Here is a 57,671-nt window from a genome sequence, read left to right as displayed (position 1 = left end):
CTTATGGGCTTAGTTAATCGATTCCCGTAGTTTAGAGCTGGAAAGAAACGAAAAAAGGCCATGTCATTTGACTGACATGGCCTTTTTGCTTTTATAAAAATCCGGCGATACCTACTTTCACGCTGGTATGCACTATCATCGGCTTGGAAAGCTTGACTTCTGTGTTCGGGATGGGAACAGGTATGACCTTTCCAATATGGTCACCGGAAAAAGACGTTACGAGATATTTCGCCCGTAACGGCTTAAAATGTTGATTGGTAGCAGGTTTGATCTTTATGCGTGACACTCATCTGCTGGCCGCAGAAGCGGCGCTAGAGAGAGTGCGAAATATCGGTGGTCAAGCTTTCGTCCGTTAGTACTGGTAAGCTGAACACCTTACGGTGCTTACACGTCCAGCCTATTAACCTGATCGTCTATCAGGGGACTCTCGAGCAAATGCTCTACGAAACCTAATCTTGGAGAGGGCTTCACGCTTAGATGCTTTCAGCGTTTATCCTTTCCGTAGTTAGCTATCCAGCCGTGCCACTAGCGTGACAACTGGTACACCAGAGCTACGTCCTTCAAAATCCTCTCGTACTAATGAAGAACCTCCTCAAGTTTCGAACGCCCACGGCAGATAGGGACCGACCTGTCTCACGACGGTCTGAACCCAGCTCACGTACCACTTTCATTGGCGAACAGCCAAACCCTTGGGAGCTTCTACACCCCCAGGATGTGATGAGCCGACATCGAGGTGCCAAACCGCATCGCCGCTGTGGACGCTCGGATGCGATAAGCCTGTTATCCCCAGAGTACCTTTTATCTGATGAGCGATGACCCTTCCATTCGGAATCACCGGATCACTAAGACCTACTTTCGTATCTGCTCGAGTTATGACTCTCGCAGTTAAGCACCCTTATACCTTTACGCTCTTCGCCTGATTGCCGACCAGGCTGAGGGTACCTTTGCACTCCTCCGTTACTCTTTAGGAGGAGACCGCCCCAGTCAAACTGCCCAACTGACACTGTTCCCTGCCCGGTTTCACGGGACAAGGTTAGAACTAAAGCATATTCAGGCTGGTATTTCAACGTTGACTCCAAGATGGCTGGCGCCACCTTTTCACAGTCTCCCAGCTATACTACACAAAACATACCTCAGCCCAATATCAGCCTACAGTGAAGGTTCATGGGGTCTTTCCGTCTAACCGCGGGTACGTGGCATCTTCACCACGACTACAATTTCACCGGGTCGGTGGTTGAGACAGTGCACCAGTCGTTACGCCTTTCATGCAGGTCGGAACTTACCCGACAAGGAACTTCGCTACCTTAGGACCCTCCAGTTTTGTTATCTCTCGATCATACTTGACCGACAGCATCAGAGTCGGAGAGACTCTGATTCTGCATGTCGCCATGCAGCTCGGACTATATCATCCCGTTCATGTCGTTCGAACATGCGGGTCCGGCGTATAGTCTCTGAGGATTCAGATCAATTTCAGAGCAGCTAGAATTTCTTCTTCGCTGTACTTTCGCTTTCCACCGTCATTCATCGCTCTTCTCAAGACTAACAACTCTTTGATTCCATCAGCATGCAGATGCTTGCCTTCCAGAACCATCGCTGTCATTAGCTTGAACGTCGCAAAGTCTCGCTTCTTCTTGGCCGACAAAAAGCCGAACCTGTCGAAGAAGGGAACAACGTTATCACGAATCGCTTCGAGGTTATTCACCTCGAACATCCACACTCCACCACCTTTATCGAAGATCGTACCGCAGTTCAAGTGTCGCTTAATCAGGGCGAGGATGACCTCGTCTTTTTGGGAGACATTGAACGTCAGCGAAACCTTCCAACCAGTGAGGAAGTCGGGACGAGGGCGAAACTTCAAGATGAAGCTGCCTTCGCCATCCACGAAGCCTGCTAAATAGTAGCCGATTGCAGGATCGATTCGTTCTACAGAAAGCATCTTGACCTGTCTTTCCTGCTGATTACCTGCACCGAGCGGATTGTCACTGCCCCGGAGCTTTGATCAACACATTGTTGTCACAGTCTCAATTGGGACGAGTACCGTCGGATACACCAGGCTTTCCAGCATTTAGCCAGATTTTACAACTACGATATTATGGGTTCATAGTTAGGGCCGCCGTTTACTGGGGCTTCGGTCGCGGGCTTCGCATCCGAAGATGCTAACTCTCTTCCTTAACCTACCAGCACCGGGCAGGCGTCAGTCTCTATACATCCTCTTACGAGTTGGCAGAGACCTGTGTTTTTGATAAACAGTCGCTGGTGCCGATTTTCTGTGGCCTACTTACGTAGGCGCCCCTTATCGCGAACTTACGGAGCCATTTTGCAGAGTTCCTTAACCACCGTTCTCCCGAGCGCCTGAGACTACTCATCTCGCCTACCTGTGTCAGTTTTAGTACGGTCACGTGTGCTTCAAAGCTTAGAAGCTTTTCTTGGACATCCTTCCAACATCATCCAGATCATAAATGCTGTTAGCTCCGGTCCTTGAACCTATTGTGGCGGATTTGCCTACCACCATTCTTAGACCGGAGCAAGGGACGTTTCTACTCGTCCCCATGCTCTTCGGATGCCGTCCCTCCATCGCTCCACACACATGGCGCAGGAATATTAACCCGCTATCCATCGTCTACGCCTTTCGGCCTCGACTAAGGCACCGGCTAACCCTGGGCGGATTTACCTTCCCCAGGAAACCTTAGGCTTTCGGCGAACAGGATTCTCACCTGTTTTATCGTTACTCATTCCGGCATAATCACCTGTACAGGCCGACACCACTCGTTACCGTATGGCTTGTATCTCCTGTACAGCGCTCTCCTACCGATCCTTACGGATCCCGTAGCTTCGGTGTAATACTTACTCCCGTTCATTATCGGCGCAGAATCTCTCGACCAGTAAGCTGTTACGCACTTTTTAAATGGTGGCTGCTTCTAAGCCAACATCCTGGCTGTCACAGAGATTCAACTTCCTTAGTGACTGAGTATTACTTTGGGACCTTAGCTGACGATCTGGGTTGTTTCCCTCTCGACCACGGAGCTTATCCCCCGTAGACTAACTCCCGAGATAGTTAATACGGTATTCGGAGTTTGGTTCAGTGAGGTACCCTGGAATGGGCCCCCATCCGATTCAGTCTCTCTACCCCCGTATCATAGTTGCTCGAGGCTAACCCTAAAGTTATTTCGGAGAGAACGAGCTATCTCTGCGTTTGATTAGACTTTCACTCCTCCCCACAGGTCATCCCCTCGGTTTTCAACCCAAGTGAGTTCGGTCCTCCACGCAGTTTAACCCGCGCTTCAACCTGCCCATGGGTAGATCACGCAGTTTCGCGTCTACCGCCCGCGACAATTGTCGCCCTATTAAGACTTGGTTTCCCTATGGCTCCGACCCGTAAGGTCTTAACCGAGCCACGAACGGTAACTCGCCGGATCATTATGCAAAAGGCACGCCGTCACACTTTCCCGAAGGCATAGTGCTCCGACAGCTTGTAAGCGCATGGTTTCAGGTTCACTGTCCTCCCCTAGCCGGGGTTCTTCTCACCTTTCGATCGCTCTACTTAGTTCACTATCGGTCGTTAGAGAGTATTTAGCCTTACGGGATGGTCCCCGTAGATTCAGTCGGAGTTTCACGTGCACCGACCTACTCAGGTATCTTTCGAGAGACAATACAACTTTCGCGTACCGGACTGTCACCGTCTATGGTCAGCCTTTCCAAGCTGTTCCACTAGTTGACTGTTTGGTAACTCTCATGTGAAAGACCCTACAACCCCGTGAGGGAAAACCCTCGCGGTTTGGGCTATTCCGCTGTCGCTCGCCGCTACTGACGGAATCGATTTTTCTTTCTTTTCCACCAGGTACTTAGATGTTTCACTTCCCTGGGTTGGCTACGCATACCTATGTATTCAGTATGCGTCTGTTCGGGTATCTCGGGATCACCATTCGTTTGTCAACTCCCCCAAGCTTTTCGCAGACTTCCACGCCCTTCAAAGCCTTCTAACGCCAAGACATCCCCCATGCGCCCTTAGTAACTTGACCACCGAAATTTCGAACTCTCCCAAAACCACACCTCCTTATACTACAGACCACTAACCAAGGCTTTCGCCCCGGACTCGCAGTCATTTGCAGCAAAACAAGTGCAATTCGGAAGCATCTCGAAACATCATATGGCGTCCAGGTTTGATCGACCTGAACTTCTTTCGCAAACCCGACTCTCGTCGGTTCTGCTTTGATATTTCATTCTCAGCGCTCGCTTTCTTGCTCTGACTATCCATCGCTTCTTTCGAAGCAAATAGCGTCAGCTCAACCAGCTATCGTGTCGCACAAGCCGAACTCCTCTCGGAGCCCTAAGCTTGCACGCTTAAGATGCCTACTACCAATCAACCAAATTTCCAAAGATCAGTGTGAATTCCCTGCAAACTTTCGTTTGCGAGGAGCTCAGTAATTTACGCTTGCGGCTTCTGGTCGTCAACTGCAAATTTTGAATCGCTTGGATTCAGCTTTGCTCGTCGCAGCGACCGGAAGTGGCTTGCGAGAGAGAGGAATCATCGAGATTTTTCCCCACGCCGCAAGGCCCGTTTTGCATTTCCGCGAAAGTTTTTTGAAAGTTGCAAAAAACCCTGGAAAACACACCAAAAATGGAGGTGGACGGACTTGAACCGACGACCCTCTGCTTGCAAAGCAGATGCTCTCCCAACTGAGCTACACCCCCGAACAACTCCAATCACCGCTGCTTGGGGCGGCGGTGACCGCTGAACCCGCTGGCGGGTTCAACCCTTACTTACCACGCATTTGTTTCACAGGCTGGAAGCCTGGTCCGCATTTGCTACACAGGCTGGAAGCCTATGCCACATCCGTTTCACAGGCTGGAAACCTATGCCACATTTGCTAGTGGGCGCGCCAGAATTCGAATCTGGGACCTCGTCGTTATCAGCGACGCGCTCTAACCAACTGAGCTACGCGCCCGAACTTTTTAAGATCGGACTGACCTAGCCTTCAGCAAGTCGCTCTTGGTTTGCGCGGTGCCAATAAGCTAGACTGCAAAATCCTAGCCAAAGGTTCGGTCCTGTCAACCGGCAAAGTTTCGCCGATCGATGGATACCAATTCAGCATCGCACTAACGCTCTGCCGAATCCCCTTGCCTTGGCTCCGGAGCGATTGTTTTCGGCTCCCCGAGAGCTCAAAATTTAAGGAAATCCAGATTCACTGGTCACGTTTTACGCGCAAGGAGCTGCCGCGGATGTTTGTTTCACAGTGTTCCCAAAATGCGAGTTTTCACAACTCGACTCTTCAAAGTCGCCTGCGCTGGACGCTCGCGCTTGCCCTGGCTTGCACCAGCCTGGCCAACTTTCCCGTGCTCGCCCAGGCTCAAAATAACGAGAAACTTGCCAAAGCTCTCGCTCAAAAGCCACTCCAAGATGACGTGCCCTTCGATACCGTCGCTGCCGACAAAATCGATCAGTGCGAACTCGAAGAAACTACCCGCGACGATGGCAAAGGCTTTCTCGTCACCGGCGAAAGCGGACAAACACTCCGCTGGTTCGTCGACACTAACAACGACAACAAACTCGATCGCTGGTGCTACTTCTCCCAAGGCGTCGAAACTTATCGCGAAATCGATTCCGATTTCGATCGCGTTGCTGACCAGTTCCGTTGGCTGGGCACCGGCGGCACGCGCTGGGGCATCGATGAAAACAAAGATGGCAAGATCGATCTTTGGCAACGCATCTCGGCCGAAGAATTAACGGCCGAAATTGTCAAAGCATCCGCCGCCCGCGATGGCGACCGCTTCGCCACACTGGTCGCTACCGAAAAGGAAATCAACGATCTCAAGTTGGGGACAAATAAAACCTCGACGCTCATCCAAAAGACCAAAGATGCCAAACTGCAGTTTGAAGCTTGGGCCGCCGGCCAAAACGTTGTTTCCAAATCCAGCCGCTGGACCCACTTCGGAGCCGAAAAACCCGGCATCGTTCCAGCCGGTACCGAGGGCGCGAAAAACGATGTCACCGTCTATGAAAACGTGGTTGCCTTGCTCGAAACCAACGACAAGCCTCAGCAGTTGCTGGTCGGTACGTTGATTCAAGTCGGCGACGCTTGGCGGGCTGTCGATCTGCCCCGCGCGGTCACCGAAGGCGCCGAACTGTCCGACGCTGGCGTGTTCTTCAACGCGTCGTTCTCCAATCGTGGTCAAGCCGCCGCCGCTGCTGCCGCTGCCAACATGCCCTCTGGCATCAACAAAGCGACCGAACGCTTGCTGACCGATCTTCAAGAAGCCGACGACAAACTGCAAAGCGCACCCAGCGATCAAAAGCCCAAGTGGCACGCAATGCGCGCCGATGTGCTCGAAAAACTCATCTCAGCTAGCGACTCCGAAGAAGATCGCACCAACTGGATTCGACAATTCGCTGACATCATCACCGCCGCCACTCAGAGCGGCGAATATCCAGCTGGTGTCGAACGTCTCTCCGATATGCGAACCAAACTGGTCACCGTCACCAACAACGAAAACGATTTGGCCTACGTATCATTCCGTAGTATCACCGCCGACTACTTCCAAAAGATTCAAGCTCCCAATGTAAATTTCCCAGAAGCTCAAAAAGCCTACCACGATATGCTCGAGCAATTCGTTAAGAAATTTCCCAAGAGCGATGACTCTGTAGAAGCCATGATTGAAATTGCTAAAGGCGCTGAGCTCGTCGGGGATAGCATCGAAGCCACACGCTGGTACACCCGTGCTTCGCAAGACTTCCCCACCGTCATCTCTGGCAAAAAAGCTCTAGGGGCTCTGAACCGCCTCGATCTCAAGGGCAAAAAGTTCGGCTTGGTCGGCAAAACGATCAACGGTAAGGAATTCAGCTCGAAAGAATACACGGGCAGCCCAGTCGTCTATCACTACTGGGCCAGCTGGTGTGAACCCTGCAAACAAGAAATGCGAGCTCTTAAAGAATTACGCAGTCAATTTGCCAAAGAGAAATTGAAAATCGTGGGCATAAATGTTGATACTGACGTCAACCTGGCCAAAGAATTCCTTAAGCAAAATGATTATAGCTGGGAACACATCTATGAAGCCGGTGGCCTCGATGGCAGCCTGGCCGTCCAGCTCGGCGTCTTCAACTTGCCCGTCAATGTAGTCGTCGATAGCAAAGGCATTGTGTCCAAGAGCGGTATCCACTTTAGCGAACTGCCTGCCGCGATCGACGAGATCACCAAGAAGTAGGCCCTACATACTTCGCTCATAAAATGTAAAACGCAGAGGCGCAGAGAATCGTAGAGGTTATCCTCTAACGAACTCTGCGTCTCTGCGTTTCAATTCCTAGTCCAACCAATCCAGCGGTATACCCGAAAGACCAACTACACCATGAACCTGCATGGCGTTTTGCCGGTGTTCCAGACGCCCTATCACGATGATGAATCGATCGATTGGGAAACGCTCGAGAAAGAGATTCATTGGCTCATCCAATGCGGAGCCGATGGCGTGGTGATGGCCATGGTCTCCGAACTCTTGCGTCTAAGTCAAACCGAACGCCGCCAAATGGCCGAGCACATCGTGCAGTGGACAGGTGCATCCAAGGCGACAATCATCAGCGTCGGCGCCGAGAGTTCACGCGTGGCCCAAGAGTTTGCTGCTCATGCCGATTCCATCGGTGCCAGCGGCGTGATGGCCATTCCTCCTGTTTCCATCGCCGTCGATGAAGCAGCACTAGAAGAGTACTACACGCGCATCGTCCAAGCCTGCTCGATTCCAGTTATCGTTCAAGACGCCAGCGGCTATGTCGGCCGGCCCATGTCACTTAGTCTGCAAGCCAAATTGCTCAGTGAGTTTGGACCACAGCGCGTCCTCTTTAAACCCGAAGCAGTGCCGATCGGGCAACGCTTGAGCCAAATGCGAACTTACACCGAAGGTCGCGCTCTGGTATTCGAAGGTACCGGCGGAATCGCGCTGTTGGATAGTTTCCGACGCGGGATCGTAGGCACGATGCCGGGCGCCGATTGCATCCGGGTGATCGTGGCACTATGGCAAGCCTTGAAGGTAGGTGACGAGCGGCGCGCCTACGCGATCTCGTTGCCGCTATCGTCCTTGATCGCCATTCAAAACAGCCTTGACGCATTTCTGGCTGTCGAGAAACATCTGTTGGTGCGACAAGGAATCTTCAAGAACCAGATCATTCGCGGACCAGTCGGTTATCGACTTGATCCAGAAACTCGCGAAGAAGTCGATCGCTTGTTCGATCTCTGCCTGGAAGCGATTTGAAAATGGAACGGTGAGTTCTCAGATCTTCTTTCTGGGGTCAATCGCCAACCAGCACATGCCGCCTACCGCGTAGAGCGCCGCAAACAACAGCAGGACTAAATTCCAGTTGGATGTCCACTGAAACAACATGGCCACCAAAATCGGGCACAGAGCTGCGGCTATGTTGCCAGCCATGTTCATAACCCCAAACACTTGCGGCACATGTTTGCCTCCGACATCAATGGTGGCCGAAAACGCACAAGGTCCAGCAAATGCCGCGCATACCGAACCTGCCGCCATCAGCAAGACGCCCAGCATGACATGCTCCACAAACCAGGATGCCAAGATTAACAAGCCACAAGCCCACAGCGATGCACCACCTACTAAACTGCGACTGAGCCTTAAATTTCCACTGCGGCGGAAGATCCAATCGGTCAGCACGCCACCACACAAACTGCCTAGCAACGTGCCCATAAACACAAACGCTTGCAAGTAGCCCGACTGGTTGATCGAAACGCCACGCGTCTGCTGCATGAAGGTCGGAAACCAACTGGCAAAGAACATGTAGCCAGCGGCTCGCGCCATCTGTTGCCCGCACAAACACCACAGGGTCACACTGCTGGCCAGCGCCCACCAAGGCGTAGGCTCGATTACCAGCTTGCTGCCTTCGGCTGGCTTTACGTCGTCCGTTGGATCCGCCCCCAACGTAATGACTTGTAATTCAGCCTGGCTGACTCGCGGATCCTGCCCAGGCGTATTACGAAAACTGAGCCAGAACCACACGGCCCACAACAGTCCCGGGATGGAATACAGCAAGAACAGTCCGCGCCAACCGATAGGCCCTAGCAGCGGTCCCGTGATGTAGCTGCTGAGAATCGCACCGAGTTGCATACCCGAGGCCATTATCGCGCACGAAGTTGAGCGTCGCGCAATGGGCATCCACTTGGCTACCGAATTGCACGCAGCGGGGAACACGCCGGCCTGAGCGCTGCCCATTATCAACTGGGCCACAATTAGTAGACCTAACTCCGGGGCTGCGCCGATCAGTATCGAAGCCAACGACCAACCAATTGCAAACAGACTAAGCGTCAAACGCGTCCCGAATTGCTGCGCCAGCCAACCACTGGGCACTTGCAACAGTGCATAACTCCAATAAAACGCCGCCATGAACATGGCGGACTGCGTGAGCGTCAAGTTCAGTTCGGCGCGAATCGTGCTCTCAGCCACACTGACCGCGTTGCGCACCAAGTAGCTGAGGGCCGCAGCCAAGGTTAATAGTGTCAGCACATAGTGCCTGACATGCGACGAATCGCTGGTCGCCGTAGGCAAATCTGTCGGTGGTGAGTAGGGACTGCTAATGACTGACCTCGATAGTTTGTCCACAGTGTAGCGACTTTCGCTACAGCTTGAACGAATTTGCGTCTCGCCATCTCGTTTAACCCGTGGCCGCCAGGCTAGGTGAACCTGCTAACCAATCTCTACACAATCCATTGAAGCAGAGTCTGGTTAGAGGGTGCGCCTCGCCTTCGGCTACGGGATAAACGAATTTACAGGCTAGGTGAACCTGCTAATCCAAGCCTGCTTAATTCATTGAAGCAATGTTGGTTAGAGGGTGCGCCTCGCCTTCGGCTACGGGTTAAACGAATTTACAGGCTAGGTGAACCTGCTAATCCAAGCCTGCTTAATTCATTGAAGCAGAGTCTGGTTAGAGGGTGCGCCTCGCCTTCGGCTACGGGTTAAACGAATTTACAGGCTAGGTGAACCTGCTAATCCAAGCCTGCTTAATTCATTGAAGCAGAGTCTGGTTAGAGGGTGCGCCTCGCCTTCGGCTACGGGTTAAACGAATTTACAGGCTAGGTGAACCTGCTAACCCAAGCCTGCTTAATTCATTGAAGCAGAGTCTGGTTAGAGGGTGCGCCTCGCCTTCGGCTACGGGTTAAACGAATTTACAGGCTAGGTGAACCTGCTAACCCAAGCCTGCTTAATTCATTGAAGCAGAGTCTGGTTAGAGGGTGCGCCTCGCCTTCGGCTACGGGTTAAACGAATTTACAGGCTAGGTGAACCTGCTAACCCAAGCCTGCTTAATTCATTGAAGCAGAGTCTGGTTAGAGGGTGCGCCTCGCCTTCGGCTACGGGTTAAACGAATTTACAGGCTAGGTGAACCTGCTAACCCAAGCCTGCTTAATTCATTGAAGCAGAGTCTGGTTAGAGGGTGCGCCTCGCCTTCGGCTACGGGTTAAACGATTGCATGGCGGCTACGGGTTTGACGATTTAAACAACTTCTCTAATGCCTGGCTGCTGGCTTCCAGGTAGAGTTCGAAGGAGCCACGATCAAAAGGTGTTTGCCAGACTTGATAGATGTCTAAGTCATATAATTGGCGTGGGGGCAAGTAGCCCATCGAACCATTGATCAGGTTCAGGCACACTAACGCACGCGTCGCGAATCGACGGCGCAGCTCAGTCTGATAGATGGAGTAGGCTTCGCAGCAACTGCCGACTATGGCCGCTTCGCCCACTCGCCAGGCGACAATTGGTAATTTGTAGGAAGTGCCATCTCCCAGGGCTCGACGAATATCGCGTTTGCGGCGCAAGCGTTCCTCCAGCGCTCGATCGCTGGTGGCCGCGCGTTCCGCTTCGAGTTCGGCGGCTGTGGGCCAGTTCTTCAATGGTAGCTCGACGGTCGTCGATTCAATGCTCAACGTCTGATCGATCGACGAACGCTCAGCCTGGCTCCACACTGCCAGCGGTGCGCCTGACTCCACGGTTCGATCATACTTCAGTTGGCATCCAGGCGGTTCCATGTCTTCCAGGGTGGCTAACGCAGCGTAGGCTAGTTGCCGACCATGTCGATCGGCAACCGCGGTATCACCTGTGTATTGATGACGTGGCGCAAGTTCACCGGAAGCACCTTGCAGAAACAAAGCCGGCACGCCGGTGATGTCTTGCATTGTCTGTCGCATAGCACCCAAGAAGTCAGGAGAGATTGATTGGTTGTCCCAGGCAAGCGTCGTGGGGTGGCAAGCATAATTGACCAGCGTACCGCGCAAACGGCCTTCGAGGTCACTGACGCGTCCCACAACCAACGTGTCATCGCCAATACCCGTCGGGTTGTAACCACATAAGATGCGAGCTCGACTGGCATCCGGATCAGGAAAGTCTCGATAGGCAGCCAAATGACAACGCCCCGTGTGCCACTCGAGCAAAGACTCGGCGGCTGTGGCCAAGGCCGATTCAATGGCATAGCTGGCCCCTGAGATAATGCGGTCCATCCAGGCTGAAATGAATTCGCTGCCTGGTAAGGTTGCATCCGTTTCCATCAAAGGTGGACCAGCGTGCGTGTGCGACAGAGCGAACCCAAACTTGCTGGCATCAAGCTGGTGGCGCATGAGCAGTTCATGCTGAACTCGCTCGAAGGCTTGCGGAGTCTTCCACCAACCCAGGTCCGCATCGATTAGTACGATGGGCGCATCCAGGCTATCGATACTGGAGATCGTAAGCGCCGTTAGCGTTAACGGACGATGAATCGAACTGGCGACATCGTGCAAGGCCGCGCCCCAGTTGCGCGCATAAATTCCAATCGGTGGCGTGATGTCGACGCGTGAAATACCAATGCGTGCTCGGAGAGTTGAATGCTGAAGAGTTGGTGTGGCCATAAGTTTTCGGTGGGAGTGGGAGTGGTGGTGGGAGGACCTCGTTTAACCCGTAGCCGCCAGGCGAGGCGCACCCAGTGTACGCGGCCGGACCAGCGCACTGACCAGCGCACTGACCAGCGCACTGACCAGCGCACTGCCCCGGGCGATGAGTTAGGTGAACACGAGCAGTGATTAGAGGGTTCACCTCGCCTAGCGGCTACGGGTTAAACGATGAATCCGTGCGCTGCGGGGCGCTTACCAGTCACCTACGGCGCCGTCGGCGTAGAAGACTCGTTGGAGGACTTCTTGTTCAAACGGATGTTTCTTGACTTCAGCTTCGTTGATTTCGATGCCCAGTCCTGGTTTGGTGTTGGGTCGCACGATGCGGCCGATAGGTTCGACGGTAAATCCTTCTTGAACCACGTCGCTGCGCCACGGTACATCGGCGTGCACGGATTCGCAGATAATATAGCTGGGCTGCGAGAATCCGAACTCGAGCGAAGCGGCTGTACTGACAGGACCTTGCGGGTTATGAGGTGCAAGTGCGATGCGATGCGCCTCGGCCAGAGCAGCGATACGTCGAGCTTCTGTGAAACCGCCGCAATGTGTTAAGTCCATCTGACAAATTTCGCAGCCGCGGGCCGCGAAGAGATCGCGAAACTGTGCCAGGTGCGTCATGCGTTCGCCGGTGGCAATCGGGGTGGTAACCGCGGCGTTAATCGCAGCCAGCCCTTCAACGTTCTCAGGCCAACATGGTTCCTCGAAGAAATACAAGCCGTACGGATCCAGCGCCTTGGCAAATCGCATACCCATCGCAGGAGATGGCCGAGCGTGACAATCGACCATGATATCGATGCGGTCGCCCACAGCGTCGCGCATCGCAGCCACACAAGCTTCAGCAGCTTGAACCGGTTTCAGTCCTTCGATGGGCATCGTCGGTGGCACGGCCATCGATTTGAAGGCAGTGAAGCCATGTTCGACAGCCTGGCGAGCCAAGTCGGCAAACTGCTTGGCATTGTCCACCGGCGTTTCATAGAAGCTCTCCAGATTACCACCGCCCAGATGACAATACAGCCGAACGTAATCGCGAACCGGTCCGCCCCACAGTTTGTGACAAGGAACCCCTAAGCTTTTACCTACGATATCCCACAAAGCAATATCGATTCCTGAGATGGCCGTGGAACGCACGATGTCGCCACCATGCCAGAAGTGTTGTCGCCACATCATCTGCCACAAATGTTCAGGCCTGGTCGGATCTTCGCCCAGGATCAATTGCGAAATATCTTCGATCGCGCCCACAACGCTGCGCGTGTGCCACTCCAAAGTGGCTTCGCCCCAGCCAAACAGTCCAGGCGTGTCGGTAATAACTTTGACAAAGATCCAATTGCGCATGCGCGCATGACAAACAAACGTTTCGATTCTTTCGATGCGCATCGTAGAGCGGTTCGCTAAAGGAATTGTGTAAATCAGTGAAGCACTAATTTACACCAGTTTGAACCTTGGAGTGCTGCGGCGCAGCCGTAGCTTTGATGTCCTAACCCCACCATACCGCAGCCTGCAAACCAGGTGACTCCAGACTTTCAGAGCGTCTCAGGCTGCGGTTGGAGACTTCGCTTACATCAAAGCGGTGCCTGATGGCACCGCACTCCAAAGGCGCAGGCAGAGCCTGCGGGGCAGGGCGTTCCCAGGCAGAGCCTGGGAACGAGGGGCTACTCCGTTTTCTTATCTGCCGCTTTATTAGCGTCTTCGGTTTGCGGAGGCCGCGAGATCATGTGCGGCGGCGGGATTGGAGCAGATGAAGGCTCGTGAGTTTCGTAAGCGTCATCGTAACGCGATACGTAGCCTGGTTGCTTGGCCCGCTCTAGTTCCAATGAGTACTCTTCGACGACGCGAGTTTGAATCAAGTCGCGGCAGGCTTGATTGATGGGGTGAGCCACATCGGCGTAGAGTTTGTTGGGCATGTCGTCGTCGCGGGCTTCGCGCGACTCGCGCAGTCGTGCACCACACTGGTTGCAGTAGTTGCTGCGCAAGTGATTCTTGTTGCCACAGCGATTGCAGCGGAAGGTCAGCTTGCGACTGGGCATGGCTACGAAGGGCCCTTGGCTGCCTTCGATAATCTTCAGATCCCGCACGACAAAGCAATTGTCGAACGTGATTGAGCAGAAGGCGCGTAGTCGGTCCTCCGACTCCTCCATCAGCTTTACTCGAACCTCGGTAATCTCCACCGTCTCTGCTCCCTTATGCATTTAACGTGGATCCACTCGGCTCTGCGCGTTAGGTAACTGTCCGTCGCGAGATGAATTTGGTCATCAAGTTATGCGATCAAGTTGTTGCTCAATAGGTGCTGCATACCAGGCTGGCGCGACGTAAGCTCTGGGCAGTCCAAGTTCGATCAATTTGTTGGCGATGATGTGCCCTTGCTGCGGGCTTTCCACTATTGCAAAGCAGGCTGAGCCACTGCCAGTCATTATCGCCCGAGATTTGCCTAGACTAGCCAAAGCTTCCAACTGTCGATCAATCCACGAGGTCAATCGACTGGCGGGGGCTTGAAGTGCGTTGACAAGTTGCGTTTCAAAACAAGCCATCGCTGCTTGCATGCTGGTATGGCATCGGGCGTCTTTGCAAAGTGTGAGCATCTGATTACACGAGCGAACTGGCTGTCCAGGTTGCCACTGTTTGTAGACTTCAGCCGTTGAAGAACCTATTGGCGGATGTGAAATCACAAAACACAGTGGGGGCTGGCCCGACAAAATCTCGACAACTTCTCCTCGGCCAGTTGCTCTTGCTAATCCGATGCCGTTTTGTTGATCTCCTAAAAAAAGAGGAATGTCACTCCCTAAACGACTCGCAATCTCCACAGCTTGGCTCCGATCCCAGCGATTGGTCAGAATCAAGCCAGCCACAATTGCAGCAGCAGCGTCAGAGCTACCACCACCCATCCCTGCGGCCGAGGGAATCCGTTTCTCAACTGTAACCGACCAACCCTGATCCTGGCCGACTACGGAGTTTACACAATCTAACGCCCGGGCGATGAGATTGCTGTGATCGGCTGGTATTTGCCACGCCGGATCCTCTGGCCCGGCCGCTGGCACTCGCAACGACAATTCGATGCCCCGACGATCCGTCTTGTGGACAGTTAGCTCATCGACCAACGAAACGGGACACATGACAGTATCAATTTCATGATATCCATCCGCCCGCTTGCCGAGCACTTCCAGGAAGAGATTCACTTTTGCTGGCGTGCGTATCTTCAAGCCGCCGTCGTTCCGCTCTATTAACATATCACCAGCATTGTGGTGGTTAGGATCGCCCCCAGTCAAGAGCCAGTAAAAAGGGGTCAGGTCTCTTTTTCGCTCGCCCTCACCATCTAACCTACGCGCTCGCGCGCGGGATGCCCCACTAAAAATGGACCTGACCCCTTTATTACTTGCTCTACAACCGATTTGGCGATTCACGTACAATGTGGCTTAGGAGAGTTTGCCCAAACTACCAAAAACTACAAACAAGAGAGACGCAGTTTCACGATGTCGGAAGACAAAACCCTTACGGCGGCCGAACTGGCAAAGATCAACGGCAATTACTTGCGAGGCACCATCGCCGCCGACCTGGCATCCGATAGCGATCAGTTTGATAAAGAAAACCAACTTCTGCTGAAGTTTCACGGCACTTATCAGCAAGATGATCGCGATAGCCGCACCGACGGCAAAGTCTATTCGCTGATGACGCGTACGCGCATCCCGGGCGGCAAGCTGACGGCGGCCCAGTTGATCGAACATCTCGATATGTGCGATGAAATCGGCAATGCCACGCTCAAGTGCACCACGCGGCAAGCTCTGCAGTTGCATGTGATTCCCAAGAATCGCATCAAAGAAGTCATGCAGCGCATCGCCAAAGTCAACCTGTCGACCATCGCTGCCTGCGGTGACGTCAATCGTAACGTGATGTGCTGCCCTGCGCCTTACAAGGATGCAGTGCACACCGCCATGCAAAAACTGGCCGACGACCTGGCCGTACACTTGGAACCGAACACCAAGGCCTACTACGAAATTTGGCTGAAAGACGATTCCAACGGCGAAGAAACGCTGGCCCACTCCTCACAAGAAGAACAAGAACCAATTTACGGCAAGACTTACTTGCCGCGCAAGTTCAAAGCGGCCATTGCGCTGCCCGAAGATAATTGCGTCGATGTCTATACCAATGATCTCGGCTTCATCGCTGTAGTGCGGGATGGCCAGGTCATCGGATACAACGTCACCGTTGGCGGCGGATTAGGCATGACTCCCAGCGCCAAGAAGACTTTTCCCGCGCTGGCCAAACGACTCGGTTTCGTCCAGCCTGAACAAGCCTGTGCAGTGGCTGAAGCCATCGTCAAAGTGCAGCGCGACAACGGCAATCGCTCGGACCGCAAAGTTGCCCGCATGAAGTACCTGATTGCCGACAAGGGCATGGAGTGGTTCAAGGCGGAAGTCGAAAAGTACTTTGGCCAGCCGATTCCAGATTGTACGGACGACGACGTACATGGCGTCGATGACCACATGGGCTGGTTCGAGCAGGGCGACGGCAAGTGGTTCTACGGCTGGAACGTCGAGAACGGTCGCTTGTACGATAGCGAAGATCGCCGATGGAAGTCGGCTATCCGCGAGATCTGTGCTACGCTCAATCCAGGCATCCGACTTACCGCTCATCAGAGCATCTTGTTCACCGATATCAATGCTGAAGATCGGCAAACGTTGGAAGCGATCATCACCAAGAACAAGTTGCCACTGTCAAATGAGATCTCCGAAGTGCGCCGCTGGTCGATGGCTTGTGTGGCGCTGCCTACATGCGGCCTGGCTGTGACCGAAAGCGAACGGGTCATGCCTAGCTTGATGGACGAGATGGAAAAAGAGCTGGCGCGCTTGGGGTTGGCTAAAGAACAGTTCACCGTGCGTATGACTGGTTGTCCCAATGGCTGTGCTCGACCATACAACGCCGAGATCGGCTTGGTCGGCAAGACCAAGGGCAAGTACACCCTCTACGTCGGAGGTAAACTGCTCGGAACACGTTTGGCCTTCATTCACAAAGACCTAGTCACCTTCGAAGACATCGTACCGACATTAGTCCCACTGTTCACCGCGTTCAAATCGATGCGCAGCGGGAGCGAATCGTTCGGTGACTTCTGTGCACGCATGGGCAACGAGAAGTTGCTCGAAATCAGCGAACAGTTCAAATCGCTGTCTGCGTAGTCTGGCACGTAGCTGCGTCTCTCCGAGACGCAGATTAGCTGTCGCATGAGTCTTGCGATTTTGTAGGCATTCGAGTCTCGGAGAGACTCGGCTACGTGGTATGCGTTTAACTAGAGAACCTGCTATCATATCCCACGCATATTCCTGTTCGCTTTGGCTTTCATTCACTCACGATTCCAACCCTACGATTCAACTCCATGCAACTAGCAAAATTGATTGGTGCCAATGGCCAGCCGGCTGTGGCTCGCGTTGACGGCGATACTTTGATCGTTCTCGATTTGGCAAGTGCGGGCTTGTCCCAGCTGGCAGATATTCTCGCCGCCGAAGCTCCTGCGAGTGTCGTAGGCAGCTTGAAACCGACCGGTGAAAAAGTTGCCGTCGCAAGTGCCAAGCTATTAGCCCCGATCGACAATCAAGAAGTTTGGGCAGCTGGTGTAACGTACAAACGCAGCCAGACGGCCCGCATGGAAGAATCGGAAACCGCCGCCTCGTGTTACGACCGAGTCTATGTGTCGCCCCGGCCTGAACTATTTTTCAAAGCCACCCCCAACCGCTGCTCGGGTTCCGGCCAACCGGTGCGCATTCGCGTGGATGCCAAGTGGAATGTGCCCGAACCAGAGGTGACCTTGGTGTTATCACCGAAGATGAAGCTGGTGGGCTTTACCGTCGGAAACGACATGAGCAGCCGCGACATCGAAGGCGATAATCCACTCTATTTGCCTCAAGCCAAAGTCTACAACCAGTGCTGTGGCCTCGGCCCTTGGATCACTTTGGCAGAAGACATGCCCGCCAAGCCCGATATGACGATCTCGTTGAAGATCCAGCGCGACGGACAGTGCGTTTTCGAACAGTCGACGACCGCCGATCAGATGGCTCGCGAGTTCGAGAGCCTGATCGAGTGGCTCGCACGCGATAATGATTTTCCTAACGGCGCCTTCTTATTAACAGGCACTGGCATTGTGCCGGACAGTCCGTTCACTTTGGCACCCAAGGATCGTGTATCGATCACCATCGCTGGGATTGGCACGCTGGTCAATGACGTGGTGCAAGGTTAAGCACCCAAGGCCCACTCGGCTTTCTGAGCCGATGGCGTTAGCCCGCGACACACAGGCTGGAAGCCTATGCCACATGGACTACAGGCTGGAAGCCTATGCCACACTACTTTCAACCATAAATTGAGCTTCAATATGACTTTAGTACCTGTACTGATCGATGGACGTTGGCAAGCGTCAGCTGGAACGGAATCGTTTCAGTCGAATAACCCCGCCACTGGGCAACCGTTGCCTGACAAGTTTCCAGTGAGCCCTTGGGCCGACTGTGATAAAGCTTTGACCGCTGCACAGCAAGCAGCCGAGAAACTGCGAGCTCTGGGCCCAGAACCGATTGCCAAGTTCTTGGAAGAGTATGCCAACCGCATCGATGCCGCGGTCGATGAATTGACAGCGATCGCCCATGCGGAAACCGCTCTGCCACTGGACCCACGACTGGCGAAAGTGGAATTGCCGCGTACGTCGGGACAACTACGTCAAGCGGCTGCCGCTGCGCGCGCCGGTTCCTGGGCGCTGCCGACGATCGATACCAAGCTGAACATTCGCTCGTGTTATGAACCGCTAGGTCCAATCTGCGTGTTCGGTCCCAACAACTTTCCGTTTGCTTTTAACAGCGTATCGGGCGGCGATTTCGCGGCGGCCATCGCAGCGGGCAATCCCGTGATTGGCAAAGCCAACACGTCGCATCCAGCGACCACACGTAAACTGGCTGAACTGGCGCTGGCAGCAGTGGAAGCCGCTGGTTTGCCACCAGCCACAGTGCAACTGATTTATCGAACGAGCCATGAAGATGGTGCCAAGTTGGTTAGTGATTCGCGCGTAGGAGCCACTGGCTATACGGGCTCACGCCACGCAGGCTTGACACTGAAAGCGGCTGCCGACAAAGCCGGCAAGCCAATCTACCTGGAACTATCCAGCGTCAATCCAGTTGTCGTATTACCTGGAGCGCTGCAAGAACGCGGTGCGGAACTGGTCGATGAATTCGTCGGCAGCGCACTGATGGGCGCGGGCCAATTCTGCACCAACCCCGGGCTGGTGCTGTTGGTCGCCTCGGCTGAGACTACTGCTTTTGTTGCGGGTGTCGCGGAGAAATACAATGCAGCCGCAGCTGGTACGTTGCTATCGAGCGGTGTGCGCACGGCACTGACCAAGGCCATCGATGTGCTGACCAAAGCCGGGGCCAAGTTGGATGCTGGCGGAACACCCATCGAAGGTCGTTGTAGTGTCAGCAACACGCTACTAACGGTCTCAGCGAAAAAGTTCTTAAACGACCCGCACGTGTTTCAAACCGAAGCTTTTGGCAATGCCACGTTGATGGTGATGGCTGATTCGCTGGATGAAGTCGTCGCCGCGCTGCGATCGCTGGAGGGAAATCTAACAGGCTGCGTTTATTCCGCTAAGAATGGCGCAGATGATGCAGCTTATGAGACCGTGGCACCGGAACTGGCTGCTCGCGTGGGTCGCTTGCTCAACGACAAGATGCCTACAGGTGTCGCGGTCAGTTCGGCCATGAATCACGGCGGCCCTTATCCAGCCACCGGTCATCCAGGCTTCACGGCCGTTGGCATCCCCGCCAGCTTGATACGTTTTGGTAAGTTGACCTGCTACGACAACGTTCGCGAGCATCGCTTGCCAAAATTGTTGCGAGATGCCGGACCAACCGCAGAAACTTGGCGCATGATCGACTGCCAATGGAAAAAAGGTACGTAGCGGAATGCGTCAAGCATTTCGATCCTTGGTAGCGGAATGCGTCAAGCGTTTCGTCGTTCGTTGAGCAATGATCAAAGACGAAAGCCTTGACGGCTTCCGCTACCAATACAAAAAACATTGGAGCCAACCCATGAGTAGCGGCCTCTTCATTGCGGGCAAGTGGCAGCCGGGTGTAGGGCAAACGGAAGTCAGGAACAAATATTCCGGAGAGGTCATCGGCCAAGTTGCCACGCCGGGCGATGAAAATATCGAGCGGGCGCTCAGCAGTGCCGTGCGCGGAGCGCGTGAGATGGCTGCACTGCCGGCTCATCGACGCTACGACATCCTCAGTCGCACTTCTCAGCTCATAGCCGCAAGGAAAGAGGCGATCGCAGTCACGCTGGCGGCCGAAGCTGGCAAGCCGCTCAAGTTTGCGCGGGTCGAAGTCGATCGAGCTGCCAATACTTTTCAACTAGCTGCCGAAGAAGCGCGACGTTTGCATGGCGAGACGCTAGCCTTGGATGCAGTGCCTGCAGGTGAAAACTTCTTTGGTTTCTGGTGGCGCAAACCGGTGGGCGTGGTGGCCGCGATCACACCGTTCAATTTCCCACTAAACCTGGTCGCGCATAAACTGGCTCCGGCGATTGCGGCCGGCAACGCCTATCTGCACAAGCCCGCTGAATACACGCCGCTGACAGCCGTAGCCCTGATGGAGATCCTGCTCGAAGCCGGCCTGCCGCCAGAAGCTGCTCAATTATTACCCGGCAGCGGAAAGACCATTGGCAGCGCCATCGTTCAAGATCCGCGCGTCGCCAAAGTAACCTTCACCGGCAGTGCCGAAGTGGGCAAACAAATCCTGGCAACCGCGGGTATCAAGAAAGTCACACTCGAACTCGGCAACAGTTCACCGGTAATCATAGCAGCGGACGCCAACCTGGCGTTTGCGGCGCAGCGGTGTGCCATAGGCGCGTTCGCGCATTCAGGACAAGTGTGTATCAGCGTCCAGCGCATCTATGTCGAGTCCACGATTGCTGACGAGTTTCGTGAACTGCTGATAAAAGCCACGCAAGCCATCAAAGTCGGTGATCCATTGGACGAGAACATCGATGTAGGTCCCATGATCGCAGAGAAGGAAGCCGAACGCATCGAACAGTGGGTGAACGAAGCTGAGCAGGGCGGGGCGAAACTATTGACCGGTGGACAGCGCGAGCGAGCCGTTTATTATCCTACGTTGCTCGACGCCACGACCCCCGAGATGAAAGTCAACGCACAGGAAGTCTTTGCACCGGTGGCCACGTTGAATGTCGTGCCTGATTTCAGTGCTGCATTAAGCGCCGCCAATGCGACCAGCTATGGACTGCAAGCTTCGGTATTCACCAACAACATTAATCGCGTGCTCACGGCGATCAAGCAGCTGGATTTTGGGGGAGTCATCATCAACGATATGCCGGGCTTCCGCGTCGATCACATGCCTTACGGTGGCAATAAACAAAGTGGCCTGGGCCGCGAAGGTGTACGCTTTGCCATCGAAGAGATGGCCAATATACAAACGGTGGCCATTAGGACTGAGTAATCGTGATGGTTGCTCTGGTTAGCAGGGCCGATTTTAAAACGCAGAGAGGCGCGGAGGTTCGCAGAGAGGACTTTAGATTGTCTGACTGCGAACGCTAGCCAATAACGTGCGATAGCGGCCCAGCAGTTTGCGGATGAGCATCCCGAGGTAGAAGTTGACGACCAGTGAGAGCACGAACATCACCGGCACGATGTTCTCCATACCGGTGCGTTGATAATCGTTCATGTTGGGCTGAGTGGAGTTACCGCCTGTGCCCGCTCCACGTCCGCCGGTGCCCGCAGGAAAGTTGCGCTGGTCGACGGAATGCATATCCGAGGCGCTGCCAGATAGTGTGCCCGGTCCAAAGCTGCTGGTGGCCATATTGCCATTGAGGCCACCAGAGGAGGTTGTCGGCAGTCCGCGATTGTCAGCGATACGTGTCGATGGCAAATAGCTGGGAGGATCGTTCGGTTGAACATACGGCGAGCCGGTTTGGCCTTGGCCAAAGCTGGGCGGTTGCATGGCTGTACTGCGTGGGGGCGCACCAAAGTTTCCCGTAGTGTTGGCAGGTCCTGTCGCATAGCCCGGGGCGTTGTAGGCCGGTGTGGTGGCGTAATTCGGAGTGCTGGCAGAGGCGGGCGCACCCAAAGGCGTGGTGGATTGACCGAAGCCAGGTGTGCCACCCAGGGGTTGCTGGCCGGCACCGGTACCACCAAAGTTTCCCACGGGCGGCGTGCCTGGCAAATTGCTCGGTGGGGGAGTGGGGAAATTACTATTTGCACCCGGCAGTGGATTGGCTGCACTATTACCGCCAAAGTTACCGGTCGCGGCAGGCGCTGTACCGGTATTGGAGAACTTGCTACCAGCGCTTGAATTGGGTACTCCGCCGCGAGTCTTATCCAGAAAACTATCGATGGTATTTTGGGCGATCAGGTTGTCCGGCCCCTTAAAACCATCGGACAGATTGTCTGGTGGTGCCAGAGTATCATTCAAGTTCGACGCGACGCCACCGGCAGGCAGCGAAAGTGGCGGAGGGCCACCGGCCACGTTTTTTAACTCCGCTGGGATACCCGACTCCAGCTGTGCAAATCGCCCCTTACCAACTTCGGATTGAACATTGGTTTCGATCGGCGCGGCCACCGGGGGCAAGCGTCGCACGGCGCTCAGCGGTAACGATTCAATCGTATCCGAACCGATGCGCACCACGATCTTACGAATGCGCACCGCTACCTCAGGATGCATTTCGCTGGCGAATTCTTTATCCTGCTCCACCATGAAATTCGCCTTCTCAGGCGAAATCTGCACGATGTATTCCAGTTCGTTGCTTTCCGGATTGATCTTCCAACCGTACTCGGTGGAACGAAACGAGACATTATCCTCCATAGGGAGTTGTCCCGTCGGCAATCCTTGCCCTACTTGGCCCGCCAAAACAAGCAGCGCCAATAGCATGCATCCATTCATAGTTCAGCCTCTGGTGAGAAACGTTCCTATTAGATTACAGCATTTGGCTTTTGCTCGTAAAGACTGTTCGCCACAACCTGAGGGGTCCGAGGAGAAAAAGTTCGATGCTAGCATTGCGACGTAGAGCAGCTGTCCCCAGCTGCTCAGCACCCTCTAACCAATTTCTCGACCGACCGAGCGCCTGGAAGCTGGTTGAGCTTCTTGAAGAACGGATATAGGTCCGGGGGAGGGCGAAGGCTCCTGCTGAGCCAAACACCTTTACGAAGCACGGACATAGAATCGGGGGAAAGTGGTGCTGGAAGGATTAGCGTTGGTCTTGTGACGCCAGCAGTTTTGTCCCCCGGGACTATGTCCGTTGTTCTGAGCGGTGTTTGGCTCAGGAGGACCTTCGCCCTCCCGGGGCGAACTACTTCAAGTTACGGATGAACCTTAAAAACTCCAGGTCGAGTTTCTTGAGGTCCTGGCCGAAGTGGGTTTTAAAGGTCTCGAGGCGGCGACGCGCGTCGGGTTGGCCCAGAGGTTCCAAGGTGGCCAGATCTTTCAAATAAGCTGCGTAATCTTTTTTATGTTTCTTGATCAGAAAGTAAGTCAGTGCCCAGCTCTCGGCATAAGCGGCCGTGTACCGGTCTTTGTCGCCAGCAAAGCGTTCATCATCGGAAACGAGCGTGGTTAGCGAATCGGCCGGCCGCGTTCGCAGGTACTGACCGAACTGGACCAGTTGATAGGGATTGACGCGGCCGATCGAACCCCACAGACGCGTGTTGCGCCCGTCGGGCACTTCAAAGAACATGGCCATGCCTTCACTGACCCACTTGGGGTTGTCTGCCAGGCGAACTTGCAGGCCACAGTTGTACGAAATTTGATGCACCGCTTCGTGAACGACCGTGGCCACGGTGCGTTCCGCTTGTGGCTGCGTGAACAGCGCGGCGAGCATTTCGCGCGAGGAAACTCGCTGGCCGGGCTGGATCATGCCTTGGATGCCGGTGATGTCGAAGGAGACGATGCGATTGGTCTGCATGTTGTAATAACCAATCATGGCGGCCGCCATTTCGCCAACTTCGGGTTTGGCAAATTCCAGGTAAGCACCTTGGTTCTCGAAGACCACCGCCACCATTGGGAAACGAGGTTCGTGCAGCTCGAGAACCGTGTCATCCCAGAAGCCATAAAAGGCTTTGAACAAGCGTTCGTAGATATCGCCAACCCACTGAGCGTAGGGTTTGCTGGTGTTGTAGACGATCACGAAGTGCGCGGTCTCATGCACCGAGAAACCGTCGGGCAGCTTCTCTTTTATTTGCGCGGCCACTTCGCTCTTGGTAAGCGGTTGCAAGGCTTGCTCGGCATCGGTGCGATTGAGAATCTCGCTAGGCTGCAGTCCCCAGAGTCGTCCTTCGGCGGTTTGCAGCAGCAAGCTGCCATCCTGGCCTTCGATCAGGACTTCACCGATTTCGTCACGCTGTTCACCTTCGGATTTGAATTCGATCTTGACTGTTTTTACATTGGCCCGAATCGGCTCGTCGCCAAAGGCAGTTCCACGCCAAGGGCTATCGGGACAGCCTACCGCCAGCGCTAGTGTCAATCCGAGCGTCAATCGCCATGAGTGCATAAACCGTCCTTCTGCTGCGTACTCCCCACTTCTTATCATATCACAGCCTACAGATCATTGACGACCGTTTGGGGCTTCTTTATCGTGAAGTCTATGATCTCACAGACTGCCGAATATGCGCTGCGGGCCATGGTATACCTGGCCGATCAAACTCAGCCCAAGACCAACGAGGCGATTGCCAAAGCCACGCAGGTACCCACCGGTTACTTGGCGAAGGTCATGCAGAGCCTCAGCCGCAACGGTATGGTCAACGCTCAGCGGGGACTGCATGGGGGCTTTACGCTAGCAGCCCCGGCCGACAAAGTCACCGTGCTGGCGGTCATCAACGCCGTCGACCCCATTCGCCGCTTTCACGAGTGTCCCCTGGGACTACACGGAATCAACCTCTGCCCACTGCATCGCAGCCTGGACGATGCGGCTCAAGCAGTCGAGCGCACCTTTGGCGACACGACCGTCGCTGATCTGATCAACGTACCGCTGCACCGCAAACCGCTATGCGGTTTTCCTCTGAAGTCGCAAACGTAAATTTACCCGTTTGAGCGACGAGTCTGAAAGTAAGGCATTGACCAAAGTGTAGCATAGGCTACACTTTTAGTTAAGGTGTAGCCTATGCTACACTTTTCCTGCAATGAAAGTCTGCTTTCGCTCCGCGAAAGGCAAATTCTCTGGTTACGTTCCGCGGATAGACGCAGACTGCCTTTCGCGAGATACGCAAATTGCCTTTCGCGGAGCGAAAGGAGACTATGGAGAGAACGACTATGAAACGCAGTAGAGCTTTTACGCTGGTGGAACTGCTGGTGGTGATTGCCATTATTGGCATCTTGGTGGGGCTGTTGTTGCCTGCGGTGCAGGCGGCTCGCGAAGCGGCGCGGCGCACGCAAAGCCAAAACAACTTGAAGCAACTGGGACTGGGCATACTCAACTATGAGAGCGCTCTCAGGCGTCTGCCTTCGGGGTACATCTCACGCGTCAACGACCCCAGCGCTTTTCCGGAGACGCTGGATGCCGCGCCCGGCTGGGGTTGGGGAGCTCTCATCCTGCCGTATATTGAGCAGCAACCATTAGCCAATGAGATCAATTGGTCGTTGCCGCTATGGCATGCAAGTAATCAAGCCGCAGTCGAAACGCGCGTGCCCACCTTCATGAACCCGGCCGCTGTAAACTACGAAGGTTTGACGGAAGCCAAGACTAGTAGCGGCGATGTCTTGGCACGGCTGGGCAAGTCCCACTATGTGGCCAATGTTGGACAAGATGAACCGTGGGGTTACTCACCGCCATTGGCCAATTGGCAGTCGGTAGCCTCGGGACCTTTCTATCGCAACTCCAACGTGCGACTGGGTGATGTGATCGATGGGCTGAGCAACACCGTGTTCTTAGGTGAACATGTAACGATCAGCGATAAAACTTGGGTGGGTGTTGTGCCGGGTACGCAATCCTGTCCGCGCGACCCACAGCGTTTTCCGTTCACCACCTGCGATCAAGCAGCCACCTTTGTGCTCTGCCATTCTGGGCCAGCAGCCGACGAACCGGGCATTGTTCATCCTCCTTCGTTTCCCACTTGCCATGTCTGCCAAATGTATGCCCCTTGGTCGGCCGGTGGTGGTTATGTGTTGCTGGGCGACGGTAGCGTGCGATATATCGCGACCGAAGTGAATCTCGACACCTGGGCCGCCATGTCTTCCATGAACAAGGGCGAGGTCGTGCAACATGCCGATTAAACGCTTGGCTCTCTATAGATGCCTGATCCCGCTGATCGCGATTTGTGCATTAAGTGGCTGCCGCGAACATCCAACGGTGACCAGTCGCCAATCGCTGGACCTGATCAAACAGGTCTACACCGCGTGCAACACGCGCAACAGCCAACGCTTGGAGAAGTGCCGGCAAGAGTATGCTGAGTTGGTTGAGAAAGGTGCGCTCAGCGAAGCTGAACAGGCATCGTTCACTCGTATCATGGATACGGCGGCCAGCGGTGATTGGGAAACCGCTCAAAAGTCGAGCTTGCAGTTCGCCCGTGACCAGGTGAGGTAAGTCCCGGCCTCTGCGATGGAGAGGAATTTGATAAACTGGGTGGAAACCCACTTATCTCCTTCCAGCCCCCGATACCGAGCTTTATGACTGGTCGCCCTAAAGACGCGGAACCCCATCGTCGCACACGTCGAGATCACTCCTCAGAGACAGCCCAAGATTACGTCGAAGCGGTGGCCGAAATTGTCACTGCGCGGGGTTCTTGCCGTGTGATCGATTTGGCCCGCACCTTCGCCGTCAGCCATGTAACGGTCACACGCATCGTGACCCGGTTGAAAGAGGAAGGCTTGCTGCAATCCGAACCCTACGGGCCAATCACGCTGACCGTGCAGGGCAAGAAATTGGCGCAGCAATCGCAGCAGCGGCATGACTTGGTCTACAAGTTTCTGCTGGCCATCGGCGTCGATGCCAAAACAGCCGCCGTCGATGCGGAGGGTATCGAACATCATGTCAGCAAGAATACGCTGAAATGCTTCGAGAAAATCCTCGAAGAGCGGTCTTGCGACTGAGATGGCAGCCCCCGATCTGCCCGGTTGTCATCGCGCACCTCACAACCGACAATAATGACATGTGGCCTAGGCTTGTGTGGCATAGGCTTCCAGCCTGTATGTGGCATAGGCTTCCAGCCTGTGTTTGCATGGGTGCGTCCCCGAAACGCAGCCAAGCAAGTGGACGTACTTGTTCAAACACAGGCTAGAAGCCTATGCCACATTAGACACAGGCTGGAAGCCTATGCCACACGCCCACTTCCGATTCAATTTCGCTGGGAGTATTTCCAATGAAGATATCTTTGTCCCCACGTTGGCTAGTGGCGACGGTGTGCTGTGGTGTCGGTTTGATGGCAGCGGCCGAGCGTTTGACGGCGCAAGTCCCGCTAGGGCTACCGGAATTAACGTTCCCGAAAGACAACCCGCACACCGAGGCCAAAGTCGAACTGGGTCGCATGTTGTATTTCGACAAGCGTCTTTCGGCAGACAACACTGTCTCCTGCGCCAGTTGTCATGATCCTAAACAGGGCTGGTCCAATAACGATGCCACCGCGGTGGGAGTTGGTGGTCAGCGCGGGGGTCGCAGCGCACCCTCGATTATCAATTCGGCTTATGCGAAGTTTCAATTCTGGGACGGTCGCGCCGGTTCGCTCGAAGAACAGGCGCTGGGTCCTATTGCTAACCCCATCGAAATGAATCTGCCGATTGAAGAAGCAGTCAAGAAATTGTCTGCCATCGAAGGCTATCAGAAACGCTTCCAGGAAGTGTTTGGCAGCGGGGTCACCGCCGATAATCTCGCCAGAGCCTTGGCAGCTTTCGAACGGACCATCGTTTCCGGTAACGCTCCGTACGATCAATTCAAAGGCGGTGACAAGAGTGCGTTAAGCGAAGAAGCCCAACTGGGCATGAAGCTGTTCCACGGCAAAGCCAACTGTTCAGCTTGTCATAGCGGTCCCCACTTCAGCGATTCGGCCTTTCACAATGTCGGCGTCGGCAGCTCGGCTTCCGAAGTCGATCAAGGCCGGCGCAAGATTTCGGGTATCGAAGGCGACCATGGTTCTTTCCGTACGCCCACCCTCCGAGAAATCGGACGCACGGCACCTTATATGCACGACGGTAGCCTCAAATCGCTTGAGGAAGTTGTCGACTACTACAACCAAGGCGGCACCAAAAACGATTACCTCGATGAAGAGATCTATCCCCTGAAGTTGACTGACGCTGAGAAAAAAGCTGTGGTCACGTTTCTCAAGGAAGGCCTGGCCAGCTCGAGTTACCCGGACGTAACCGCCCCCGAGCTGCCCTAACGGATGTGGCATAGGCTTCCAGCCTGTGTGTAGCATAGGCGTCCAGCCTGTGTGTGGCATAGGCTTCCAGCCTGTGTGGCATAGGCTTCCAGCCTGTGTGCAAGTTTTATAGAGTAAGTCGACAAGCAATGACCACACCCGGGTCGATTTTCGAAAAATCAACGTAGGGTAAGCCAAAGTCGGTTTCGGAGAAATCGATGTTCGATACGCGACAACCACTCCCCGGGTCGATTTCGGAGAAATCGACCTACGGAAACATCACTCTTGTAGGAGCATCCTGACTGTGAAAATTTCGCATATGGTTTGTAAGCTAAGATTTCTAGCTGTTTGCCTGCCGGCACTGGGTGTCAGTGTGTTGGCCTTGCCTGCCACGGCGCAAGAGGGGCTGAAGGTCGAAACGATTCTCTCAGAACTTGATAACCCCTGTGGCATCGCCATTCAGCCGGAAACCGGCGTGGTCTTTGTGGCCGATAGCGGCGCAGCCAAGGTGATCAAAGTCGTCGATGGCAAAGCCGAACCGGTCATCACCGATTTCCCGATCGATGTTTATGGCAAAGGCCCCAAGTACAGCATCGGACCTTTGGGATTGCTGTTCCTGGATCAGAACACGCTCGTCGTCGGCGGTGGCGGTCTACTGGACGGCGAAGAACTGCTACGCGTCTACGACTTGAAGGATATGAAAGAGCCGCTCAAGGCCGACAAGATGAAGTCGAGCTTCAAGCTGGCTGCTGCCGACGACATTAAGGGCGAAGGCAATTTCTACGCGCTGGCCAAGACTGATGACGCGATCTACATCACTTGCAATGGCGATGACACCAAGGGCTGGGTGTCAAAAGCCGCCTATAAAGGCACGGACGTAACCGGTTACGAACGTTATCTGGAAACCAAACCTGCGACCGAAGTCGATGCACCTGTAGGCATCACGGTCAGCCAGCGCGGTGAACTGGTCGTCGGTCAAATGGGTGAAATCACTGTACCCAACGACAGTTTGTTGACTTTCTACGAACCAAATTCCAAGAAGATGCTCAAGAACTTCAAGACCAATTTGCATGACATTACTGCAGTGGCGTACAGTCCACGTGGTCAGTTGTACGTGCTCGACTTCGCTTGGGCAGACACCACGCAAGGCGGTCTGTTCCAACTGCTGGCCGATGGCAAAGACAGCATCAAGACCAAGTTGATTGCCAAGCTGGATAAACCGACGGCAATGGTCTTCGACGCCGAAGGGGCGTTATACGTTACCAGCATCGGTGAAGAGAAAAAAGGCAAGCTCGAGAAGATCGCCCCCGGTCTGTAAATGTCTCCTTTCGCTCCGCGAAAGGCAAGCAACTAGCCACCCGTGCTGCGTCCACCGTCTGGCGACGGTGGCTACCCCGTGCTGCGTCCACCGCCCTGGCGACGGTGGCTACCTGATGGATAAGCAACTTGCAGCGGCGGCTTCGGCCGCCGCCCTCCACATATGAACTCATACGCTGTATTAGGTGTTGGTGCGCTCGGTGGATTATATGGCGGGCTGCTAGCTCGCGCCGGTGGCGATGTGCATTTCTTGCTGCACAACGACTATGACCACGTTCGCCAGCATGGCCTGCGTGTCGATACTCCGCTGGGTGATTTCCACTTACCTCAAATCAACGCCTATCAGAGCGGCGCTGATATGCCGCGCGTGGATGTAGCGATCGTCGCCTGGAAGTCGACGGCCAATGCAGCTTTAGCAGACTCACTGCCTCATTTAGTTAGAGACGATGGCTGTGTTCTGGTCCTTCAAAACGGTTGGGACGTCGAACGCAGCGCTGCCGATATCGTCGGCGCGGAGAGAGTCTTGGGCGGATGCTGTTTTCTGTGCAGCAACAAAGTCGGGCCGGGCCACGTTCATCATCTCGATTATGGTCGCATCACTTTCGGCGAGTATGCTCCGCTGCTGAGCGGCTCGATCACACCGCGCATGCGGCAAATCGAAAGCGATTTCCGCAGCGCGGGTATCGACATGACCGCCATCGACGACCTGCGGCATACGCGCTGGTCCAAGTTGATGTGGAACATCCCGTTCAACGGCTTATCGGTCGTACTCAACTCGCTGACCGATCAAATCATGGCTGAGCCCCAAACGGCCGCGCTGGCCGAGAGCCTGATGCGTGAAGTCCGTGACGCGGCCGCAGCCTGTGGTAGCCTGATTGACGAAGCCGTCATCACCAAACTGCTAGACGATACACGCAAGATGGTGCCGTATGCCAGCAGCATGCTGCTGGACTATCAGCAACGCAGACCGATGGAGATCGAGGCCATCTTCGGTAATCCCTTGCGTGCAGCCCAAGCAGCCGGCCTGGCAGTGCCCCGCATTGAAATGCTCTATCAACAGTTGGTGTTTATTGCCGCGAAAGGCAAGTCTGACTAGATCCTGCTGCGAAACAACCAATACCTTACACATCAACTAAAATTGGTGTTTACTCCTACTCCTACTCCTACTCCTACTCCTACTCCTTCTCCTTCTCCTACTCCTACTCGATAGATGCACTGACAATGCAAGACGAGTACGAGTAGGACTGCGTACAGCGAAATCGGTCAACGGTTCAGATTGCCCTAGGGCGATCGTAACCACCGTCGCCAAGCGGTGCCTTTCGCTGCCAACCGAGTCCACCGTCTGGCGACGGTGGCTACGCAGCGTTAGTACGAGTAGGAGATACTACGCAAATCTTGCATCCGGTGTTAGAGGATGGCCTCTTAGAAACTCCGCGGTGCTCATGGCTCGCTTGCCAGCGGGTTGTACTTTGCTGATCGCCAGGACGCCGGCGGCTGTTTGGACCAAGATCAATTGATCCCAGGGCGATTGCCACTCTGGACCTTGCAGTCCCAGCGAAGCCGCCGACGCGGACCAGGCGGCACCGCTGGCTCGCGAGGTCGATTGCTCAATAGCTCGAGCCGCGCGGATGTGCAGCGATAGGCTTTTCGCAGCAGAATAAACAAGCTCGCCGAATGTGCCTGGCCACGGTTGCAGTCCGCGCACACGTCGCTCGCACTCGATGGCTGGCAAATTGAAATCGAGCTGACCATCGCTCTTGGAAAATCGCGGGGCCTTGGTGGCTAGTGTTTTATCTTGCGTTTGCCCAATAGGCGACGTTCGATCCCACCGACTGAGCAACTGAACAGCTTCACTACTGGCCGACGCGCCCAGTTGCGATAGACGCCCTTCCAGTCCACCGGCATCTTCATCGCGCTCGATCGGCGTAGAGCGTACAGTGAGAACGGGCCCGGCATCCAGTCCCGGCGTCATGTGAATCACGCTGACCCCAGCCAACGGATCGCCGGCCAGGATCGACCATTGCACCGGCGCCGCGCCACGATGCCTGGGCAAGAGCGAACCGTGCAAGTTAATACCGCCTAACTCTGGAATACTCAAACAATCGCGCGAGAGGATTTGACCATAGTCGCATACAAAATACAGCTCAGGTTTGAGGACGCGCAAGTGCTCGAGCGATTCCGGCAGATTAATACTGGCCGGTTGATAGATCGTCAATCCAGCGGCTTGAGCCCAAGTGGCCACCGGAGCAGGCGGCGCCTTGCTGTTAGCCGGCGGTCGCACGACCACTTCCAGGATCTCGTGTCCATCTTGCAATAACTGTTGACAACTTGGCACTGCAAAAGGGCCAGTGCCCATAACCACAATCTTCATAAGCTCTCCGCAAAAGCGGATTAGTATCGCACGATTGATTCGGCGAAGGAAGACACGTAACAGCGTCTCTCCGAGACGTTGATTGACTCAGCCCCAGAGTCTCGGAGAGACTCGGCTACGTGACAGAGACTCGGCTGTGTGACACGTAGCAGCGTCTCTCCGAGACGCTGATTGACTCAGCCCCCGAGTCTCGGAGAGACTCGGCTACGTGGAGGTCATAATCTCTTTGGCAACGTTGCCGTAGACATCGGTTAAGCGGAAATCGCGACCGGCGTAGCGGAAGGTGAGACGTTTGTGATCGAGACCCAGCAAGTGCAAAACGGTGGCGTGCAAGTCATGGATCGACATCGGGTTGTCGATGGCTTCGTAACCATATTCGTCGCTACTGCCGTGTGAGTAACCGCCTTTCACGCCGCCACCGGCCATCCAAGTCGTAAAGGCTTCGTTGTTATGATCGCGACCGTCATCGCCTTGAGCATGCGGAGTGCGACCAAATTCGCCTGACCACACGACCAGCGTATCCTTCAGTAAACCTCGCGACTCGAGATCGCTCAACAAGCCCGCAATCGGTTTATCGACGGAGGCACAATTGTTGCCGAGCGCTTGCTGCAAATTGAAATGCTGATCCCAGTTGCCGTGCGTGATTTCGACGAATCGCACACCAGCTTCAACCAGGCGGCGAGCCATCAGGCATTTGCGTCCAAAATCATCGGTTTGTCGATCACCGATTCCATATAGCGATTTGGTTGCATTGGATTCGCTTTGCAGATTCAAGACACCGGGCAGTTCTGATTGCATCTTGAAGGCCAGTTCATAACTTTCGATGACGCCTTCGATCGCCGTGTCTTCCGGATGAGCCGCTTGCTGCGCGCGATTGAAACTGTCGATCAAACCTAGATCGGCTTGCTGCTGACTGCGACTAACCCGAGGTTCGAGGTAGGGCAACGCGGCAGAAGCCACGGGTCGATTGTCGCTCCCGAGTCGCGTGGCTTGATGGATAGCTGGCAAGAAACCCGAACCGTAGTTTTGCGCGCCACCAAAACCGTTGGGCGGCGTAATGGTCACAAAGCCTGGCAGGTTTTCGTTCTCCGATCCCAGTCCGTATAACGTCCATGCCCCCAGCGATGGCCGGACAAACTGCGACGTCCCAGTGTGCAACCGCAGGAAGGCTTGCGGGTGGGCCGGTAAGTCGGTGTGCATGCCGCGCAGCAAGCACAGTTTATCGGCTTGGCGAGCAACCTCTGGAAAGAGCTCAGAAATCCACAACCCACTTTGGCCATGTTGGGCGAACTTCCACGGTGAGCCAAGCAATTTCGTCCTCGGCCTGCGTCCAGGTTTGCCGCTGTCGCTTTGCAGTTTGGGTTTGTAGTCAAACGTATCCACGTGCGAAGGCGCCCCGCGCATACACAAAAAGATAACCCGCTTGGCCGACGCTGGAAAATGCGGCTCTGGCTTGGCCTGACCGTCGCTAGCCACGCCTTGTTTGGCCAGCAAATTTTGCAAAGCCAACCAACCAAAGCCCAACGAAGTCGTCTTCAAAACATCGCGACGCGTGAACAGCGGATAACGTGAATTGCACATGTTTGAAGCCTGAAATCTGAAGCCTGAAATCTGAAGCCTGAAGCCTGAAGTTAACGCAGCCGTCGGAAATCGGCGCTGCTCAAGATGGCTCGACATACGCTGGTCCAGATTTGTCCGTCGCTGGCGCCGGCTTTCTTTTGTTCCGCCACGAAGGCTGCGACGGCTTGCGATTCGGCCTCTAGTGGCAAGCGTGAGAGCGTCAACAAGCACACATCACTGAAGCGCGCAGCTACATCAATTTCGGCGACTGGCTGGGCCTGGTCGGATTGTCCTTTGACTACGCGTCGCTTGGGTGGAAAGATTTCGATGCCAGGTAGTGCGCGCTGCGCGATCGACTGGGCAGCTTGTTCCACCGCGCGGCTGTTCATCCAGTACAGCGACTGACCGGGCACCAAAGTTGTCTCACGCGCGCCGTGTACCATCGAGTTATCGGGAAAGTCAAACAGCTCCATCGAATCGGGTAGTAAGTTGCGCGGCATCGGCAGATAGATCGAGCGATGTTTGGATTCCGCTTTAGCGATCTGCTCTTCGGTAATGCCGGCTGCGCGGGGTGCATTGGGTCGGCCACCCACCACACCATCGCCAGCCAACGAAATCAAGGAACCGACTGGTCGTTGCGAGTCTAGCGTGCCTGACGCCGCTAAAACGGCATCGCGTACCGCTTCTGCTTCTAGCGTCTTTACGTTGGCCCGCCACAGGAACTTGTTGTCGGGGTCATGTGCGAAACTCGATTCATGGTGATCGCTGGCCAGCGCGTAGGCATGACTGAGGACGATGCGCCGCACGAGGTATTTGGTTGACCAGTTGTGCTGGACGAACTCTTCGGCCAGGTAGTCGAGCAACTCGGGATGCGAAGGCAGATCGCCAGTCGATCCAAAGTTGTCCACGCTGCCGACCAGAGCATTACCCATGGTCCAACCCCAAATGCGATTGACGATGACACGGGTGGTGAGCGGGTTATTGTCGTTGGCAATCCAGCGAGCCAATTCCAGTCGACCGCTCGAACCGGCAGGCACCACAGCTTTACTGCCTTTGGCAAAAAACACAGGCAGTCCGCGCGGCACGCGCTCGCCAGGCTGGTCGATCTCGCCGCGTTCAAATAGCGGACTATCGTTAATCATCGTCATCTCAGGTGGTAAAGCACCGGGCCGTTGCGGCGCGCGTGGCGGACGGCCACCAGGTCGGTTCGCACCGCGGAAACGACCAGCCATTTGCGTGGGCTCCGGCGTGCGAGGTTTATCGACCACGCCCATCGCCAGCGGTTTCAGCGAACCATCTTCGTTGTACTGAGCCAGATCGGTTTCGACGCTCACCAACTGTTGTTGTACGCGCAGAAACTCGGGTCCTGGATTACCAGCTGTTCCGCCACTGGCCCGCTCCTTCAGCCGTTCAGCCAGCATCTCGCGCTGTTCGACTCGCAGTTTTTCGGCCCGCTGGCGCATCGCCTCCAACTCTTCAGGGTCGCGCTGCGAATAAGCTGTCGGTGCGCTGAATCTATCCGGTAGCGCGATCAAGGTAGAACGATTGCGTCCTCCCACACCGCCTTGTGTCCCGAAGTGCGTTTCGGTCGACAAGAAGATGCCGGCCATTGCCGTATAGTCTATCTGCGAGATGGGATCAAACTTGTGATCATGACAACGGGCACACGCGATAGTGACACCCAGAAACGCTTGCGAGAGCGTATCGATCTGTTCATCCGCTACATCAACTGCGAATTGACGAGCCTTCATGTCATTGAGGCTCTTGGGACCTATTGCCAAGAATCCTGTGGCAATCAGGCGGCGACCTTTATCCGCAGGTTGTTTGGAAGGCAACAAGTCACCGGCCAGTTGTTCGATGATGAAGTTGCGGAATGACATATCTGCGTTAAAAGCATCGATCACGTAATCGCGATACCGCCAAGCATGGGGATACATGCCGTTCAGATCTTTACCGGCCGACTCGGCATAACGCGCTACATCCAACCACCGGCGTCCAAATCGTTCCCCATAAGCATCCGAGGCCAGGTAACGATCGACTAGTTCCGCCAACGGCCTTGGCTCGGGCTGCAAGGCAAAGTCATAAATCTCCGGTACAGTGGGCGGCAAACCTGTCAAGTCAAAGGCCATACGCCGCACCAAGGTCACGCGCTCCGCATCTCCATTGGGCGTTAAACCTTCACGCTCCAGAGTTGCCAACACAAAGCGATCGATGGGATCGCGCACCCAGCTCTCATTGGAGACGGTCGGTATTGTGACCGGGCGACGAGGTTGCCATGACCACCAGGACTTAGCCGCTTCCGCATCGTACTTCTTCTTAGCCGCTTTGATCTGTTCGGTGCGCGGGTCATAAGCTCCGGAACGAATCCACTTTTCAAAGTCCGCTATGACATTATCGGATAGCTTCTTTCCCGAGTCCTTGGGGGGCATGATCATATTGCGATCGGTGTGCTTGATCGCCAGCAGCAGCAAGCTCTTGTCGGGTTTGCCGGGTACAACAGCCGGGCCACTATCGCCCCCGGAGAGCAAGCCCTGGCGGCTATCCAGTTGCAAACTGCCCCCCAAGTCACGGCTATCCCCGCTGTGACACGCGTAACATTGCTCGACCAGGACCGGCCGAATTTTCTCTTCGAAAAATTTCAGTTGCTCTGCCTCAGCCCGCTTCGATTGAGCCTGAGCCACTGGGGTGCAAGCAGATAGGATCCAGCCACCAGCGGCGATCACCCAGATGGTCAGTGTTGACAAGCGCATGATGGCCCTCGGCGCGATAAGTTCATTTTGACTAACTGGTGAACACTGCGTTATTGTAAAAGTTCCGGCGGGCAGTTTGGCCACTCCAAGTACTCTGCAAGAGCGTTTCTCAGAACATCGACTGGTCCCATCCCAGGTATTCCCGGAATAGCCAATTCTTTCATGGGCAAGTACGATTTAGTCGCATGCACTACTCAAATTTGCTACTGCCCACTCCCGCCGAAAACTTGGCTCTCGAAGAAGCTTGGCTGGAAATGGCCGAAAGTGGACAGTGGTCCCATGAAATTCTGCGACTTTGGCAACCTGCCAACAACTTTGTGGTCATCGGTCGCGGCAGTCGCGCGGCCGAAGAGGCCAACCTGGCTGCCATAAACGCGGCCGACGTTCCGTTGTTGCGTCGCTCCAGCGGCGGTGCGGCCATTGTGGCTGGGGTTGGTTGCCTGATGTATGCGGTGCTGCTGTCGTATGACAGGCGCCCACATTTGCGATCGATCGATCAGGCGCATCGCGAGGTCATGCAAACGTTGTTAGCCGCGCTAACACCCCTTGCACCCACGCTGCAGTGGCAAGGCACATGCGATTTAGTTATTCCGGGGCCTGACGGTCGCGCTCGCAAGGTTAGTGGCAACAGTTTGCGTTGCCGCCGCAACTGGATGCTGTATCACGGAACGATTTTGCTAGCCATGGATTTGCTGGCCATCGAGCAATTCCTCTTGCATCCACCTCGCGAACCGGAGTATAGGCAAAATAGGTCCCATGCTGACTTTGTGGCCAACCTTGATGTACCCATCGATGCGTTGATCCCAGAAATCATTTCAGCCTGGCAGGCCAACACGCAATCGCAGCCGCCGCTGCCCGAGTCGCTGGTGCAAGAATTAGTTGCTCAGCGGTATGGAAATCGCGATTGGAATTTTCAGCGTTGACACAAGGACGATAACCAGGTGCCTCGAGAACAGAGCGTATTGCTCAGTAACCCCCAAGCCATCAGTAGTGCCAGTCGATTCGTGGTTTCGTTTGCCGAAGCCGACCATCATGTGGCGCATGTCCAACTCTGGCTGCGCACTCAAGGCGCCTCGAGCATCGAGTTGGTCTTTCCGGTCTGGACGCCCGGCAGCTACATGGTCCGCGAGTATGCGCGAAACGTGGAATCCATCTCAGCCGCCTCGTACGCCGAAGCAGATGGCACCTTCGACCCAGCCTCCGGCGACCGACAACTAGCCGTCGAACATCTGGACAAACATCGCTGGCTAGTTCACTGCGATCAAACTACCTGGATCTGCGTGCACTATCAGTTGTATGCACGCGAGATGAGCGTGCGCACCAATTGGGTCGAACGCGACTATGGCTTCTTAACCGGTGCAGCCGCGTTTCCCTTTGTACGTGGCCGCGAGCAGCGACCGATCATGGTTCGATTGCACCTGCCAGAGGCTTGGAGCTGTGTGGCCTCGTCACTGGTACGCAAGTCGAGCCAAAGCGCACGACAAGTTGAATTGTGGGCCGACAATTATGATTGCCTGGTCGATTCACCAATCGTTTGTGGCAAGCTGGACATCACTCCATTTGAAGTGGGTGGATGCGAACATTACCTGGTCAACGTGGGTGCCGATGAGCTGTGGAACAATGGTCGGGCGGTGACCGACATCGAAAAGATTGTGGCTGAACACCAGCGTTTTTGGCGTACTGTGCCGTACCAGCGCTATTACTTCCTGAATCTCATCACCGAAAGCGGTGGTGGTCTGGAGCACGACAACTCCTGCGTGTTGATGGCCAGCCGCTGGGCCATGCGCCGCCGCGAGAGTTATCTGAATTGGCTGGCGCTGGTCAGCCACGAGTTCTTTCATACGTGGAATGTGCGGCGTCTGCGACCGCGCGAATTGATGCAGTATGACTACGAGCGCGAGCAATACGTTCGCGAACTGTGGATCGCTGAAGGAGTGACCAGCTACTTCGATGACCTGGCATTAGTACGATCCGGTTTGTGTTCGCGCGAAGAGTATCTGTCACGGCTGAGCAAGAACATTGCGACCGTCCAACAAGCTCCTGGGCGTTTAGTTCAATCCTTGGAGGAATCCTCATGGGATACATGGATCAAGCTTTATCGCCCCGACGAGAACAGTCAAAATGCGCGCATCAGTTATTACGTCAAAGGATTGTTGGTCGCCTGGCTGCTGGATGTTGAGATCCAGCGAGCCACCGATGGCCAGCGTAACCTGGATGAAGTCATGCGCATCTTGTGGCAGAAGCATTTAGCCAGTGGTTACACCTTGGATGACTTCAACCAAATCGTGGCGGACATGGCTGGGCATTCGCTGGCCGAGTGGCTCGAGCATAACGTCACTGGCAACGATGAATTGGACTTTGAGCGTGCCCTTGAATGGTTGGGTTTACGATTCAAAGCGTTGCCCAGAGACGGTGGTGATAAGACGGGCGAAGTCTGGATTGGATCGGAATCGGCCGCTACCGAAGGGCGATTGTGGGTGCGCCGCGTTTTGCGTGGCTCACCATCGGATCGCGCCGGTTTAAATGTCGATGATGAACTGATCGCGCTGGACGGCTATCGAGTCGATCCGGCCAGCTGGCCCGATCGTTTGGGACTTTATCAGCCGGGCGATGAACTCGCGCTGGTTGTTGCTCGACGCGGCAAGTTGATCGAATTGCCTATCTGCCTCGGCAATAAACCGGCAGTCACCTGGCAGCTCGAATTATCACCGACCGCCAGTTCGGTTGCCGAAGAGAATTTGCGCGTGTGGTTGAGCTAAGCGTAGAGCAGCTGTCCTCAGCTGCTCGGAACCCTCTAACCAAAGTATCGTCCGACCGATGGACCAGTGTTACAGCTGAACGACTTGCCGGGTGCGGAGCGGCTGGGGACAGCCGCTCTACAACAAGCGTAGAACAGCTGTCCTCAGCTGCTCAGAACCCTCTAACCAAAGTATCGTCCGACCGATGGACCAGTGTTACAGCTGAACGACTTGCCGGGTGCGGAGCGGCTGGGGACAGCCGCTCTACAACAAGCGTAGAACAGCTGTCCTCAGCTGCTCAGAACCCTCTAACTAAAGTATCGTCCGATCGATGGACCAGTGTTACAGCTGAACGACTTGCCGGGTGCGGAGCGGCTGGGGACAGCCGCTCTACAACAAGCGTAGAGCAGCTGTCCTCAGCTGCTCAGAACCCTCTAACCAAAGTATCGTCCGACCGATGGACCAGTGTTACAGCCGAGCGACTTGCCGGGTGCTGAGCGGCTGGGGACAGCCGCTCTACGGCGCTGAGAGCTTACGTGGGTTGCAGGATAACCTTCATGGCACCGGGCAGGCCGGCGTAAAGTTTTTCGAACCACTGGGGGCCGTCTTCGAGTTTGGCGGTGGCAGTGATCAGAGGTTCGACCTTGATCGCGCCGCGTCGCAGATATTCAATACACTCGGGATACTCGCCGTTGGATGCACAGCTACCAAAGATCGACAGCTCGCGCGTCACGACGGCTTGAAGTGGCAATTCGATTTTGGGTGAGAGATTGCCGACCAGCGTTACGGCACCACCGCGTTTAACGGATTCGATCGTCGATTGAATCGTTTCGGTCGCGCCCACGACTTCCAAACCGACATCCGCTCCGCGACCACCGGTCAAGGCAGCAACTTCGGCAGGCACTTTCACTTGTTTGGCGTTCAGCGTGTAATCGGCGCCCAGCGACTTAGCGATGCTCAACTTCGAATCATCGATGTCGATAGCGATCACGCGAGCAGCGCCGGCCAGTCGAATCGCTTGAATGACCAACAGTCCAATCATGCCGCTGCCCACGACCACGGCTGTATCGCCCAGCTTTACCGGCGTGCGATTGGCTGCGTGCACCGCGATCGAAACCGCTTCGATCAGAGCTGCATGTTCAAAAGCCAATTCATCGGGCAGCTTGTAAGAAATATGCTGCGGCACCACTACGTATTCTGCAAAGGCACCGTGACGACGAAATTCGTTGCAGGACACACCCAACACTTGTCGGTTCTGACAAAGATTGATGCGACCTTGGCGACAGGCGGGACAGTGTCCGCAGGAGACGGTTGAATCGAAGGTCACGCGATCGCCGATCTGGAAATCTTGCACGCTGGCACCAACAGCTGCCACCACGCCGGCCGCTTCATGGCCCATCACTAGCGGTGGAATTCGTCGACCGCTACTACCATCCCAGCCGTGAATATCGCTGCCGCAAATTCCGCAAGCCTTCACCTCGACCAGCAAGTCGTTTTCGCCGACTTCTGGTTTGGGCATCTCGACCAGTTCGAGATGTTTGTATTGGCTGAGCAACATGGCTTTCATAGTTATGTTCTTTTTATCGCGGACAGCGCGAGCGCTAAGGTCAGACTTACATTTAGCTGGTGGCGTGCCGTTTGGGCTTGTAGATTTCTGTGGCGGTGCCGAAGTGAACTTCGCCGGCATTCATCAGCGTTTCGCTAAGCGTTGGGTGCGGATGGATCGACTCGGTCAAGTCGCGCACTTCGCAACCCATTTCAATCGCCAACACGGCTTCAGCGATCAACTCACCGGCGCCGGCACCCACGATGCCGCAGCCCAACACGCGATGCGTAGCAGGATCGATCAGCCACTTGGTCAGGCCTTCGGTGCGGCCGAGTGCTTGTGCGCGACCGCTGGCTTTCCATGGATAGACTTCGATATCGACTGTACGACCTTCGCGTTTGGCTTGTTCTTCCGTCAATCCAGCCCAGGCGATTTCGGGGTCGGTGAAGACCACGGCCGGAATCGCCGCTTTCTCGAATACCACTGGCTCGCCCAAGATAACTTCGATCGCCACTTTAGCTTCGTGCGACGCTTTGTGAGCCAACATGGGTTCGCCGGCTACATCACCGATGGCGAAGATGTGAGGATCATGCGTACGTTGCTGAGTATTGATCACGGCAAAGCCGCGTTTATCGAGCTGAACTTGCGTGTTCTCCAGCCCGATACCAGCCGAGACGGGGCGCCTGCCGACGCTGACCAGAACGCGATCAAATCGTTCATGGCCGTATTTGCCAGGACCTTCGAAGGTGACTTCGATTTGATTGTCGATCTCGGCCATCGAGCCGACTTTGGTGTTCAGATAGATGCGGTTCTCGAACAGTTTTTCCAGGCGCTTTTGCAGCGGGCGGACCAGATCGCGATCGGCTCCCATCAGAAGACCGTCGAGCAGTTCAACCACCGTTACCTTGGAACCGAGTTGGGCATAGACCGAACCCATTTCCAGCCCGATGTAACCACCACCGACGATCAACAGACTCTTGGGGACATCGGCCAGGTTCAACGCCCCGGTCGAATCCATAACGCGATCGGTTCCAATGTTGAAAGCAGGTGGCATAGCCGGCACACTGCCAGTAGCCAGGATGCAATGATCGAATGTCACTTGCCGATCTTCTGGGATCGATTCATGCTCGCCTTCCAAGCGAACTGTTGTGCTATTTTCGAAGATACCGCGAGCTTGAATGACGCGGACCTTGCGCTGCTTGGCCAACTGCGCCAGGCCACCGCTGAGCGTACTGATGACCTTCTCTTTGCGCGCCCGGACTTTGTCTATATCGATCGTGGGCTGAGAATAGGTAACGCCCCAATCCTCACGCAGCTCGTCGACTTCGGAGATAACTCGAGCCACGTGTAGCAACGCTTTGGATGGAATACATCCACGCAGCAAACATGTACCGCCCAGTCGGCTTTCAGCTTCGACCAGCGTAACCTCTAAGCCTTCATCGGCCGCCAGAAAAGCCGCTGCATATCCGCCGGGACCGCCACCTAGAACTAACACTTGAGTATGCATATAGTCTGCGATCTCCAAAATGTGGCTGGGCGCGTGCAGCATCAACCAGCGATGCAAGGAATTGCCTCGGACGAATGGCTTCGAATGACTATCGAATGGCTTTCACATGATCCACTGCCGGCTTTGCCCGTACCGTGGTTGATGGTGCGTTAGCAACATCAGGCAGCTCGATCGCAGCGCGCCGAGCCACCCAAAAAGTGAATCATGGACTTCGCGATTAACGCGACAGGAATTCAACCACCGTGTTAGCATCCACTGGCAAGCTGATATCGGCGGCAGTGGGCAAGCTGAGCACGGTTGCCTTGAGGTTTTCCGAGTCGAAGGCGACCCAATCCAAACCTTGAGGAGAATTGTTGGCGATCACGCCACGATACACATTCTTGAGGTTCTCGCGACCTTTGACTTCGATAACATCACCGGCGCGCAGCTGGTAGCTGGGCTTGGTTACCTTGACGCCATTGACGCGGAAGTGACCGTGAACGATGCCTTGACGAGCTTGGGGGCGAGTCTTGGTGAAACCGGCGCGGCGCACGACATTGTCCAATCGACGTTCGCAGGTTAGCAGCAAAGTTTGTCCCGTGTTACCGATACCACGCACAGCGTGATCGAAGTAACGTCGCAGTTGGCGTTCGCCCAATCCGTAATAGTGCTTGATCTTTTGCTTCTCGGTCAAAGCAGTACCGTAGTTGCTCTTGCGGCGACCGCGGGGGTGCATACCTGGGGGATTATCGCGTCGTTCCAGAGCGCGAGCTGCGCCGGCGCTTTCGTACACCAGCATGCTCAAACGACGATTAACGCGAGCCTTAGGACCTGAATAACGTGCCATACCGAGTTACTCCAAACGCAAAAAAACCAACACTTTACGAGCTTTCCAGGCAATCGCAATCTCTGGCGACGGGCTCAATCCCAGGTTCATCCGTTCACCAAGAACGGGAGGGTTGAGCCAATTTCGGAAGCTATAAGAACGCAAGAGTATCGTCGAAAAGCCAGATTTTCACAAGGGACAGTTACCGTAGAGCGGCTCTCCAGGGCCGCTCTTTGCCGAACCAATTTGGCCGAACCATTTGTAGAGTGGCTCTCCAGGGCCGCTCTTGTTCGTAGAGCGGCTCTCCAGGGCCGCTCCTTTGCTTGGCGATAACACTAGTGAGGCGGCCCTGGAGAGCCGCACTACGAATGTTTCGGCACGAGCTGCCCTGGAGAGCCGCTCTACGAATGGATAGCACCGCACTCTATAGAGGGCGCGCGGGCGACAATCTGGTAAAATAAAAGATTCCAAACTCAAGTTGCGCCGTGAATTACGGCGTTTTGCGCCGGTTTGCCCCTTGTCAGCCTCCCTATCATAAAGGTGTTTCAGCGCGAAACAGGGAGCGGCCCCCTCGGGTGGGCTTTTATGGCAGGCAATCCGGAACTCCTAAGACATGACGAGTCTAATGACAAAGAAATCGACCGATATCCCAACCGCAGTCCATCCGATAACCAGTGCTTGCGTCGGACATTCTCATGATGAGGAAGATGCGGCCGAAGAAGCCCCCAGCCAAGCCAGCACCGTAGCGGTGGCCACCAGTGTCGATCATGCACGCATCCAAGCAGCGGTGCGTGAGATTTTAATCGCTGTTGGCGAAGATCCCGATCGCGAAGGCTTGCTGGAAACCCCCGCTCGCGTGGCTCGCATGTACGCCGAGATGTTTTCAGGCCTCAAACGCGATCCGCGCGTGCATCTGCAAAAAGTTTTTACAGAGAAGTATGACGAGGTCGTACTCATTCGCGATATCGATTTCTGCAGTATGTGCGAACATCATTTGCTGCCGTTTACCGGCAAAGCACATGTGGGTTACATGCCCAATGGCAAAGTGGTCGGCCTGAGCAAACTGGCGCGCGTGGTCGAAGAAGTGGCTCGTCGCCCCCAAGTTCAAGAACGCATGACGGAAGATATCGCAGACCTGGTCGAATCGGAACTCTCCGCCCGCGGCGTAGCTGTCGTGTTAGAAGCGTCGCATTCGTGCATGACGATTCGCGGCATTCGCAAACCAGGCAGCTTGTGCATGACCTCCGCTATGAGAGGACTGTTCCGCGCCAATAGTTCGTCGCGGGCTGAGATTCTGGGTTTGATCATGGGGCAACAACGTTAAGCGGATCGCTGCGTTCCGCATCCGCGAACTGTGCATTATAAAACTCCTAGATTAGACTCAGGCTATCGGTCTGAGTCGCTGACACAGGCCCAACAGGCCTCGGCCACTTTTCTAGGAGTCGTTCATGCAGGAGCCCGCGGTCTTGTCGCTAAGTAGTCCACTGGCCGCTGCGCAGATCTCGCTAGCACTGTGGAGCAGTCAGGTTTTCATCGCCCTGCTGCGAGCCGAAAAGCCCGCTGTTGCCGGTCATGCCCTGATCGCACTGCTGACCATGATCACCAGCACTATTGCCTGGCAAGCAAAATCGCTCGACCGTGGTTGGCAAACTTGTTGGCTGATCGCTGGCCTGTTGGCCGCCATCATGTTGGTGGTCATGGTCAGTCGTTGGATCGGTCAAGGCTCGACTCCTACGCGTAATAGCCACAAAGCCGGCAGTCGCCAAGCCACCGGTTTTATCATTCCGATGACCATCGCGGTCACCGGCATCGCGCTATCGCTGGCCGCCCTTGGTCAATCGCAGGCTTCTCAAATCCTGGCCGCCTTACCACCGGCGGCCGCCTGGTTGAACCTCGCCGTGGTGGCGGTCATGTTTGGGATTACGATCGCGAGCACCTTGGAGTTAACCGCTGGTGAAACAGGCCCAGAACTACTGGCCTTGCCCTGGCAGTATCTGTCGTTACCCTCCGGGATCGCCTTTCTGATCCAGATTGGCCTGGGGATGCTGGTCATAGCTCGCCTGAAACCGGCCGAAACGCCAATCGAAACGATGGTACCGGTAATTTATAGCTTCGGGATGTTGCTGCTGAGTTACATCGCGTGGTGTATTCCCAGGCGCATGCAGGTTCTGGCCAGGCAAAAGGCAACAACCGGTCAAGCCAGCCTGGCGCTTTCGGGCTGGATCAGCTTGCTGTGTTTCGCCCTAGCGGCTGCGATCAAATAGTTTGCAGGTTGGCATAGAACGTTTCATGTCGCTCGACCATCTTCTGGAGCGAGAACTCGTCCAGCGTGCGGGCCAGACCGGCTTGACCCAGGCGACTAGCTAGTTCTGGGTCACGAAGTAAACGATTGGTCCAGCGTGTGAGATGGGCAACGTCACCGAGTTGAAATAGATAGCCGGTTTCGTCGTGGATGACTAAATCGCGATTGCCCGGAATATCCGAGGCGACCACGGGCAAGCCCAGCGACATGGCTTCCAGAATCGTATTGGATTGACCTTCGTATAAGCTGCCGTTCCACAGAACGTCGGCAGCGCTCATCAACTCCAAGGCATCGGTGCGCGCACCGACGAACTTCACCGCATCATCGGAGCGCACGTGATCTCGAAACTCCATCAAGCGTTCACGTTCGGGACCATCGCCAACAATCACCACCCACACACCCGGGTAGGCGACGTGCAGCAATTCGCCTGACCAAACCAAATCGCGATAACCCTTTTGCGGCCACAGTCGCCCCACGGCAATAACCAACTTGTCGCGAGGTTCCATGCCCAAGCGCTGGAACGCTTCGGCTTTGGTGATGCGTTTGCCCGCATAGGGTTCGACTGCGTTGGGGATCACATGAAACTTGTCGGTTGTCAGTCCACGTGAGCGGTAGAACTCTGTGACCGCGGAAGTATTGGTGATAACCGCGGTCGTTTTTCGGAGCAGCCAGCGATCGATGGCCAGGTGCCACCAGGTTTTCCAAGGGTCGACCGAGCGCTCGCCAGCGATAACGACAGGAATGTTCTGACCTTGCGCGATCCAGCGACCGTAGCTATTGGCTGCAAACAGCCAGGTATGCACGATGTCGGGCTTGAGTTCCGCCAGCTTGGACCGCAAGCGTCCGATGGCCCAGGGGTCGAGCTTGTGCCGTTTATTTATCTCGTGCACGGGTATGCCGGCCTGGTCCAGAAAACTGCGACGCGGGCCGGACCGTGTCAGGACGATCACATGCACATCGAATTTGGTGCGATCCAAATGGGCGCACAGCAAGCAAAGTTGCTTTTCTGCGCCGCCCTGATCGAGCGTCGGAATAATGTGCACTAACCGTTTGCGCATCAGACCGTCTTGTAAGTGCCGGGCATCGGAACTTCGACCGCGGGTGCTTGGCCCATGTCATAACTAGGTGGAGTCAAATCCATCGGCGAATTCATCAGCTTGTCCCATTCGATGCGCTGTCCGCTGTAACACGCTTCGCGACCCATGATGGCCATCAGCGTGCTGTAGCTCATATACACGCCATTGTTGATCGTGCGGCCATCGCGAATCGCAGCGAACAGTTCGCGATGTTCTTCGTCATACATGCTGGGTTTGTCGCCCCCATCCCATTTCCACGAGTTCGGTCCCGAAATCGAATGCGCCAGTACCTTGGCGGTGCCTTTCGTACCGTAGATATAGTCTTCGGTCTCGGTCATGCAGCCGGCCATTTGACGGGTGTGTGCAAAGGTACGTGAACCGTTCTCCCATTCATAGACCACGGAAAAGTGGTCGTACACATCACCGTATTCTTCGCCGGTTCGGACCTGGCGACCGCCCAAGCCGTAAGCGTATTTAGGCGGGGTGTCATCGTGCAGCCACAGGGATTTGTCGAGACTGTGAATGAACTGTTCGTTGATATGGTCGCCGCTAAGCCAACGATAGTACAGCCAGTTGCGCAGTTGATATTCCATATCGGACCAATCGGGCTTACGCGTTTTTTGCCAGAGGGTGCCGGTCAAATAATTTTCTTGGGTGTTGATGATCTCGCCGATCGCCCCATCTTTGATGCGTTTGATCGTCTCTTTGACGCCCACGTCGTAACGCCAACACAAACCCGAAACGAGGTTCAGTTTCTTCTCTTGAGCTTTGCGAGCCACTTCCAGGACTTTGCGCACACCGGCCGGGTCAACGGCCACCGGCTTTTCGCAGAAGACGTGTTTGCCAGCCTCGATGGCGGCTTCTAAGTGAGCGGGACGGAAATGAGGTGGCGAGCACAACAGCACCACATCGACTTCGGGGATCAGTTGCTTATACGCATCGATCCCTGAAAAGCAGTGGTCGTCATCGACCGCGAATTGGTCCTTCAAGCCCGCAGCCATGGTCTTCTTGGCGAACTCGAGTGCATCGGGGAACGCATCGGCCAGCGCGGTGACCTTGGCCCGGTAGTCTGCTTTCATCGCATTTTCGATCGCACCACGTCCACGACCACCACAACCTACCAGGCCGACCTTAATCGTTTCGGACCCTTGGGCATGGACCTTGGGGATAACCAAGCTAGTGGCAGCGACGGCGCCGGCGAGGGTGGCGGAAGATTTAAAGAAACTGCGGCGAGAAGTTTGGTTAGTCGGAGCAGGTGATTTCTGTGAATTGCTCATAACAGGCAGGACTCCAGGTCTAGGCGGGAGGAAGCGATCGCGAGCAGACCATTGTAACCTGCCGTGATACCTTCGCCGAGTATCGGTTATGATTGAAGTGGTCCCGAATTCCCCAACATGGCTGGTAAGTGCTAATGGCAAGCGAAGAAGATCTCGATTTGCAGAAGTTCCCCGAGGCGCAAGGCGAAGACGAGAAAGAGCGGCCCCAGCCGGCTGACGAAGTGGCTGGTCCGGCATCGGCCGATCATGGCGATCTGCTGAGCATGATGCAGCAGACTATTGCGCGCTTAGAACGCGATGGTACAACTCGCGGTGATCTCAAGATCCTCAACCGCACTTTGCGCGAATTGCGGTATGCGTTCAAAGTTTTTCAGCCTTTTCGGCGCCGCCGCAAAGTTACCGTGTTTGGTTCAGCCCGCACTGCGCCCACGCATCCAGCTTATCAACAAGCCGTCGCGCTGGGCCGAGCCATGGCGGGCCACGGCTGGATGGTGATCACCGGCGCCGGTGGCGGGATCATGGAAGCCGGGCACTTGGGCGCAGGTCGCGAACTGTCGATGGGTCTGAACATCTTGCTGCCGTTCGAACAGAGTGCCAACCCCATCATCGATGGCGATCCCAAACTGGTCACACTGAAATACTTCTTCACGCGGAAACTGATGTTCGTCAAAGAGTGCAGCGCGGTCATCTGTCTGCCAGGTGGTTTCGGCACGCTGGATGAAGCCCTGGAAGTACTAACCCTGTTGCAAACCGGCAAACAGACCATGATCCCCATGGTGCTACTGGATGAACCGGGTGGAAATTACTGGGAACATTTCGGCAAGTTTGTCGAAGCCAACTTGCTAAAGGCCGCCTTGATCAGCCCCGAAGATCTCGCCCTCTTTACGATTACCGACAATGTTGAGGAAGCTGTCGAACACACGCTCAATTTCTATCGTGTCTATCACAGCATGCGCTACGTCAATAATTACTTGGTGCTGCGCATCTGCCAAAAGTTGACGCCGGCGCAGTTGGCGCAGATCAATGAAGCGTTTGCCGATATCGTCGTCAGCGGCGATATCGAGCAGCTGGAAGCCATGCCCGAAGAGAGCAACGAGCCCGAACTGGGACACTTGCCCCGTTTGCGGTTGCACTTCGACCGCCGGCGCCTCGGTCGCCTCCGTCAGCTGATCGACGCCATCAACGCCACCTGCCCCGAATGCGAAGTTTCAGCCCAAAATTGCTGAACGGGAGGGCTGAGCGTAGAGCAGCTGTCCACAGCTGCTCTGCACCCTCTAACCAGAGTATCGTCCGACCGAGCGACCCCGGGAGGGCGAAGGTCCTCCTGAGCCAATCACCGCACTGAAGCGCGGACATAGGCCCGGGGGAGAAGGTGATGGAAGTATTAGCGTTTGATGATGCTGGCCGCCAGTTTCCCCGGTGACTATGTCCGTTGTTCATGGCGGTGTTGGCTCAGGAGGACCTTCGCCCTCCCGTTCCACGATGCAATCGTTCAGAGAGGGGTCCCAGCGGCCCTAGCCGCTCTACTTCTTGGCCTTTTGGTGGAACAGTAGTGCTTTGCGACGCACTTTCTGAAGAGCGCTGAGCATTTCTTCGGCATCGTGATATCGCCGATTGGCTTGATGCTCCATCGAACGGCGCAGAATAGTGATCAGCTCTGGATGAGCCCGGCGGCGCAGCGAAGCATGACCTTTGAAGGGCCACTGGAATGGATAGGTTGGTAGATGGCCAGTAAACATCCGAAACATGATCAGGCCCAGCGAAAACACATCGCTTTTGGTACTGGGCCGACCCATGGCCTGTTCAGGAGCCATATAACCGACGGTGCCCGATCCGGAACCAAACACCGTGCGCTGCGCCACTTTGGCGATCCCAAAGTCAGCCAACTGCAGCCGGCCGTCAGGCAACAAGATCATGTTCTCGGGCTTGATGTCGCAGTGGATGATCTTCTGCTGGTGAGCATATGCGACCGCCGAGACCATTTGCAGCGAAAGTTCCAAGGCCGTCTCGAAGGACATGCGTTTGCGCAAGCGATCGTTGAGCGACCGTTCGCCCAGCCGAGACGCGATGACGAAACGGCCATCGATAAAGCTGGCATCTTTCAGCGGAAGAATGTTGGGATGATCAAGCCTCGCCACCAGTCGAGCTTCACGCTGGAAACACTCGAGCATGGAAGGAGTCACCACATCTTGATGCGGCATTTTCAAGGCGACGCGAACGCCTTCGATTGTATCCATAGCCGCATAAACGTAAGCAAATCCGCCTTGAGCCAGGCGACGCTCGATGCGGTATTTGCCAAGTCGTTGGCGGGCCCTCAGGATATTGTTTTCCTGACGCTGTTTCACCATCTGTGAATACTGTGCAATCATCGCTTTGCTTAACGACTCCAGTCGTTAGACTCTTTCGCTTGATCTATAAAAACCGATAGTCACAGATCAACCCATGCGAACTCTTCAAGGATACCTTACCTTGGAAGGAATTCGAGTGTTTAAGTTCACACAATCGCTAAAGTTTTTGTATTGAGTGAAATTAAACAGCTGCGTTGACCCGCTTTGAGCGAGAACCAGACAAGGCACTCCTAAGCGGTATCGGCTGTATCGGCTTTCCGTTCCCAAGGCAGGTTGGATTTTTACTACAAGCGTCCGAGTTTACCAAGCTGGAATTTTCAGATGACACAACCACGACCCTGGCGGCTGGATGAAATCACACTGGCCGACGTGCGGCAGCGACCTCCCACACTAGCCGTGCTGCCCCTGGGTGCAACCGAACCGCATAACCTGCATTTGCCTTATGGAACCGACACGATCGAGGCCACCGAACTTGTCTCGCGCTGCTGCCAGGCTGCTTGGGAATCGGGCGCAAGTGTCGTGCAATTGCCGACAATTCCCTACGGCACCGAAACCAACATGCAAGAATTCCCGTTGGCCATGAATATCATGCCCAGCACCATGTTGGCAATTATTCGCGACTTGACCCGTTCAATTCAAGTCAGTGGCATCGACAAACTGCTGATATTCAATAGCCACGGTGGCAACGAAATCAAACCGATCATGCGCGAACTGGTCTCCCAAACCAGTGTTCATCTGTTCCTGTGCAACTGGTACCAGATGATTCGCGACGTGGCCCACGAAATCTGCCAACTTCCCGACGACCATGCGGGCGAAATGGAAACTTCCCTGATTATGCACTTCCGGCCAGAGCTGGTCGCTACGCTAAACGACGGCGGCTTGCGAGCCGACGCCGGCGCGGTCCGGACCTTGCGCAACGAAGCCCTGGAGAAAGGCTGGGTCAGCCTCACTCGGCCTTGGCACTTGCTGACCACCAACTCCGGTTCGGGCAATCCTCACGCCGCCACCGCCGACAAGGGTTCGCAACTGACCGAGGCTATCGTCGCCAGAATCGCCCCCTGCCTGATCGACCTGGCCACCGCCGACCCCAGCCCGCCATTCCCCTTCTCGTAGCGGAAGCACGAAATGCTTGACGCATTCCGCTACAAGGGCTTTCTCGTAGCGGAAGCCGTCAAGGCTTTCGTTCTTCACTGCCGTTATCTGCACAGCACGAAATGCTTGACGCAATCCGCTACGAGGGCCACAGCCCGAAATGCTTGAGCATTCCGCTACGAGGGATTTCGATACAGGGCATGTTGCTCAATGTAAGCCATGACGGCGGCGGGCACTTGGTATCGAATACTGCGAGTCTGGGCGACAGCGGCGCGCAACGAACTACTGCTGATTTCACACTCAGGCATGGAGATCGCATGCTGCGACAGATCGGCACCCACTGGCAAGTACTTGGCTAAAATCTGCATATCGGGTGGTGCATAACCACCGCGGGCGACAACGACAACGTGAGCCAGCTGGCAGATCTGCGTTGGCTCCCGCCACTTGTCGAAATCGACCAGCGAGTCAGCCCCCATCAGAAAGACCAGTTGAGCGCCGGCCAACTCTTGCCCGAGTTCCCGCAGAGTGTCGACAGTAAAGGAAGTGCCACCGCGTTGAATTTCGCGGTCATCGACCACAAAACTCGAGTTACCGCCGGTGGCCAGTTTGAGCATCTCGACGCGATGACGAGCGTCAGCGGACTGTTTATCCAACTTAAACGGCGACACCGCCGCTGGCAAAAAACGCAGCTCGTCAAGCTGTAGTTGTTCGCGGCATTGTTCGGCGGCAATTAAGTGTCCAAGATGTACGGGATCGAAGGTGCCTCCCATAATCCCCACGCGCCGCAGCCGAGAGGCGGGGTTGGTTGGACCTTTCGTGTCCTGGCTGGTGCCCATAATGTACAGTCGACCGCTTTGCCGTAGGATATTGGATGATGACCGGCCACCAACCACAATTGTTTCCTCAAGATGTTCCTCTCTGGGAACTCGATGCACAAGTCACCTCGACGGTGGCCCGCATCGTTTTTTCCGAAGCCCCTCACGGGCCGCTGGATTACCGTGTGCCTGCCGATATGCTCGAGCTGGCGGTGCCCGGCGTGCGGGTGAAAGTTCCATTGGGCAAATCCAATCGCGAGATGCTCGGTTACTGCATCGAAGTCTTGCAGGTCCAACAATCGCCCGAAGCTTACAAACCGATTACTGAAATTCTCGATGCCGAACCGCTGTGTACCGGCAAAGTGCTGGAATTGATGCAGTGGATGAGCCGTTACTACATCGCTCCACTGGGCCAGGTCTTCGAAACAGCCGTACCCGCCTCGGTGCGTTCATCAGCTGGCAGCCGACAACGCGTCATGCTGTATCCCACCGATAAAGCTCACGATCCCGAGCAGCTCGGTAAACTTTCGACCAAGCAGCAAGAGATCATTCGAGCACTTATTGCCCAAGGTCGACCGCTGACCAGCGATCAACTGCGCGCCGCCGCCCACTGCTCGGCCGGTCCGCTGGCGCTGCTGCGCAATGCCGAGTTCATCGAAGCCCGCACCGAACGCGTCATCGAAAATCTGGCTCCGCCGGCTCCTGAACCCAAAAACTTGCCGCTCGCCCTGAGCATCGATCAACGGCAAGCGCTGCGCGAAATCCTGACCGCTTTGGCTTCGGGCAAGCAAGAAACAATTCTCTTGCACGGCATCACCGGCAGCGGCAAGACCGAAGTGTACATGCAAGCCATCCATGAAGTGCTCTCGTATGGTCGCAGCGCCATTGTGCTGGTGCCCGAGATCAGCTTGACTCCGCAAACGCGCTATCGCTTTATGGAACGTTTTGGCAACGTAGCCTGTTTGCACAGTCACATGAGCCCCGTCGAGCGCCATCACCAGTGGCGACGCATCGCCGCCGGCGAAGCATCGGTGATCATCGGGCCACGTAGCGCCATCTTTGCGCCGGTGCCACGTTTGGGTTTGATCGTGATCGACGAAGAACACGATGGCTCGTTCAAACAAGACAATCAGCCGCGATATCACGCCCGCGATGTAGCTTTGCATCGTTCATACTTGGAGCAGATCCCCGTCGTTCTCGGATCAGCCACCCCCTCACTGGAAACCTGGCAACGAGCACGGACCGGCGTCTATCGCCTGGCCAGCTTGCCCAGACGCATCCACAATCGACCATTGCCCGAAGTCACCACGATCGATCTGCGACTGCAGCATACCGAACCCAATCGCGGCGCGATCAGTCGACCGCTGTACCAAGCGATCCATCAAACTCTGGACGACAAAGGTCAAGTGATCCTCCTGCTGAACCGCCGCGGCTTTGCTACCACCATTCAATGTCCCAGTTGTGGTCACGTGGTGGCCTGCCCCGATTGCGATTTACCGCTGACCCATCATCGCGACGGCGCCAAAGCAGTCTGTCATTACTGCGACTACCAGATTCCGACGCCACCGGTGTGTCCGAGCTGCAAGTTCGATGGCATTCATTACGGTGGTCTGGGCACGCAACGCTTGGAAGTCGAAGTTCAGAATCGCTTCCCTCAAGCCAAGATCGCCCGCATGGATAGCGATACGATGCGCCGGCCAGGCAGTCATGAACGCGTGCTGAGCCAATTTCGCACTGGCGAATTGCAGATACTGCTGGGCACGCAAATGATTGCCAAAGGGCTCGACTTTCCCAACGTCTTGCTGGTCGGCGTTATCAATGCTGATTCAGCGTTGCACTTCCCCGACTTTCGCGCTGCCGAACGCACGTTCCAGTTGGTAACTCAAGTCGCAGGCCGCACGGGTCGCGGTGAGAAGGCTGGCCGAGTGCTCGTCCAATCGTATTCGCCTGAACATCCTTCAATCGTCGCCGCCAGCAAACACGACTTTCTGAGCTTCGCATCCGAAGAACTTAAGAAACGCGAGCAGTTTGGCTATCCACCCTACGGCTACTTGGCGCGCATCATCATGCGCGGCCCCGATCAAGCGCAAACGGAGAGCTTTGCCGATTCCTTTGCTGGTCGCCTGCAAGCGACCCGCACGCTGCATGGCATCGACGCCCGCATGCTCGGTCCAGCACCACCGCCCCTAGCCAAACTACGTGGCAAGTATCGCTATCACATCTTGCTACACACCCACCAGCCCGAACCACTCAATCGGTTGTTAGTCCGAACGATCGCCGATATCAAACCACCTAAAGACATTCAGTACGTAATCGATATCGACCCCATGGACACGTTGTAGAGCAGCTGTCCTCAGCTGCTCAGCACCCTCTAACCAAAGTAGCGTCCGACCGAGCGACCAGCGTGATAGGCATGCGACTTGCCGGGTGCCGAGCGGCTGGGGACAGCCGCTCTACAATTCCAACAGCTTAGCAAGCGCCTCGCGCCAGGGATGATCGGTGTCGTCGTAAGTCATCAGCTGACCATCGCATTCAATGTAGGGCAGGCGCTCATCACAGTAGAGCGTGACCGCTGGTGGCAAACGTTGCATCAGAGCAGGTGATAAACTGATGACCTGATCACCCACTGCACCACGTAGCCAAATGCAATGGCACAAACTGCGCCTGGCCAACCCTTCGATTCGCCAGTCCAACTCAGCCGGTGCGATTGCCTGCAGTTGGACCAACCCTGCGCGTATGTCTTCCTTGAAGACGATCTCCAATAACGCAGACTCCTCATTGAGTTCGAGCGTCGTGGCCGTACTGGGAAACAATATCTGAAACTGCAAGGCGTCGCTGCTGAGCCATTCGGTCAGCTTGCGAATCGCGGCCACCACGCAGGCCAACGTGTAGATGATGCGTTGCCAATCCATGGCGGCGTCTTTGACGCGTGCACTGATAAGACTGGAATCGAGAATAAAGACGTAGGCCAGGCGCCGACGAAAGAACTGATTCTCGTCGCGCGAGTAATACAGCAGTTCGTCGCGGGCAAAACGGATATCGAACAAGTCAGGACGACCTTCGCTATCCATGTACGCCAGCTCGGAGCGCAACAAGCTCTCGATGGTGCCGCGATTGGAAATCGACGAGAAACCTCCAACCGGATAATGATCCTCGGCTTGTATGTTGGTGGCCACCGATTGCTGCCTGGCGCTACTGCGTGGCTTGAGCTTAGGCAATACGGCCGTCAGGTACTCGGTGGCTTGCAGTGTCTGGCGGAGCGCGATCCGCTGCGCAAAAGGAGTCAGCGCAGTACCGCTGGCCAGTTCAAAGATATCTTCAGCGCCCAGCAACTCGCCGGTATTGCGAACCCGTTGGATTAACTCGTCCAACTGCTGTAACAATTCAGCAGGTACGCCGGTCGCGTTGGCTTGATGGAACGCAGCCACCAGCGACTGCGCGTCCAGCGCGAAACAAGCTTTCATGATCGATGGACTGAACGTTGCTCCATCCAGTCCAGCACGCTGAGCGATTTGGGCAAGCGTGAAGGCCAAGGCGCGATCCAACTGGCCCATCGAATACTTATGCATCTCGTCAGCGGCGCGCTCCAGGCTGAGGTCGGCAGCCAGCTTGCCCAGCACATAGTCGTCGTAGCGCCGACCCAGCGTACGATCCAGGGGAACGCCGGCTAGAGCGAGGACGGCATCCACAGGCGCTTTCGAAGTTATCCGGCTTGGGCACAGCACGCTTAAGATGTCGTGAACAAAACCGAGCAGCGGTACCGGCCACCCTTCGCTGGCCATCTCTTGTACAACGCGCAGTACTTGCAAGACCGCCTCGGCATCATTAACCGGCACTCGCGCCATTCCGAGCCCTTGCCACAGATAACGTCGAGCGGCATCGGGATCTTGTATTTCAAAATGCGTAGGCATCGCCCGAAGTGTGTTTACTCCATCATCAAAGTTTTGACGTGTTCAATCTGCCATTGCACTTCAGCCTGCAGCGTGCGCTGGGCAGCCGATGCCACATGCTGAACGGGTACCAGCAGGGCACTCCACAGCGCCCAGGCGGCGCTCGACTTTGGCGTTGGCTGCTCCTCCCAACCTAGTTCATGCAAATGTCCATACGCATACGAATGTAAGTCACCCTCGAACAAGGGCTGCTCAGTATGTAACTCGTGGCCATCGGGGTCGATCGCCACGGCATTCTCCTTGAGTGACAAGAGCACCTGAGCTCGATGACTGTCCAAGTACTTCATCACATGCCGCGCGTAGTCGACCGACAATCGACGCGACATGCTAATGCTGACCAGGTTTTCCAGCACAATCGCCAATCGCTCACTGGCCGTACCGGGCACAGCCACGCGCTGGCGACCGGCCTCCTCTAAAGCATCATTCAAAATACCATCGGCATGCGGCATTCCATCCAGGTACGCACAAATCAATTCGGCGAAAGGCTGCATATTCGAGCACCGCATTAAACTTCGTGAAGCAAGTATTCAAGAAAAAGTATTCAAGAAAAAGTATTCGTGAAACAAGGTTCATGACATGGCTATCGGTTGTTCCAAGAAAAACTCAGGTTAGCCTGGTTCCTCTTCGTTGCGGTGAACAATACCGTCCAGCGAGACCCAACTGCTATCCCAACCGGCGCACGGCCCCACTTCCCCCGGATCAACTGCCACATCGCGTGCAAAGCGTGCCTTGGGGAAACGCGTATGGGCAAACACTGGTCGAAGTTGTTCAGGCAACTGCTCCAACTTCAATGGCTGAGCCGGGCGCTCGCCACGAAAATAGGGTCCGGATATCCAGTTCTCAAACGCACTGCCATGTTCGTAGCTGAAGATGCCCACGCGGTTGGGTGACAAACCGTGATTGACCCACGCTTTGATCACGACTCCAGAGTTGACCCACGATTGTAGCTGGCTGACCGGCAAAGCCTCGCGGACAAAGCCCAGAATGTGTTTCGAGTTTCCAATGCGCTGCACATGCGGCACAGGCGCGGCAGCACGTCGCAGGCGCGTGAGCAAGCCTAGGCGTGGTGGCGGAGCCTGAGTAGTGAATAAGGATTCATCACGCAGCAACAGTAGAGCATAGTAGCACGAATTGACATCCGAAAACGCTACCGATTCAAACTGGCCAGACTCCCACGCATAATCAAAGACCGGACCACCTGCAGCATCAACTAGATCATCGACATAGTATTCGATGCCACTGTCGGCCGGCAGATTCGTAATGATGTCCTCAATGTTGTGCGTATCATCTTCCATCTCGCGACCCTCGAGCGCTGTATGGGGCGCTCGACCCGCTTCCCCGGTCGAGAAGTGCGCTACGTGACCATCAGCATCGACCGCGTACCACTCAGTATCCATACTGTGGGCAGCCGGAAAGTCTTGTTTGTCGTTGGGACCCATGCTGTTTCCGAACTCTCCTCTCGAGCCGTGGGAGTTACCCGGCGTTTTGTGTTTTGTGTTTTGTACATTGGCAGGTGGACACAGGCTAGAAGCCTATGCCACAGAACTGCGCTTTTGGACACAGGCTGGACGCCTATGCCACAGAAGTGCGGAGGTGGACACAGGCTAGAGGTCTGTGCCACAGAACTGCAAACCCAAGCCGTCTAGCGAGTCTATCAAACTATCATAACTGAGGTGATGCAACGGCCGGCGCGTGGCGGTGTACGAACACCACGCAACTTGCCGATCCCAGCTTATGCTACAAAACCTGGGACTGCGCGCACAACCACGCAAGCAACTGGTCGATTGGAACGCTTGACTGCCAGCCACCGCGCCCACCTGGTCAGGCGAGGGTGTATTGATCGTTCGCATCGGCAGATAAACGATACGTTCGTTGCTAATGCCCGCCTCGCGCACTCTCTGGGCAGCCCGCGCGGCAGCGGGTAGTTGATGACTATCCACCAACAGATTGATGCCGCTGCGCAATCCAACCGACTCGAGCAACTGCACACAGTGCA

At 55.4% G+C, this 57,671-nt stretch carries 41 protein-coding genes, 2 tRNA genes and 2 rRNA genes (1 of these 45 running past the window's edge); 20 read left to right on the top strand and 25 right to left on the bottom strand.

Annotated elements, in window-relative coordinates:
• Positions 1-99 precede the first annotated feature (99 nt).
• The 4 genes from rrf to SH573x_RS07555 form a co-directional block, all read right to left on the bottom strand.
• Positions 100-208 (bottom strand): 5S ribosomal RNA (gene rrf, locus SH573x_RS07570).
• A gap of 125 nt (positions 209-333) precedes the next feature.
• Positions 334-4,019, bottom strand: a 23S ribosomal RNA gene (locus SH573x_RS07565).
• A gap of 600 nt (positions 4,020-4,619) precedes the next feature.
• A tRNA-Ala gene (locus SH573x_RS07560) sits at positions 4,620-4,692 on the bottom strand.
• A 180-nt stretch (positions 4,693-4,872) separates the two neighbouring features.
• Positions 4,873-4,946 (bottom strand) — tRNA-Ile (locus SH573x_RS07555).
• 274 nt (positions 4,947-5,220) lie between these two features.
• On the opposite strand from SH573x_RS07555, the gene SH573x_RS07550 reads away from it, so the two are divergent.
• Both SH573x_RS07550 and SH573x_RS07545 read left to right on the top strand, forming a co-directional pair.
• Positions 5,221-7,200 carry a redoxin domain-containing protein gene (locus SH573x_RS07550; protein WP_479353839.1) on the top strand — a complete coding sequence of 660 codons (1,980 nt, stop codon included), beginning with the start codon at positions 5,221-5,223 and terminating at the stop codon, positions 7,198-7,200.
• A 141-nt stretch (positions 7,201-7,341) separates the two neighbouring features.
• On the top strand, positions 7,342-8,235 hold the full coding sequence (locus tag SH573x_RS07545) for a dihydrodipicolinate synthase family protein (RefSeq protein WP_479353837.1): 894 nt from the start codon (positions 7,342-7,344) through the stop codon (positions 8,233-8,235).
• An 18-nt stretch (positions 8,236-8,253) separates the two neighbouring features.
• Here the strand turns inward: SH573x_RS07545 and SH573x_RS07540 are convergent, their stop codons facing one another.
• The 5 genes from SH573x_RS07540 to ispE all read right to left on the bottom strand — a co-directional run bounded on the left by SH573x_RS07540 (position 8,254) and on the right by ispE (position 15,127).
• Positions 8,254-9,597 carry an MFS transporter gene (locus tag SH573x_RS07540; protein ID WP_479353835.1) on the bottom strand — a complete coding sequence of 448 codons (1,344 nt, stop codon included), beginning with the start codon at positions 9,595-9,597 and terminating at the stop codon, positions 8,254-8,256.
• Positions 9,598-10,469: 872 nt separating this feature from the next.
• Complete coding sequence (locus tag SH573x_RS07535) at positions 10,470-11,867, bottom strand: alkaline ceramidase (protein WP_479353833.1); 1,398 nt, start codon at positions 11,865-11,867, stop codon at positions 10,470-10,472.
• A 234-nt stretch (positions 11,868-12,101) separates the two neighbouring features.
• Positions 12,102-13,280, bottom strand: coding sequence for a galactonate dehydratase (gene dgoD / locus SH573x_RS07530; protein ID WP_479353831.1), 1,179 nt, complete (start codon positions 13,278-13,280; stop codon positions 12,102-12,104).
• A 275-nt stretch (positions 13,281-13,555) separates the two neighbouring features.
• A complete protein-coding gene (locus tag SH573x_RS07525; protein WP_479353830.1) occupies positions 13,556-14,092 on the bottom strand; it encodes a septation protein SpoVG family protein in 537 nt (178 codons plus the stop codon).
• A gap of 63 nt (positions 14,093-14,155) precedes the next feature.
• Positions 14,156-15,127 carry a 4-(cytidine 5'-diphospho)-2-C-methyl-D-erythritol kinase gene (gene ispE, locus SH573x_RS07520; protein ID WP_479353828.1) on the bottom strand — a complete coding sequence of 324 codons (972 nt, stop codon included), beginning with the start codon at positions 15,125-15,127 and terminating at the stop codon, positions 14,156-14,158.
• Between the two features lie 243 nt (positions 15,128-15,370).
• Here ispE and SH573x_RS07515 point away from each other — a divergent pair, with 243 nt between their 5' ends.
• The 4 genes from SH573x_RS07515 to SH573x_RS07500 all read left to right on the top strand — a co-directional run bounded on the left by SH573x_RS07515 (position 15,371) and on the right by SH573x_RS07500 (position 21,382).
• A complete protein-coding gene (locus SH573x_RS07515) occupies positions 15,371-17,071 on the top strand; it encodes an NADPH-dependent assimilatory sulfite reductase hemoprotein subunit (protein WP_479353826.1) in 1,701 nt (566 codons plus the stop codon).
• Positions 17,072-17,268: 197 nt separating this feature from the next.
• On the top strand, positions 17,269-18,126 hold the full coding sequence (locus SH573x_RS07510) for a fumarylacetoacetate hydrolase family protein (protein ID WP_479353824.1): 858 nt from the start codon (positions 17,269-17,271) through the stop codon (positions 18,124-18,126).
• Between the two features lie 132 nt (positions 18,127-18,258).
• Entirely contained in the window at positions 18,259-19,830 is a 1,572-nt protein-coding gene (locus SH573x_RS07505; RefSeq protein WP_479353823.1) for an aldehyde dehydrogenase (NADP(+)), read from the top strand.
• Between the two features lie 130 nt (positions 19,831-19,960).
• Entirely contained in the window at positions 19,961-21,382 is a 1,422-nt protein-coding gene (locus SH573x_RS07500) for an aldehyde dehydrogenase family protein (RefSeq protein ID WP_479353821.1), read from the top strand.
• A 72-nt stretch (positions 21,383-21,454) separates the two neighbouring features.
• Here SH573x_RS07500 and SH573x_RS07495 read toward each other — a convergent pair whose 3' ends face one another.
• Positions 21,455-22,822 (bottom strand): hypothetical protein, encoded by a 1,368-nt coding sequence (locus tag SH573x_RS07495; protein WP_479353820.1) that lies wholly within the window; start codon positions 22,820-22,822, stop codon positions 21,455-21,457.
• Positions 22,823-23,228: 406 nt separating this feature from the next.
• Positions 23,229-24,425, bottom strand: a complete 1,197-nt coding sequence (locus tag SH573x_RS07490; protein WP_479353818.1) for a DUF1570 domain-containing protein — start codon at positions 24,423-24,425, stop codon at positions 23,229-23,231.
• A gap of 93 nt (positions 24,426-24,518) precedes the next feature.
• Between SH573x_RS07490 and SH573x_RS07485 the strand changes: the two genes are divergently transcribed.
• The 7 genes from SH573x_RS07485 to SH573x_RS07455 all read left to right on the top strand — a co-directional run bounded on the left by SH573x_RS07485 (position 24,519) and on the right by SH573x_RS07455 (position 30,634).
• Positions 24,519-24,950, top strand: a complete 432-nt coding sequence (locus SH573x_RS07485; RefSeq protein WP_479353816.1) for an RrF2 family transcriptional regulator — start codon at positions 24,519-24,521, stop codon at positions 24,948-24,950.
• Between the two features lie 233 nt (positions 24,951-25,183).
• A complete protein-coding gene (locus tag SH573x_RS07480) occupies positions 25,184-26,143 on the top strand; it encodes a DUF1559 family PulG-like putative transporter (RefSeq protein ID WP_479353815.1) in 960 nt (319 codons plus the stop codon).
• Positions 26,133-26,453 carry a hypothetical protein gene (locus SH573x_RS07475; protein WP_479353813.1) on the top strand — a complete coding sequence of 107 codons (321 nt, stop codon included), beginning with the start codon at positions 26,133-26,135 and terminating at the stop codon, positions 26,451-26,453. The genes SH573x_RS07480 and SH573x_RS07475 overlap by 11 nt, the downstream gene beginning before the upstream one ends.
• Before the next feature lie 83 nt (positions 26,454-26,536).
• Complete coding sequence (mntR, locus tag SH573x_RS07470; RefSeq protein ID WP_479353811.1) at positions 26,537-26,959, top strand: manganese-binding transcriptional regulator MntR; 423 nt, start codon at positions 26,537-26,539, stop codon at positions 26,957-26,959.
• A gap of 269 nt (positions 26,960-27,228) precedes the next feature.
• On the top strand, positions 27,229-28,242 hold the full coding sequence (locus SH573x_RS07465) for a cytochrome-c peroxidase (RefSeq protein WP_479353809.1): 1,014 nt from the start codon (positions 27,229-27,231) through the stop codon (positions 28,240-28,242).
• A gap of 283 nt (positions 28,243-28,525) precedes the next feature.
• Positions 28,526-29,539 (top strand): hypothetical protein, encoded by a 1,014-nt coding sequence (locus SH573x_RS07460; RefSeq protein ID WP_479353807.1) that lies wholly within the window; start codon positions 28,526-28,528, stop codon positions 29,537-29,539.
• A gap of 162 nt (positions 29,540-29,701) precedes the next feature.
• The gene (locus SH573x_RS07455) at positions 29,702-30,634 is read left to right on the top strand and encodes a putative 2-dehydropantoate 2-reductase (RefSeq protein WP_479353806.1); all 933 of its coding nucleotides are present in this window, start codon (positions 29,702-29,704) and stop codon (positions 30,632-30,634) included.
• 288 nt (positions 30,635-30,922) lie between these two features.
• Here the strand turns inward: SH573x_RS07455 and SH573x_RS07450 are convergent, their stop codons facing one another.
• From SH573x_RS07450 to SH573x_RS07440, 3 genes are all read right to left on the bottom strand, one after another.
• Positions 30,923-31,909, bottom strand: a complete 987-nt coding sequence (locus tag SH573x_RS07450; RefSeq protein WP_479353804.1) for a methionyl-tRNA formyltransferase — start codon at positions 31,907-31,909, stop codon at positions 30,923-30,925.
• A gap of 204 nt (positions 31,910-32,113) precedes the next feature.
• Positions 32,114-33,490, bottom strand: coding sequence for a DUF1501 domain-containing protein (locus SH573x_RS07445; protein ID WP_479353802.1), 1,377 nt, complete (start codon positions 33,488-33,490; stop codon positions 32,114-32,116).
• A gap of 50 nt (positions 33,491-33,540) precedes the next feature.
• On the bottom strand, positions 33,541-36,219 hold the full coding sequence (locus SH573x_RS07440; protein WP_479353800.1) for a PSD1 and planctomycete cytochrome C domain-containing protein: 2,679 nt from the start codon (positions 36,217-36,219) through the stop codon (positions 33,541-33,543).
• A 185-nt stretch (positions 36,220-36,404) separates the two neighbouring features.
• On the opposite strand from SH573x_RS07440, the gene SH573x_RS07435 reads away from it, so the two are divergent.
• On the top strand, positions 36,405-37,142 hold the full coding sequence (locus SH573x_RS07435) for a lipoate--protein ligase family protein (protein WP_479353798.1): 738 nt from the start codon (positions 36,405-36,407) through the stop codon (positions 37,140-37,142).
• 18 nt (positions 37,143-37,160) lie between these two features.
• Positions 37,161-38,978 carry a M61 family metallopeptidase gene (locus SH573x_RS07430; RefSeq protein ID WP_479353797.1) on the top strand — a complete coding sequence of 606 codons (1,818 nt, stop codon included), beginning with the start codon at positions 37,161-37,163 and terminating at the stop codon, positions 38,976-38,978.
• Positions 38,979-39,489: 511 nt separating this feature from the next.
• On the opposite strand, the gene SH573x_RS07425 is transcribed toward SH573x_RS07430, so the two are convergent.
• The 3 genes from SH573x_RS07425 to rpsD form a co-directional block, all read right to left on the bottom strand.
• On the bottom strand, positions 39,490-40,524 hold the full coding sequence (locus SH573x_RS07425) for a galactitol-1-phosphate 5-dehydrogenase (RefSeq protein WP_479353795.1): 1,035 nt from the start codon (positions 40,522-40,524) through the stop codon (positions 39,490-39,492).
• 52 nt (positions 40,525-40,576) lie between these two features.
• On the bottom strand, positions 40,577-42,010 hold the full coding sequence (gene lpdA / locus SH573x_RS07420) for a dihydrolipoyl dehydrogenase (protein WP_479356664.1): 1,434 nt from the start codon (positions 42,008-42,010) through the stop codon (positions 40,577-40,579).
• A gap of 217 nt (positions 42,011-42,227) precedes the next feature.
• Positions 42,228-42,836: a 30S ribosomal protein S4 gene (gene rpsD, locus SH573x_RS07415; RefSeq protein ID WP_479353794.1), complete on the bottom strand. Its 609-nt coding sequence runs from the start codon at positions 42,834-42,836 to the stop codon at positions 42,228-42,230.
• A 604-nt stretch (positions 42,837-43,440) separates the two neighbouring features.
• Here rpsD and folE point away from each other — a divergent pair.
• Together folE and SH573x_RS07405 are read left to right on the top strand one after the other, a co-directional pair.
• Complete coding sequence (gene folE / locus SH573x_RS07410; protein ID WP_479353792.1) at positions 43,441-44,139, top strand: GTP cyclohydrolase I FolE; 699 nt, start codon at positions 43,441-43,443, stop codon at positions 44,137-44,139.
• A 124-nt stretch (positions 44,140-44,263) separates the two neighbouring features.
• Complete coding sequence (locus tag SH573x_RS07405) at positions 44,264-45,079, top strand: hypothetical protein (RefSeq protein ID WP_479353790.1); 816 nt, start codon at positions 44,264-44,266, stop codon at positions 45,077-45,079.
• On the opposite strand, the gene SH573x_RS07400 is transcribed toward SH573x_RS07405, so the two are convergent.
• Positions 45,072-46,175: a glycosyltransferase gene (locus tag SH573x_RS07400; protein WP_479353789.1), complete on the bottom strand. Its 1,104-nt coding sequence runs from the start codon at positions 46,173-46,175 to the stop codon at positions 45,072-45,074. The two genes, SH573x_RS07405 and SH573x_RS07400, sit on opposite strands and share 8 nt — an antisense overlap.
• Positions 46,175-47,470 carry a Gfo/Idh/MocA family protein gene (locus SH573x_RS07395; RefSeq protein WP_479353787.1) on the bottom strand — a complete coding sequence of 432 codons (1,296 nt, stop codon included), beginning with the start codon at positions 47,468-47,470 and terminating at the stop codon, positions 46,175-46,177. Before SH573x_RS07395 ends, SH573x_RS07400 begins: the two co-directional genes overlap by 1 nt.
• Before the next feature lie 134 nt (positions 47,471-47,604).
• On the opposite strand from SH573x_RS07395, the gene SH573x_RS07390 reads away from it, so the two are divergent.
• Entirely contained in the window at positions 47,605-48,696 is a 1,092-nt protein-coding gene (locus tag SH573x_RS07390; RefSeq protein ID WP_479353786.1) for an LOG family protein, read from the top strand.
• A gap of 297 nt (positions 48,697-48,993) precedes the next feature.
• Here the strand turns inward: SH573x_RS07390 and SH573x_RS07385 are convergent, their stop codons facing one another.
• Complete coding sequence (locus SH573x_RS07385) at positions 48,994-49,818, bottom strand: serine/threonine-protein kinase (protein ID WP_479353784.1); 825 nt, start codon at positions 49,816-49,818, stop codon at positions 48,994-48,996.
• Between the two features lie 321 nt (positions 49,819-50,139).
• Between SH573x_RS07385 and SH573x_RS07380 the strand changes: the two genes are divergently transcribed.
• Positions 50,140-50,931 carry a creatininase family protein gene (locus SH573x_RS07380; RefSeq protein WP_479353782.1) on the top strand — a complete coding sequence of 264 codons (792 nt, stop codon included), beginning with the start codon at positions 50,140-50,142 and terminating at the stop codon, positions 50,929-50,931.
• Positions 50,932-51,086: 155 nt separating this feature from the next.
• On the opposite strand, the gene nadD is transcribed toward SH573x_RS07380, so the two are convergent.
• Positions 51,087-51,803, bottom strand: coding sequence for a nicotinate-nucleotide adenylyltransferase (nadD, locus tag SH573x_RS07375; RefSeq protein ID WP_479353780.1), 717 nt, complete (start codon positions 51,801-51,803; stop codon positions 51,087-51,089).
• Between nadD and priA the strand changes: the two genes are divergently transcribed.
• Positions 51,782-54,067, top strand: a complete 2,286-nt coding sequence (gene priA, locus SH573x_RS07370) for a replication restart helicase PriA (RefSeq protein WP_479353778.1) — start codon at positions 51,782-51,784, stop codon at positions 54,065-54,067. The two genes, nadD and priA, sit on opposite strands and share 22 nt — an antisense overlap.
• 111 nt (positions 54,068-54,178) lie before the next feature.
• Here the strand turns inward: priA and SH573x_RS07365 are convergent, their stop codons facing one another.
• The 4 genes from SH573x_RS07365 to SH573x_RS07350 form a co-directional block, all read right to left on the bottom strand.
• Positions 54,179-55,636, bottom strand: coding sequence for a hypothetical protein (locus SH573x_RS07365; protein WP_479353776.1), 1,458 nt, complete (start codon positions 55,634-55,636; stop codon positions 54,179-54,181).
• A 14-nt stretch (positions 55,637-55,650) separates the two neighbouring features.
• The gene (locus SH573x_RS07360) at positions 55,651-56,166 is read right to left on the bottom strand and encodes a hypothetical protein (protein ID WP_479353774.1); all 516 of its coding nucleotides are present in this window, start codon (positions 56,164-56,166) and stop codon (positions 55,651-55,653) included.
• 117 nt (positions 56,167-56,283) lie between these two features.
• Complete coding sequence (locus SH573x_RS07355; RefSeq protein ID WP_479353772.1) at positions 56,284-57,114, bottom strand: hypothetical protein; 831 nt, start codon at positions 57,112-57,114, stop codon at positions 56,284-56,286.
• Positions 57,115-57,279: 165 nt separating this feature from the next.
• On the bottom strand, positions 57,280-57,671 hold the 3' portion of the coding sequence (locus tag SH573x_RS07350) for a radical SAM protein (RefSeq protein ID WP_479353771.1). It continues 358 nt past the right edge of the window; only the last 392 of its 750 coding nucleotides appear in the window; its start codon lies off the right edge, out of view — the gene reads right to left on this strand; its stop codon occupies positions 57,280-57,282.

It is taken from the genome of Rania fehmarnensis (assembly GCF_056494185.1).
This window is presented reverse-complemented; position numbering and strand designations above follow the sequence as displayed.

Excerpts from the sequence above, each read along its gene's own strand:
- ispE (WP_479353828.1), bottom strand. The coding sequence starts at position 15,127 with ATGTTAATAGAGCGGAACGACGGCGGCTTGAAGATACGCACGCCAGCA.
- SH573x_RS07515 (WP_479353826.1), top strand. The coding sequence starts at position 15,371 with ATGTCGGAAGACAAAACCCTTACGGCGGCCGAACTGGCAAAGATCAAC.
- SH573x_RS07525 (WP_479353830.1), bottom strand. The coding sequence starts at position 14,092 with ATGCATAAGGGAGCAGAGACGGTGGAGATTACCGAGGTTCGAGTAAAG.
- SH573x_RS07455 (WP_479353806.1), top strand. The coding sequence starts at position 29,702 with ATGAACTCATACGCTGTATTAGGTGTTGGTGCGCTCGGTGGATTATAT.
- priA (WP_479353778.1), top strand. The coding sequence starts at position 51,782 with ATGATGACCGGCCACCAACCACAATTGTTTCCTCAAGATGTTCCTCTC.
- SH573x_RS07545 (WP_479353837.1), top strand. The coding sequence starts at position 7,342 with ATGAACCTGCATGGCGTTTTGCCGGTGTTCCAGACGCCCTATCACGAT.
- SH573x_RS07550 (WP_479353839.1), top strand. The coding sequence starts at position 5,221 with ATGTTTGTTTCACAGTGTTCCCAAAATGCGAGTTTTCACAACTCGACT.
- SH573x_RS07440 (WP_479353800.1), bottom strand. The coding sequence starts at position 36,219 with ATGCGCTTGTCAACACTGACCATCTGGGTGATCGCCGCTGGTGGCTGG.
- SH573x_RS07495 (WP_479353820.1), bottom strand. The coding sequence starts at position 22,822 with ATGAATGGATGCATGCTATTGGCGCTGCTTGTTTTGGCGGGCCAAGTA.
- lpdA (WP_479356664.1), bottom strand. The coding sequence starts at position 42,010 with ATGCATACTCAAGTGTTAGTTCTAGGTGGCGGTCCCGGCGGATATGCA.
- SH573x_RS07435 (WP_479353798.1), top strand. The coding sequence starts at position 36,405 with ATGCACTACTCAAATTTGCTACTGCCCACTCCCGCCGAAAACTTGGCT.
- SH573x_RS07510 (WP_479353824.1), top strand. The coding sequence starts at position 17,269 with ATGCAACTAGCAAAATTGATTGGTGCCAATGGCCAGCCGGCTGTGGCT.
- SH573x_RS07365 (WP_479353776.1), bottom strand. The coding sequence starts at position 55,636 with ATGCCTACGCATTTTGAAATACAAGATCCCGATGCCGCTCGACGTTAT.
- SH573x_RS07380 (WP_479353782.1), top strand. The coding sequence starts at position 50,140 with ATGACACAACCACGACCCTGGCGGCTGGATGAAATCACACTGGCCGAC.
- rpsD (WP_479353794.1), bottom strand. The coding sequence starts at position 42,836 with ATGGCACGTTATTCAGGTCCTAAGGCTCGCGTTAATCGTCGTTTGAGC.
- SH573x_RS07505 (WP_479353823.1), top strand. The coding sequence starts at position 18,259 with ATGACTTTAGTACCTGTACTGATCGATGGACGTTGGCAAGCGTCAGCT.
- folE (WP_479353792.1), top strand. The coding sequence starts at position 43,441 with ATGACAAAGAAATCGACCGATATCCCAACCGCAGTCCATCCGATAACC.
- SH573x_RS07445 (WP_479353802.1), bottom strand. The coding sequence starts at position 33,490 with ATGTGCAATTCACGTTATCCGCTGTTCACGCGTCGCGATGTTTTGAAG.
- SH573x_RS07360 (WP_479353774.1), bottom strand. The coding sequence starts at position 56,166 with ATGCAGCCTTTCGCCGAATTGATTTGTGCGTACCTGGATGGAATGCCG.
- SH573x_RS07500 (WP_479353821.1), top strand. The coding sequence starts at position 19,961 with ATGAGTAGCGGCCTCTTCATTGCGGGCAAGTGGCAGCCGGGTGTAGGG.
- SH573x_RS07425 (WP_479353795.1), bottom strand. The coding sequence starts at position 40,524 with ATGAAAGCCATGTTGCTCAGCCAATACAAACATCTCGAACTGGTCGAG.
- SH573x_RS07490 (WP_479353818.1), bottom strand. The coding sequence starts at position 24,425 with ATGCACTCATGGCGATTGACGCTCGGATTGACACTAGCGCTGGCGGTA.
- dgoD (WP_479353831.1), bottom strand. The coding sequence starts at position 13,280 with ATGCGCATCGAAAGAATCGAAACGTTTGTTTGTCATGCGCGCATGCGC.
- SH573x_RS07355 (WP_479353772.1), bottom strand. The coding sequence starts at position 57,114 with ATGGGTCCCAACGACAAACAAGACTTTCCGGCTGCCCACAGTATGGAT.
- SH573x_RS07465 (WP_479353809.1), top strand. The coding sequence starts at position 27,229 with ATGAAGATATCTTTGTCCCCACGTTGGCTAGTGGCGACGGTGTGCTGT.
- SH573x_RS07535 (WP_479353833.1), bottom strand. The coding sequence starts at position 11,867 with ATGGCCACACCAACTCTTCAGCATTCAACTCTCCGAGCACGCATTGGT.
- SH573x_RS07390 (WP_479353786.1), top strand. The coding sequence starts at position 47,605 with ATGGCAAGCGAAGAAGATCTCGATTTGCAGAAGTTCCCCGAGGCGCAA.
- SH573x_RS07485 (WP_479353816.1), top strand. The coding sequence starts at position 24,519 with ATGATCTCACAGACTGCCGAATATGCGCTGCGGGCCATGGTATACCTG.
- SH573x_RS07475 (WP_479353813.1), top strand. The coding sequence starts at position 26,133 with ATGCCGATTAAACGCTTGGCTCTCTATAGATGCCTGATCCCGCTGATC.
- SH573x_RS07450 (WP_479353804.1), bottom strand. The coding sequence starts at position 31,909 with ATGAAGATTGTGGTTATGGGCACTGGCCCTTTTGCAGTGCCAAGTTGT.
- SH573x_RS07405 (WP_479353790.1), top strand. The coding sequence starts at position 44,264 with ATGCAGGAGCCCGCGGTCTTGTCGCTAAGTAGTCCACTGGCCGCTGCG.
- SH573x_RS07395 (WP_479353787.1), bottom strand. The coding sequence starts at position 47,470 with ATGAGCAATTCACAGAAATCACCTGCTCCGACTAACCAAACTTCTCGC.
- mntR (WP_479353811.1), top strand. The coding sequence starts at position 26,537 with ATGACTGGTCGCCCTAAAGACGCGGAACCCCATCGTCGCACACGTCGA.
- SH573x_RS07400 (WP_479353789.1), bottom strand. The coding sequence starts at position 46,175 with ATGCGCAAACGGTTAGTGCACATTATTCCGACGCTCGATCAGGGCGGC.
- SH573x_RS07385 (WP_479353784.1), bottom strand. The coding sequence starts at position 49,818 with ATGGTGAAACAGCGTCAGGAAAACAATATCCTGAGGGCCCGCCAACGA.
- SH573x_RS07480 (WP_479353815.1), top strand. The coding sequence starts at position 25,184 with ATGAAACGCAGTAGAGCTTTTACGCTGGTGGAACTGCTGGTGGTGATT.